This is a genomic window from Bifidobacterium sp. UTCIF-38 (genome assembly GCF_006454495.1).
Classification (GTDB): domain Bacteria; phylum Actinomycetota; class Actinomycetes; order Actinomycetales; family Bifidobacteriaceae; genus Bifidobacterium; species Bifidobacterium callitrichos.
The window spans coordinates 57,044-114,714 of the sequence record NZ_JFAL01000001.1 but is presented as its reverse complement, the minus strand read 5'-3'; the positions used below and the strand labels follow the sequence as shown (position 1 = coordinate 114,714).

The following is a 57,671-nucleotide window of genomic DNA, read 5'->3' as shown; positions in this document are numbered from 1 at the left end:
GTCATGCGCCTGCCGCGGCAGGTGGAGGTGGATGTATTCGAGGATGATCAGCGCGACGTCCACCACGATCACCATCGCCAGCCAGGCCACGAGGAATCCGATGCTCGGTCCGACGATCATCATGGCGATGAGGAACACGACGGGGATGATCCAGATGAGGTGGAATCCGATGCGCACCAGATGCGGGTACAGGCGCTCGAACTTCTCCGCCCTGCGCCTTATGCCTGCGCCCCATGTCGGGTCGGCGAGCATCTTGCGCACGGTAATCATGGCGTTGCGTTCGGATACGACGATCTCCATGCGCTGCGCATTGACCAGATCGGTCTGCTCCAGTTCCCTGTTGAACAGGTCGTTGAGGTTGGCGAGCGCCGGGCGGCACAGCATCGCCACGAGCAGGAACATCACGGCGAACGTGGAGGTCTGCCAGATGCGTGTCCAGAAGTCCGTGCCGTAGAAGCCGCCGATCGTCTCACGGAGCGCCTCGACGCCGTAGGTGAACGGCAGTATCGGGTACAGCAGTCGGTAGAAGTGGGGCATCATCTCGATCGGGTACATGCCGCCTGCGCCCGGTACCTGCAGTATCAGGAAGATCACGCTCAATGCCATGCCGATGTGCCGGAACATCATGACCAAGCTGTAGGCGATCGATACGTAGGTCATCGAGCATACGATGGTGCCCAGATAGTACGCCCATGGCACGTTGCACTGGATGCCGATGACGAGGTTGCCCGATGCGATGACGATGCCCTGCATCACCGCCACGACCATGAGCAGCAGCCATCGTCCAAGGAACGCCTGCTTGGGCGTGAGCGCGTCGACGCCTTCCGAATCGGCGTCATTACGTATGAGGGTAAGCGCCACAAACGCGCCCGCCCAGCATGCGAGGTTCGTGAAGAACGGGGCGATGGCGGTGCCGTAGTTCCTCATCGGATAGTACTCGCGGGTCTCCAGACCGACCGGGGAGGCAAGGAACGAGGACACCTGATCGGCATCCACGTGCGCGAGGCCCTTGACACCGGCCCACGCGTCGCTCGCACGGAGGACGGCGAAATCGGCCTGCGTGCGTTTCACCGACTCGTCCACGCGGTCGAGTGCCGTGCCTGTCTGTCCCATCACCTCGGATGCCGATTCGAGGGTCGTGTCGAGCTGGGCGAGATCGGCGTCGATGCGGTCGATCGATTCGGCCGTTCCGCCCACGGTGCCGGACAGGCCGACGAGCTGGGTGGAGACGCCGGTGAGGGCGGAGTCGATCTTGGCCGAGGCACCGGAGGAGAGGGCGGACAGGCCGTCAGCCTTACCGTTCAGATTGTCCAGCGCGTTGGAGAGTCGTGCGTCGGCGGTCTGCATCGCGGAGGGGATGCCGTCGTTCAACCGACTTATGGCGTCGATCTGCGCGGCGAGGTCGCGCTGATGCCGTTTCGCCTGTGCGAGGATGTCTGAGCCTGCAAGCTGCGGATCGGATTCCATCGCCGCGATCGCATCCCCCAGGGAGTCGTTCGCGGATTCGAGCGTGGACAGTGAGGCGTCGACGCGGCCGGAGACGTCCGCCGCATTGCCGTTGATGGTGTCCTTGACGCCGTCGATGTGTCCGGCAAGGGCGCCGGAACCGGACTGCACCTGTCTGATGGTCGAGTTCATGGAGTGCTGGAACGCCGACAAACCGGTGCGCGCGGAGTCGACGGAGGATGCCGTGTCGTTGACGCTCGCGGAAAGCGCGTCGGCGCGACCGGCGATGCCCGTCATGTTGTGGCGGGCCTTCGCGATCGTCGCCCGCGCATCGGTGATGGAGGATTGCGCGTCGTCGACTTTTCCGCGGGCCGCGGTGATGCTGGATCGGGCTTCGTCCAACTTGCCGTCCAACTGGTTCGCCGTCCCGTCGAGCTGGCCGTTCATCCGTCCGGCTTCCTTGGCGAGTGTCTTCGTGACGGTCCTGCTCACGGTGGAGACGAACGACGCGTTGATCTGCTGTTCGAGGGCGGAGGCGCCGGACTGTGTCACCCGCGGCGCGAGCGTATTGACCTTCTCGTTGACGTAGAAGGACAGTTCGGGGCGTGTGAAATCGCCCTGCAGCACGCTGGTCAGATCCTTGCTGAAGTCCTTGGGGATCACGATGGCCGCGTAGTATTCGCCGGATCTCACGCCGTTGACGGCGGCCGACTCATCCACGAACCGCCATCCCAGATCGTGGTTGTCCTTCAGGGCGTCCATGGTCTGATCGCCCACATTCATTTCGGAGCCGTTCACCATGGTTCCCGCATCGTTGTTGACCACCGCGATCGGCACGTCGCCGGTGTTCGCGTACGGGTCCAGATTCGCCGCGACGTTGAGCCATGAATACAGTCCCGGCACGAAGCATGACGCCAGAACGATGAACACGGCGAAGGGCACCGCGCAGATCCGCTTCACATCGCGGATGAAGACGCGAAGGATGTTGTGCATGATGTTGTCCGCTCCTCTCCGGGGTCCGTTCCGGTCGTCACCGTCGGGCCGGCCCGGCCGGCACGTCACGCGTCGCGGCCTCGATGTTGCCGGCGAGCGTGGCCAGTCCGATGGCATGCGTGTTGCTGGCCGCGATTCCGACCGCGAGATCGATGGGCTCCCTGCGTCCGCGTCGGTACCATTCCTTGAGCGCGCCCGTGATCCCGGCCGCCAGATAGACGAAGTGATAGTCCCTTACGGTTTCGGCGATCGGGATCCGGCCGTCATCGGGCGCCAGGCTTGTGTGGGACGCGGGAATCGGATCGATGAGCTTGTTGCAGTACTCGCCCATCGCGTCGATGAGATCGCCTGAGAGCGCATCCCCGGACTTGCCGGCCACCAGCAGGGATGTGGATTCGTCGGCCGCGGCGAACTCGAAGATCTCACGGATGAGGGGTTCGTAGTCGTCCTGAAGGATCTCCCCGCGATGGCGGGTGATGATGGTCTTGTACGAGTCGATGAGCTCGCGTTTGAGCTGGTCGAACAGGGCGTAGATGTCCGTGTAGTGCACGTAGAACGTCGCCCGGTTGACGTCCGCGAGACGGGTGAGCTCCATCACCGAGATCTTGTTGAGAGGCTTGACCTCCAGCAGTTTGACCAACGCGCTCTGCAGCATCGCCCGGGTGCGGCGCGTGCGTCTGTCCACGGGCCTGCCGGGCTGCCCTTCGGGGGATTCGCCGGCGCTCGTCCGAGTGTTTGCGTCTGCCATTCAGTGCCTCCAATGCCTTTGGTCCGCCACGTCACGCCGGCCGGAGGTGCCGGGGGCTTCGGTTTTCGGTCGCGGTCCGTTGTCTCGGCGACATCATAGCAAACACTCTTCGACAACTGTCGATAAACCATGCAGTTGTTGAAAATTGAAGCGATTTCGAGTCGGGTGACGCAAAACAATTGGGCGATGCCCCGTGTGTGGAGCACCGCCCAATTGTTTTGCGGACCGTATGCGCGATCGCGTGTTTCAGACGCGATCGGCGCGGAACGTGACGCGCGTCGTGTAGTCGTCGCCGGGTTCGAGGACGACCAGATCCTTGCCGGTGCGGAAGGCGTCGGCGTAGGCGGTCATCGGCTCGACGGCGACGCCGGGCTGGCGGACCTTGGCGCCGATCTCGTTGCCGGTGCACACCTGCCACGAGTTGATGGTCTTGTCGCCGGTGAGCGTGACCCTGATGCCGTCGGGGCGGGTGAACACCGCGGACGTGCCGCCGTCGGCGTCGCGGTCCACGATGTCGGTCCACGCGTCGTCGAATCCGCGGCCCTCGAGCGTCGGGTTGTCGCGCAGATCGTAGATGCCGGCGACCGGCTCCTCGCCGGTGGGCAGCAGATGCTCGTCGACGGTGACGTGCGTGTCGCACGGGATCGTCAGGCGGCACGGCTCGTTGTCCGGGGTGATGTCGGCGCCGACGGAGCGCTTGCCGTTCGCCAGCCACGGGTGGATGCCGAACGCCCACGGCGCCCTGACGGAGTCGTTGTTGTGCACGGTGAACGTCTCGTTGAGGCCGTCCTCCTCGAGCGCGTAGGTGGCGGTGACGGTGATGTCGAACGGGTAGCCGGCCAGATCGGGGGAGCGCCAGGAGAGCGTGACATGCGACTCGCCCAGATCCTCGAGCTGCCACATGTAGCGGTAGGCGTAGCCGTGCAGCGAGGCGGAGCGGTCGAACTCGTCGATCGGCATCTGGTAGTCCTCGCCGTCGAACGTGTACTGGCCGTCGGTCACGCGGTTCGGATAGGGGGCGAGCACCCATCCGTTGCAGCAGGGGATGACCTTGTTCGGGTCGAACGGGACGATGATGTCCTCGCCCTGCCACTTGAGCTCGCGCAGGCTGGCGCCGAGCTCGGTGACGACGGCGCTCCACTCGCCCCTGCGAATCGAATACTGGTTGCCGGTACGCGGCTTGAGAACCATGGTCTTGACACTCCTTCGTGGATGATGAGACGATATTGTTATCGCTCACAATGATACCTCACCTCAGTGTGAGGACTGCCGCACCCCTGGCCCCCTCTGATGAGGAGGCCGTCAGCGGAGCTGACCGGGGGGCGAGGCAAGCCGAGGGGCAAGCCGTCGGCGTGCGGTACGCACTCCGTTCAGGCGCGGCTCACCTCGTAGCGCACCACGGTGGTGACGGTCTCGCCCGGCTCGATCGTCACCAGATGCTCGCCGGAGCGGAACGCGTTGGCCGGGGCGGTCATCGGCTCGACGGCCACGCCGTACGGGTGCTCGACGAACGGCGCGCCGGTGGCGGTGTAGCACTGCCATGCGTTGATGGTCTCGTCGCCGATGAGCTTCACCTCGATGCCGTCGGGGCGGGTGAACACGGTGGTCGTGGTGCCGTCGGCGGCGCGGTTGACGTCGAGCCATGCATCGTCGAAGGAACGGCCCTCCAGCGTCGGACCCTCGCGCAGATCGGTGACGCCCTCGACCGGCTCGACGCCCGTCGGGATCAGCCCGTCGTCGACGACCACATGCTGGTTGGCGTCGATCTTGAGACGGCATGCGGCGGAATCGGCGTCACGCTCCTCGCTGGTTGCACCCTGCTTGCCGTTCGCCAGCCACGGGTGCAGGCCCAGGGCCCACGGGGCCGGCTCGTCGCCGCCGTTGAACGCGGAGACGGTCACGGTCATGCCGTGCTCGCCGAGTTCGTAGGTGGCCGTGACGGTCACGTCGAACGGGTAGCCGTCGAGGTTCGGGAAGCGCAGCGACTGGGTGACGGCGTTGTCGGTGAGCGATTCGAGCTTCCACATGTAGTGGTAGGCGTAGCCGTGGTTCGCGTTGTGGCGCGGCGCGGGGTGGCACTCGTTGACCGGCGCGCAGTAGTGCCTGCCGTTGAAGTCGTATTCGCCGTCCTTGATGCGGTTCGGCCACGGCGCGAGGATGTAGCCGTTGCAGGTGGGGGTCAGATCGTCCGGGCCGAACGGGCAGAAGATCTCCTCGCCCTGCCAGTCGAAGCGGCGCAGCTTCGAGCCGAGCTCGCAGATCACGGCGGAGTAGTCGCCGTAGTGGATGGAATACTGGTTGCCGGTGCGCGGTGTCTTGCTCATGGTTCACTCCATAGTGAGAGAGGTATGTTACCGTTACCATCCTAATGCGTGCCGTGCTGTTCGGATGGGTGGCAGGCCGCGTTGCCGCGGTCTCCGATATGGGTGATCGGCAAGTCGGCGAATCAGCGAATCGGTGGCGTAGGCGGCGGAGATGTTTCTCACACGGTTTCGCCACGCGTTTCGGACCGGGGCCCTTCCGACGGTTGCTAGGCTTGTCAGCGGATGATCAGCGGACGTGATCAGCTTGACGACATGAGGAGGACTTCGATTATGGGCAAACGCATCGTACTGGCCGATCCGAGGGGATTCTGCGCTGGCGTGGACCGTGCGATCCTCACCGTGCGCACGATCCTCAAGGGCTCCGGCGGGGGTGTCGACGCCGGAGCGACCGCCGGTTCGGGCGCGGGACTGCCGCCGGTGTATGTGCGCCGGCAGATCGTGCACAACAAGCATGTGGTCGAGGACCTGTCCGCACAGGGCGCGGTGTTCGTCGAGGAGCTCGGAGAGATCCCCGACGAGGCCGCCACCGCCGGTGTGCCGGTGGTCTTCTCCGCGCACGGCGTGTCCCCCGAGGTCAAAGCGGAGGCCAAGGCGCGCGGGCTCAACGTCGTGGACGCCACCTGCCCGCTGGTCGGCAAGGTCCATCGCGAGGTGACGCGGTTCGCCCGCGGCGGCTACGAGATCGTCTACATCGGGCACAAGGGCCACGATGAGGCGGTAGGCGTGGTGGGGGAGAGCCCCGAGCACGTGCATCTGATCGAGCATGTGGGCGACGTCGCCTCGCTCGATTTTGCGCCGGACACGAAACTCGTGCTGCTCACGCAGACCACGCTGAGCGTCGACGAGACCGCCGACACGATCGCGGCGCTCAAGGCACGCTTCCCGTGGATCGAGATGCCGCCCAGCTCGGACATCTGCTATGCGACCTCCAACCGTCAGGCGGCCGTCAAGGTCGTCGCCGAGCAGTCCGACTGCGTGGTGATCGTCGGATCGGCGAACTCCTCGAACTCGGTGCGTCTCGTCGAGGTCGCGCAGGAGGGGCTCGGACAGCGGGGCCGCGCGCATCGCGTCGACGATGCCGGAGACCTCGACGACGCATGGTTCGACGGGGTCGAGGCGGTCGGCATCTCCTCGGGCGCATCGGTGCCGGAGGAGTACGTCGCCGGGGTCATCGCGGCGCTCAAGGCGAAGGGCTACACCGAGACGACCTCGGTGGAGACCACGCGCGAGGACATGCACTTCGTACTGCCCGCCGAGCTTCGCCGGTCCCCGCGGCGGTAGATCACCAGGTGCCGATGGGGGCGGCCACGGCGTCGAGGACCTTGATGAGATCGTTCGGGTTGACGCCGACGGAGAATCCGCGCTTGCCTCCGGAGACGAGGATCACGTCGTACTTGAGCGCGCTTTCGTCAAGCACGGTTTTGTGGCGCGTCTTCTGCCCGAGCGGGGAGATGCCGCCGACCACATAGCCGGATTCGCGCATCGCGACCTTCGGGTCGGCCATCGCGGCCTTCTTCGCGCCGACCGCCGCGGCCAACGCCTTCAGATCCATGTGCCCGGACACTGGTACGACGCCGACCACGCGCTCATTCCCGGTGTCCGCCATCAGGGTCTTGAACACCTGGTGCTCGTCGAACCCGAGTTTCGTGGCGGCCTCCACGCCGTAGCCGTCGTCCATGTGGTCGTTGGAATGCTCGTATTCGTACGGGGTGAACTCCACGCCCGCGCGTTCCAGTTCGACGGTCGCGGGAGTGGATCCGGCGCCCTTCTCATGCTTCTTTTTCTTGGTCATGACCTCAAGTAATACCCTTCGCAAATGACAGACGTCGCCCGGATCGCCCGGTTCGTCCGTATGGCCCGGTAGTTCGATAAACTCGGTCCGCATACGAGAAAACCCCCGCACAGGGCGGGGGTTTCGACCGATCAATCGATCACGTCATGGCAGCGTATGCTGCGACGACTCACTCGGAGATCTCGGCGAAGTACAGCAGGGTACGGATCATGTTGGAGGTGAAGCCGTACTCGTTGTCGTAGAAGGAGACCGTGCGGGCGAGGGTCAGGCCGTCGATGTTGTTCACGTCGGTCTGGGTCGGATCGAAGACGCCACCGTGGGTGTCGCCCAGGATGTCGGAGGACACGATGCCCTCGTCGTTGTAGCCGTAGAACTCGCAGTTCTCGAAGGCTTCCTTGAACGCGGCGTTGATCTCGTCGGCGGTGGTCTCCTTGTTGAGGACCGTGGTCAGCTCGGTGACGGAGCCGTCCGGGACCTGGACGCGCTGGGCGTGGCCCTGCAGCTTGCCGTTGACGGACGGAACGACCTTGCCGATGGCCTTGGCGGCACCGGTGGAGTGGGCGATCGTGTTGATGCCCGCGGCGCGCAGGTTGCGGCCGGACTTGGTGCCACGCGGGCCGTCCAGCAGCATCTGGGTGCCGGTGTAGGCGTGGATGGTGGTCATGAAGCCGGCGCGGATGCCGAACTTCTCGTCCAGCAGCTTGACCATGGCGGCCATGGAGTTGGTGGTGCAGGAGCCGGCGGACACGATGTTGTCGGAGGCCTTGAGGATGTCGTGGTTCACGCCGAACACGACGGTCGGGGTGACGTCGTCCTTGGCCGGGGCGGAGATCAGGACCTTCTTGGCGCCGGCGTTCAGGTGGGCCTGGGACTTCTCGGCGGAGGTGTAGAAGCCGGTGCACTCGAGCACGAACTCGACACCGTCGTTCTTGACCCACGGAATGTTGTTGGCGTCCTTCTCGGCGTAGACCTTGTACTCCTTGCCGTCCACGACGATGGAGTCCTCGGTGGACTTGACGTCGACCGGGGTGCCGTCGTCATGACGGAAGGTGCCATGGGTGGAATCGTACTTCAGCAGGTAGGCCAGAGTGGCCGGGGTGGTCAGATCGTTGATGGCGGCAACTTCGATGTCACCAGCCTGGCCGCCGCGAGCCTGAAGCTCGAAGATGCGACGGAAGGCGAGACGACCAATGCGACCGAAGCCGTTGATACCAATCTTAACTGTCATGTAATTCTCCCTTGGGGAAGGCCCCGGGCACGTGGACGCACACGGAACCATTGTTTACCAACGATTCCTTACTGTAATGCCTCACCTGTACTTCGGGCAACGTTTCGCCGGGTGTTTCCAGCGAAAACACAGGTTTTTTTGTGAGCGTTCACATTCCGGACGTCACGGGACCATGTCCGTCCGCATTCCGCCATGCGGAACCCTAGCCCGCCAGCAGGGAGGAGACCGAGGTGTCCAATGCGCCCAGATCGCCCGAGGGCGCATGGCGCAGCGTCACCTTCGGACCGGGCGCCTCGGCCGGGTAGGTGACGATCAGCGTGCCCTCGCGCACCGAGACCGCGGCCGGCGTCAAGGGCAGGAACTCATTGCTCAGTCCCAGCACCGAATCCGCATCGAGCACGCCGTCCATCAGCCGGTACTTCAGGCCCGGCTCGTCCACGCCGCGCGAGACGTCCGTGTGCGAGAACACCGACACCATGCGTCCCGGCGTCGCGTCGAACGCCGGCCAGTCGAGGCGCCCGTCGCGGATCGCCGTGACGATCGTCCCGTCGCCGTGCAGGAAGGCGATGCCGCCGTGGCGCGCGACAAGCGCCGTCAGCCTGATCGCCGACAGCGTATGGTCGATGCGCCCGCCCAGCGCGCCGTAGATATGGAACGTACGGCATCCATGCGCCCAGCCGATCTTCAGGGCGCTGAGCAGATCCGGGTCGTCCTTCTGCGGCGGCAGCGCGATCGTGTGCTCGCCGCAGGCCGGCCGATCGCCTTGAAGCGAATCGAAATCGCCCACCACCACATCCGGCGCGACACCGAGCGCGCGGGCGTGGTCCAGTCCGCCGTCCGCCGCGACGACGAACGCGCCATCCGGCACCTCGACCGCATTCGCGCGATTGGCGTCGACCGCATAGTATTCGCCGGCGGCGAACACCACGCACGGGGGAAGCGACTCCATATGCGTGGTGTCTGTGTCGGCCGCGTCGGCCGCGTCGTCCAAGGTCGTGTCATCCATGAGCGACAAGTCTACGCCGTGCGCCAACCGGACGTGTACCAGCACTGTAATACCGTTGACTGCCATGGCAGTGAAAACAGCGGCGAGCGACCGGCCGATCCTCAAGTCCAAGACCTTCCTGTACGTCACCGAGTTCTTCTCCGGCATGGCGGTGATGGCCGCCGAGCTCGGCGCCTCCAGACTCCTGGCCCCCTACTTCTCCAGTTCGCAGATCGTATGGACCATCATCATCGGCACGATCATGATCGCCCTCGCCCTGGGCGCCGTGTTCGGCGGCAGATGGGCCGACCGCGACCCCGACCCGGACAAGCTCTACCTGAGGATCATGGCGGCCGCCGTATGGATCTCGCTGATCCCGCTCGTCGGCAAGTTCGTGATCCTCCTGATCTCCGGCCTGCTCATCGTCACCGTCTCGACGAACTTCCTCGTCATCGCCGCGTTCGTCTCCTGCATGATCGTCTTCGTGCCGCCGCTCTTCCTGCTCGGCACCGTCACCGCCGGCCTCAACAAGTTCGCCACCGACTCGCTCGACGACAACGCCTCCGTCGTCGGACGCCTGTCCGCATGCAACACGATCGGCTCGATCCTCGGCACGTTCCTGCCCACGTTCGTCACGATCCCCGCGGCCGGCACGTTCGTCACGTTCCTGCTCTTCTCCGGCGCGCTGCTGGCGATCCCGCTCATCTACTTCATCTCGATGAAGGCGAAGGTCGTCGCCTGCGCCGTCTCGGCCGTGGTCTTCGCCATCAGCTCCGTGCTCTCTCCGCTGACCGGATTCGCCTTCTGGGAGAACCACGCCACCCTCGCCTACGAGGGCGAGTCCATCTACAACTACCTGCAGGTCAAGAACCTCTCCGACCGTACGATCCTGTCGACCAACGTGCTCTTCGGCGTCCAGTCCGTCACGATGAAGGACCAGGGACTGACCGGCATGTACTATGACACCGCGCTCGCGGCCCCCGCGCTCGCCGATCATGCGGGGAGCGCCCTGATCCTCGGCATGGGCACCGGCACCTACGCGAGGCAGCTCAAGCGATACTACCCGAAGATGAGCGTCACCGGCGTCGAGATCGACCAGAAGATCACCGATCTGGCGGTGAGGTACTTCGACGAGCCGGACGACGTGCCGGTCTCCACCTACGACGGACGCGCATGGCTGGCCGCATCCCACGACACCTACGACGTGATCATGGTCGACGCGTATCAGGACATCACCATCCCGTTCCAGATGAGCTCCGACGAGTTCTTCTCGATGGTGCGCCGGCACCTGAATCCCGGGGGAGTCATGGTCGTCAACATGAACATGATCTCCGACGGCGAAGGATCCATCAACGAGGCGCTGCAGACCACCATCGCCAACGTGTTCAACGGGGCGTGCCGCATCGGCACCACATACACCGCCGACGTGCCCGGCACCACCAACCGCGAGCTGTTCGCCAAGGCACCCACCGCCGACGAGACGTCCCGCTACGACGGATGCGACGACGCGTGGCGCGCCACCGGTCGCATCGCCACCGTCTCCGAACCGTTCACCTCCACCATGAGTCGCGACACGACGGCCGATTCGCTGCGCGCCGTCACCCGGGAGCGGACCGGCGACGGCGAGCTCGCCGCATACATGGACGAGGTGGGCGGCAGGATGACCCCTGTCAGGGATCCGCGGATCGGCACGGACGACGAATCGCTGATACTCACCGACGACCATGCGCCGGTCGAGCTGCTCGGCATGCGCGCCATCGACCAGCTCATCGCCGAACAGGCCGGTCCATACCGCGAGATCCTCGAGAAGGAGGGGATCGGGGGGCTGCTGCGCGCGGTGCAGTGATCCGCAGTGATCCGCGCACAGCGGAGCGTCGCCGTGCACGAGACGTGACGACACGCCCTAGTCGATGGGTGTGGTATAGTAACCATTCGGCTTGAGAAATCAAGAAAGCGGGGCAACCCCACCTGGAAGCCTTTCACGGTTTCGGGTTCAAGGCAATGGCCTTCCTTCCAACGGCAGTGATATGCCCATGCATGCTCGCATGCGGGAGGATATACCACAGCGCGTACGCGCGGAAGTTGCAACACAGCGCCACAAGGCGCACATCGGCCTGCCATGAAACCGAAGCGATGAACGACGTCCAAGTGAGTCCCGGTCCCGTAGAGGAAATTTGAGGATTGGAGTCATCATCAGCGACGAACCACGCATTAACGACGAGATTCGCGTCTCGCAGGTGCGCCTGATCGGCCCGAACGGCGAACAGGTGGGAGTCATCGCGACCTCGGTCGCCCTCAACCTGGCGAAGGAAGCGAACCTCGATCTCGTCGAGGTGGCGCCCAACGCGAAGCCTCCGGTCGCCAAGCTCATCGATTACGGCAAGTTCAAGTACAACGAGAAGATCAAGGCTCGTGAGGCTCGCCGCAACCAGAACACGGCCGAGATCAAGGAGATTCGTTTCCGCCTCAAGATCGACGACCATGACTTCGAAGTGAAGAAGGGGCATGTGGTCCGCTTCCTCAACGGCGGAGACAAGGTCAAGGTCACCATCATGCTGCGTGGCCGTGAACAGTCCCGTCCGATCGGTGGCGTCGAGCTGCTGCAGCGACTCGCCGCCGACGTGGAGGAATACGGCACCATCGAGTCCAAGCCGAAGCAGGAGGGCCGCAACATCATCATGACGCTTGCGCCCAAGGGCAAGAAGGTGCACACGCAGTCCGAGCAGCGTCGTCGCGGTGCGGAATCCCGCGCCGAGCGTCAGGCCCGTCAGGCCGCACGTCTGGCCGCCAAGCAGGACGCGCAGGCTCAGGCCGTCGCCGAGGCGAAGACCGCGTTTTCCCCCTCGACCTCCAACCAGAAGCACATCAACAAGGAGGGCAGCAATGCCGAAGATGAAAACTAACTCCGCCGCTTCCAAGCGCGTCCGTCGTACCGGTTCGGGCAAGCTGATGCAGGTCGGTTCCGCCATGCGCCACAACCTTGAGCACAAGTCCGCCCGCAAGCGTCGCCAGCTGAAGGCCGACGCCGTCATCCCGACCGCGCAGGCCAAGAAGCTCAACCGCATGCTCGCCAAGTGAGCGACGTTTCGAGACAAGACATTTAGAAAGCTGAGGAAATAGATTATGGCACGTGTCAAGCGCGCAGTGAACGCCCACAAGAAGCGTCGCGTCGTTCTCGAGAGGGCCTCCGGCTACCGCGGCCAGCGCTCCCGTCTGTACCGCAAGGCCAAGGAGCAGCTGCTCCACTCCTTCAACTACAACTTCCGCGACCGCAAGGCTCGCAAGGGCGACTTCCGCAAGCTGTGGATCCAGCGCATCAACGCCGCCGTCCGCGCTGAGGGCATCACCTACAACCGCTTCATCCAGGGCCTGCGTCTCGCCGGCATCGAGCTGGATCGTCGCGCTCTGGCCGAGCTGGCCGTCTCCGACGCCGACGCCTTCAAGGCGATCGTCGAGGCCGCCAAGGCCGCTCTGCCGGAGGACATCAACGCTCCGGTCGAGGCCTGATTCGAGTCGAGACCTGATTCGATAGGTTCGAATAGGACTGAGACGGCTTTCGGGTCGCAAGCCCGAGAGCCTGTTATAGCCTGATACTGCATGATCCCCGTTCTCCATTCGGAAAGACGGGGATCATGCAGTATCAGGCTGTTTTCGTTGTCGTTCGCCTGTCAGATCTCGCTCTTGCCGGCACGCCAGTAGCCCATGAACGCGGCGCGGCGGCGATCGAGACCATGATCGCGCAGCAGCACCCGTCGCACGTCCCTGACCACCGCGGCCTCGCCGGCGACCCACGCGTAGAAGCCGTCCGAACCGGTCGCCAGTCGCGAGGTGCTGCCGATGCTCGGCAGTCCGTCCCCGGTCGTCTCCCACAGCAGTTCGCGATCGACGTCGGTCTCCGTGTATGCGGGGGCGGGGGAGTCGCCGGTTCTACGCCATCGGGTCACGAACGAGCGGGGATGCTCGTCGGCGTACGCCTCGACCGCGCGGACGAGACGTGTGCCGCGTGCCGATCCGTTTCGGGGCAGCCATTTGATGTCGAGCCGCTCGCATTCGGGCGCGGCGATGACGTCGCCGCTTTCGGGTACCTCCAGCAGCGCGGTGATCGAGCCGTCCCACGGCGTTCCGGCCAGCGAGCCGATGATGCCGAGGATGGCGAGCGTAGCCGTCTCGTCGCCCACCAGCAGCACGTTGCCCGCCACGCCGGGGTGGAAGTCGATGCCGCCGCCGTATGTCTCGGCGCGATCATCGGGCGCGACCAGCACCACGGTGTCGCCGGGGCGCGCCGTCATGGCGAAGGTGCCTGCGGGGCCGGCCCCCTCATGGGTGACGAATTCGATGCACACCCGGTCGTCGTCCGGCGTCGTGCGCAGCGTGTAGGTGCGGATCACGTTGCGTCGATCGGCGGGCAGCGCCCGCCAGACGTCCCACCAGGCGCCGCGTTCGACGCAGTCGGCGGCGAGCAGCGGCGAACGCTCCCAGAGGGGATCGTCCGCCAATGGCAGTACGAGCTTGATGCGCTGATCGTATCCGGTGCGTCGCACATGCTCAAGATCGGGGCCCTCGAAGGTGATCCGGGTGAAATGCGCCGACAACGGCGTGATGTCGGCCACATGGGCGAGGAACGGGCGGAACGGCGGGTATGCCGTGTGCTTGGCGCTTGTGGTGGTCATATCGTCTCCTTGAGCAGGTTGTCGTTGTGGTTCGTTGTCGTCCGTGCCTGTTCCCCGTGCGAGTCGCCGCGCAGACGGGCCAGGCTGTGCCTCGTGCCGGGCAGCATGAGCGGCAGTCCGGTGTCGGGGTCGGCGATGATGCGCGCGTCGGTGTCGAACACCTCGGCCACCATGCGTTCGCTGATCACCTCGTCCGGCGTGCCGAAGTACGCCTGACGTCCGTCCTTGACGGCCAGGATCCAATCCGTGTAGCGCGCCGCCTGATTGAGATCGTGCAGCACCATCACGATGGTGGTGTGCTCGGTGGCGTTGAGCTCGCTCAGCAGATCCAGCACCTCGAGCTGGTAGGCGATGTCGAGATAGGTGGTCGGCTCGTCCAGCAGCAGGATGTCCGTCTGCTGCGCCAGCGCCAGCGCTATCCACGCGCGCTGGCGCTGTCCTCCGGACACCTCGTCCACCGGTCGGTCGGCGAGATCCGCCAGACCGGTCACCTCCAGCGCATGAGCCACGGCCCCGTCGTCCTCGTCGGACCATGAACCGAGCATCCCCTGATACGGGTGGCGTCCACGGGAGACCAGATCGGCGATGGTGATGCCTTCCGGCGCCATGGGGGATTGGGGCAGAAGCCCCACGATGGTGGCCACCTTGCGGGTGGGCAGCGTGTTGATGGCCTTGCCGTCGAGCGTCACCGCGCCGGTGGTGGGCGTGAGCAGGCGGGCGAGCGCCTTGAGCAGCGTGGACTTGCCGCAGCCGTTGGCGCCGATGATCGCTCCGACGGTCCCCGGCGTGATGTCCAGATCCAGATCGTGCACGATCTCGCGCCGCTCGTAGGCGAGCGTCACGTGATGGGCGGCCAGCGTGTGGGAGGTCGGATTTTGGGGGGAGTGTCCCGTCATGCGAGCACCTGCTTTCTGGACAGTCTGATGATGAGAAGGATGAGGATCGGGCCTGCGATGATGCTGGTGACCACGCCCACCGGCAGTTGCGTCGGCGGGATGTGCTGGGCCACGATATCGGCGGCGAGCACGATGCATGATCCGACCAGTCCGGACTGCATGATCGCGGGCCTGTGAGGGCCGTTCAGCCACATGGCGAGCGGTCCGGAGAGGAACGAGACGAACGAGATCGGGCCGCTCGAGGCGGTGGCCGTGGACAGCAGCAGCACCGACAGCACGATGACCGTCATCTGCACGGATTCCACGCGCACGCCGAGGCCTCGGGCCATCGGATCGCCGAACCGCATCACGTCCACCTGACGTGCCAATGCGATCAACGGCACCGCGGCGAGAACCGTCACGGCGGCCAGTGCGGGGACGTCGGACCAGTCGGACGACGCCAGGGAGCCGGTCAGCCAGCGGGACGCCTGCTGGATGTTCCACTGGTCGCCGCGCACCAGAATCCACGAGGTCGCGGCGTTGAGCGCCGCGGCGACGCCGATGCCCATGAGGATCAGCCGTCCGGTGGAGAAGGTGCCCCTCCATGCCAGGCGCACCGTCAGCAGCGCCGTCAGAATGCCCCCGACGACCGCCGCCGCGGACAGCGAGGGGCCGGACCAGCCGAGCACGATGATGGCGAACACCGCCGTCAGATTCGCTCCCGCGGTGATGCCGATGATGTCGGGGCTGGCCATCGTGTTGCGCAGCATCTGTTGGAAGCTCACGCCGGCGACGCCGAACGCGAACCCGGCCAGCATGCCGACGACCACTCTGGGCAGTCGGAGCTCGCCGATGGTGAAGCTCAAGCCCGGCACGAACTCGCCGCCGAGCACCTTCAGAATGTCGCCGATGGGATATATCTCGTGACCGAACGCCAGATCGGCCACGAACAGCGTCGCGGCGAGTATGCCGAGCGTAAGGGTGACGAGCAGGGAACGCATCCGCTGACGGCGGCGCAGGTCCCTGAGACGTGCGGTGACCGATGGCGCGGTGCCGTTTGCGGTGCCGTTTGATGATCGGGCGTCGTTCATGTCACACCTCCCTGACCTTGCTGCCGCGCACCAGCATGACGAACACGGGCGCGCCGATCAGCGCGGTGACGATGCCCACCTCCACGTCGTCCGGTCTGGTGACCACACGGCCGATGACATCGGCGGCGACCATGAGCAACGGTCCCATCAGCATGCTTGCGGTGATGATGCGGCGGTAGTCCGGACCCACAACAAGCCTTGCGGCGTGGGGAACCACCAGTCCCACGAAGCCGATCGGACCGGCGAGCGCGGTCGACGAGGCGCTCAGCAGCACGGCCGCGGCCCATGCCAGCACGCGCACGCGCGTCATGCTCACGCCCAGTCCGGCGGCCAGCTGATCGCCCAACGCGAGCGCGTTGAGATGCCGTGCGCTCCAGAGAGCGAGGATGAATCCGATCGCGAACAGCGGCAGAATCGGCGCCATGAGTTCGAAACGGCCTCCGGACAGGCCGCCCACCTGCCAGAAGCGGTAGGTGCTGATCACGTCGACGCGCGGCAGCAGGATGGCCGAGGTGAGCGAGGCCAGGGCGGAGCTGATGACGGCTCCCGCCAGAGTCAGCTTCAAAGGGGTCGGTCCGGAACGCCCCACCGAGCCGACCAGCCAGACCAGCACCGCGGTGAGGGAGGCGCCCAACAGGGCCACCCAGATGTACTGGCGGGGCGTGGACAGCCCGGCGAAGGCGATCGAGCAGACGATCGCGAACGCGGCGCCGGAGTTGAGTCCGAGGATGGAGGGATCGGCGAGCGGATTGCGCATCACGCCCTGCATGAGCGCGCCGGCCACGCCCAGAGCGGCACCGACCAGCAGTCCCAGAACGGTACGAGGCACACGCAGCTGGATCGCCTCGGCGGCGATGTCGTCCGCGCTTGCGTCGGAGAATGCGCGGATCACGTCGTCGAGTCCCACGGGGCGGGCGCCGAACATCACGGAGAGCGCGCATGCGGCGATGATGGCGACGATCAGCAGGACATGGAACGCCGCACGGCGATATGCATGTTCCCCGGCCGAGGGCGTATGACCCTTCGACCGGGGAACATCACGGGAATCGTTGAACGACCGCATCGGTGCGTCGATTCCTTTCGGATCAGCCGTTGACCTTGGAGGCGGCCTCGCCGAGCAGCTTGGCGTAGTCGCCGGTGGTGGCCTCGATGGACAGCGGCATCGCGTCGAGCGCGTTGGCCAGCTCGGTCGTGGTGTCGATCACCACCACGGAGCCGCGCTTGACCGCGGGGATCTTGGACAGCAGCGGATCCTTCTGCATGGCGGCCAGAAGGTCGGGGGTGCCGTAGGTGACGATCACGTCGATGTCGGCGAACTGGTCGGCCTGTTCGGAGGAGATGTCCTTGTAGAAGCTGTCCGTGGTTTCGGAGATCTGCTTGATGGATTCGGGGGTCTCGAAGCCGAGGTCGTTCAGGAACTGGGGGCGCACGTCATGCGTGGTGTACACGCTGAAGCTCGAGAGCTTGGAGGAATCGAAGTACATGACGGAGGCGCTCTTGCCCTTGATCTGCGGGTACTTGGCGGCCGTCTCGGAGATGGTGTCCTCCAGCTTGGCGATGAGCTTCTCGCCCTCCTGCTGCTTGCCGAGCACCTTGGCGGTGGTCTCGACCAGACTGCGCCACGGGTCGCCCCAGGAGGCCTGCTGCCAGGGGATGGTCGGCGCGATCTTGCTGAGCGTCTTGTACTGCTCCTCGGTGATGCCGGACTGCATGCCCAGAATCACATCCGGCCGGGCCGCGGCGATGGCCTCCATGTCGATCGAATCGGATTCGTCATGTTGTTCGGGCAGGTCCGCCTTGGCGACGTTCATGTCGTCGAGCTTGGCCTTGACCCACGGCAGATAGCCGTCCTCGGTCTTGCCGAAGGTCTGCTTGGGAACGGTCACCGGAACGACGCCGAGAGCGAGGGTGACGTCGTCGGATCCCCAGCCGACGGTGGCCACGCGCTCGGGCGCCTGCTTGATCTCGGTGGTGCCGTACGCGTGCTTGATGGTCACGGGGAATCCGGAGGTCGATGCGGAGTCGCTGCCGGTCTTCGCCGTGCTCGTATCGGCCGAGGTCGATCCGCAGGCGGTCAGCGAGAGCACCGCGACGATGGCCGTCGCCGCCGCGACGATCCTGCGGGACAGGCCGTTGGGCCTTGCGATGGTGTGCCTTGCGATGGGCATGGTTGCTCCTTGAGTGGTGTATGGCGTGGATGCTTGGGACGTGCTTCCCACTGGCTGTGCGTCGAACGCGCGATGGACGTGTGACCGACGCCGCGACAAAGCCCATACGCTAATGAAATGTGAACGATCACTACAGTCTTGTTTTTTCGGTCTTGATGTGATATGGAAGGACGGGATCGGGGTGTATATGTGATATGAATCACAGTTTCCGCATGCCATACCATGGAACGCATGGTCAATGGATTCCCTGCACTCATCGAACGGTTTCTCGCGCATGTCGGCGTCGAGCGCGGACTCGCCGACGCCACGGTGACGGCGTACGAGTCCGACCTGAGGAAATACGCGGGCTGGCTGGAAAGCCGGGGCGTCGACGACATCGCGCACGTCACGCGTCACGACGTGGAGGACTACGTCGCCTTCCTCGACGACCTGGGCGAATCGGCCCGATCCAAGGCCAGACGACTCGCCGCGGTCCACGAACTCCACCGATTCGCGCTCGCGGGAAATCTGATCGCCGACGACGTGGCCGCTCCGGTCAAGGCCCCCAAGGGGGCGAGCACGCTGCCGGACGTGCTCTCCGTCGACGAGGTGGCGCGCCTGCTCGACGCGGTCCCGGTCGAGGGTGACGACCCGGTGATGCTGCGCGACAGAGCGCTGCTCGAGTTCATGTACGCCACCGGAGCCCGCGTCTCCGAGGCCGTGGGGGTGAACTTCGACGACCTCGACCTGCAGGACGCGCATATCGTGCGGCTCACCGGCAAGGGTTCCAAACAGCGGATCGTGCCGGTCGGCACCTACGCGTGCGCGGCGATGGAGCGGTATCTTTCCAAGGGACGGCCCGCGCTCGAGGCGCGCATCAGGAACACGCCGGCGCCGGAGCGCCGGGCGGTCTTCCTCAACAAACGGGGTCGCCGGCTGTCGCGACAATCGGTATGGGAGATCGTCCGCAACGCGGGGGAGCGCGCCCGCATCGACAAGCCGCTGCATCCGCACACGCTGCGCCACTCGTTCGCCACGCACCTGATCCAGGGCGGCGCGGACGTGCGCACCGTGCAGGAGCTGCTCGGCCACGCCTCGGTGACGACCACTCAGATCTATACGCATGTCAGCCCGGAGAACCTCATCGAGGCGTACCTGACGGCCCATCCACGTGCGCAGTGACGGAAATGATAAGGTGAACAGTATGCCTACGGATATGCTTGGACGTGAATATGAGACTTTCCCCGTCCCCTCCCCGCTGCAGCAGCACGGGCCGGCGAGGGTCATCGCCATGTGCAACCAGAAGGGCGGCGTCGGCAAGACCACCAGTTCCATCAACATCGCCGGCGCGTTGAGTCAGTACGGCCGCCGCTGCCTGATCGTCGACTTCGATCCGCAGGGCGCCGCCACCGTCGGTCTCGGCATCAACGCCAACACCGTCGACAACACCATCTACACCGCGCTGTTCGACATGCGCGTCGACGTGCATGACGTCGTGCGCCGCACCGCGTTCGAGAACCTCGACATCATCCCGGCGAACATCGACCTGTCCGCCGCCGAGGTGCAGCTGGTCACCGAAGTGGGCCGCGAGCAGATCCTCAACAGCGTGCTGCGCCCCTTGAGGGACGAATACGACGTCATCATCATCGACTGCCAGCCCTCGCTCGGCCTGCTGACCGTGAACGCGCTGACCGCGGCCGACGGCGTCATCATCCCCGTGGCCGCCGAGTTCTTCGCACTGCGCGGCGTGGCCCTGCTCATGCAGTCCATCCAGAAGGTGCAGAGCCGCATCAACCCGAACCTCAAGGTGTACGGCGTGCTGGTGACGATGTTCACGCGCACCCTGCACTGCGAGGAGGTCATGCAGCGCATCTACGAGGCTTTCCAGGACAAGGTGTTCCACACCGTCATCTCCCGTTCGATCAAACTGCCCGACTCCACCGTGGCCGCCGCGCCGATCACCATGTACGCGCCGAACCACAAGACCAGTCAGGAGTACCGCGAGGTGGCCCGCGAGCTCGTCGCCAACGGGGTGATCGCCTGAGCGCGGACGAGGCCGGCTTCCGCGTCGATCTCGACGTGTACTCCGGCCCGTTCGACGTCCTGCTCGGCATGATCGCGAACCGGCGCCTCGAACTGACCGAGGTGTCGCTGTCGGCGATCACCGGGGAGTTCATCAGCTACGTGCGCGGCCTCGACTTCGGTGGCTCGGATGGTGGCTCGGACGGCATGGACGAGGCCAGCGCGTTCATCGACGTGGCCTCGGTGCTCATCGAGGCCAAAAGCGCCTCGCTGCTGCCCGCGGACGTGTCGGGCGAGCATGACGAATCCAGCATGGAGGCGCTGCGCGAACGCGATCTGCTGTTCGCCCGGCTGCTGCAGTACCGCGCCTACAAGGAGGCGTCGCACGCGTTGCGCGAGCGGATGGCCCATGCCTCGGGCCGCTATCCGCATCCGGGCGTCGTCGACGATCGCATCCGGGGCATGCTGCCCGAACTCGACTGGAACGTCGGACCGGACGAGCTGGCGAGGATAGCCGCGCGGGCCATCGCCGCCGCCCCGACCGATCGGGTGAGCGTCCACCAGCTGCACGTGCCGCTGGTCGACCTGCGCGAACAGTCGCGGCTCGTCATGACGCGGCTGGTGGCGTTGGGGGAGGGCGGATCCTCCACCTTCGACGAACTGACGGCGGACGCCTCGGGCCGTATCGAGACGGTGGCGCGCTTCCTCGCGCTGCTGGCGTTCTTCAAGCAGGGGGCGATCCAGTTTCGGCAGGATGGGCCTTATTCGCCGCTGCACGTGCGATGGGTGTGGGTTGATGGAACTGCGGTGAAAGCCGTATTGGTTACGGATGGGATGATCGAGGAAGGAGAGGGCGCCTGATGGGCGTGACGGAAGCGATGGACAGGCAGGATGCGGATGCGGACGTGGAGGAGAGAAGCTCCTCCGGCTCCGCAGGCCCGGCGTCGGCGGCGCGCGGGGGATTGTGCGTGGAGCGGTTCCCCGGCGGCCTCAAGGCATGTCTCGAGGCGATCCTCATGACCGCCGGCGAGCCGCAGCACTCCGCCGATCTGGCGGGTGTGCTCGGCGTCGAGTCGCGACTCGTGGCCGAGGCGCTGGAGCGGCTGCAATCCTCCTATGCAATGTCTGAACGGGGGTTCGAACTGCGTCACACCGCGCGTGGATGGCGGTTCGCCAGCCGCGCCGAGTTCGAGCCCGTGGTCGCCGCATTCGTCACCGACGGCCAGTCCGCGCGACTGAGTCAGGCGGCGATGGAGACGCTGGCCGTCATCGCATACCGTCAGCCCGTCACTCGGGCGCGCGTCTCGTCGATCCGAGGCGTCAACTGCGACGGCGTGGTCCGCTCCCTGCTCGTACGCGGCCTGATATGCGAACGCGGCATCGACGAGGAGTCGCGAGCCTCGCTGCTGGCCACCACCGACCTGTTCCTGGAGAAGATGGGCCTGTCGTCCCTCGACGACCTGCCATCCCTCGCGCCGTTCCTGCCCGACGCCGGCGAGGTGATCGAGGAGGGCGTCGAAACGGCGCTGTAGATCTCTCGGAATCGGAAAAAGGGGAATCGGCCGCAAGCCGATTCCCCTTTTTCCTTGGAATTCCGGGCGTTTCCATTTATGGTCATAATGACCATAAATGGTGTTATGCTTCATACCCGTCCAATGGATCGGAAACGACGGCATCCATGTCGGGAAAAGAGGGCGAATGGGCATCGGCAACGTTTCGGAGCGGCGTCTCGCCCCACCGCAGGTGGGCGTCTCCGTCGTCATCCTCGCGCTCGCGCCCGATGGCGGCGAGACCGGCCGCGGGCGTCTGTGGCTTCCGCTGGTCAGACGCGTGCGCCAGCCCTATCTGGGCTGCTGGGCGCTGCCCGGCGGCGGCCTCTTCGCCGACCGTTCGCTCGAGGACTGCGCGTACGCGGCGCTCGAATCGACCACCTCGATGCATCCGCGCTATCTCGAGCAGCTGTACACGTTCGGCGGCCCCGACCGCTCGCGCGGAGGACTGCCGATGGTGTCCGTCGTCTACTGGGCGCTCGTCGGACAGGCCGAGACGCGTGACCTCGTCGAGGGGGACAACGTCGCATGGTTCCCCGAGGACGAGCTGCCCGAACTCGCCTTCGACCACCGTCGCATCATCGACTACGCGCTGTGGCGTCTTCGCAACAAGATCGAATACCCCGACGTGGCCGTGCGACTGGTCGGCGAGACCTTCACGCTCGGCCAGCTGCACGACGTGTACGAGGCCATCACCGGCGAGTCCATCGATCTGGCGAACTTCAGACGCCGGGTCCTCGCCTCCGGTCAGCTCGAGGACACCGGCGCCAAGCAGCGTGTCGGCCGACACCGTCCGGCCGCCGTCTACCGGTACGTCTCAGGGGCGGCGAACGGCACCGAGGACCCGGACGGCGAGCGACGCGACCTGTGGAATCCCGCCCAGTGGAGCATCGGTCCACAAGGTCCACGCGAGCCGCACGGTCCGCACGAATCGACATCTCGGATCGGCTCGGCCGACGCGCTGTCGGCACTGGCCCGCTGAAGGGCTCCGGCGATCCCGATATCCACAGACTTCACAAGACGTAACCAGAAAGGAACAACCATGACCGCAACATTCACCGCGCCGTCCGTCGACGAGATCATCGCCCGACTCGGCGCACAGAGCACCTGCGACGCGGGCCTCACCCTCGACCCGTGGCACTTCGACACCACCAGGCCCAGCTACGGGCCCGGCGCCTCGATGCTCGACCGCCTGCCCGCGAACGCACCCCGCCAGCAGGTGCTGCCCGACGAATACCGCAACGCCTCCGAGGACGAGCTCCAGCAGCGCATCGTCGACGCCAAGAGGCGCCTTGGATCCAAGCTGCTCATCCTCGGCCACTTCTACCAGCGCGACGAGATCATCAGGCACGCCGACTTCGTGGGCGACTCCTTCCAGCTCGCCAAGAACGCGACCGAACGCCCCGACGCCGACCACATCGTCTTCTGCGGCGTCCACTTCATGGCCGAAACCGCCGACATCCTCTCCACGCCCGAACAGAGCGTGACCCTGCCGAACCTGTCCGCCGGCTGCTCGATGGCCGACATGGCCAACATCGATCAGGTCGAGGAGGCGTGGGACCAGCTCGGCGAGATCTGCGGACGCGACAAGGACGCCGACGGCATGCAGCCGATCATCCCCGTCACCTACATGAACTCCTCCGCAGCCCTGAAGGCGTTCTGCGGGCGCCACGGCGGCATCGTGTGCACGTCGTCCAACGCGCACGCCGTGCTCGAATGGGCGTTCGCCCGCGGCCGGCGCGTCCTGTTCTTCCCCGACCAGCATCTGGGACGCAACACCGCGCGCGCGATGGGCATCCCGCTGAGCCAGATGCCGCTGTGGGACCCGTTCAAGGCGATGGGCGGCGCCGCCGACCCGTCCGACTACGCGAACGCGCGGATGATCCTGTGGAAGGGCTTCTGCTCCGTGCACCAGCGCTTCACCGTCGACCAGATCGAACGCGCCCGCAGGGCCTACCCGGGCGTCAAGGTCATCGTGCACCCCGAATGCTCGATGCAGGTCGTCGACGCCGTCGACGGCGTCGGCTCCACCGCGTACATCGTCAAGGAGATCGCCAACGCGCCCGCCGGCTCCGCCGTGGCCGTGGGCACCGAGATCAACCTCGTCAACCGTCTCGCCGCCCAGTACCCGGACAAGACCGTGTTCTGCCTCGACCCGGTCGTCTGCCCGTGTTCGACGATGTACCGCATCCACCCCGCCTACCTCGCGTGGGCGCTGGAGAACCTCGAGGCCGGCAACGTCGTCAACCGCATCACCGTCGACGAGGACACCGCCCGCGAGGCCAAGGTCGCTCTGGAACGCATGCTGCGCGTCCACTGAGAGGCAGACAGACAATGAGTGAAGGCACGAACATCATCGTCATCGGAGCCGGCGTGGCCGGCCTGTCCGCGGCACTGGCCGTGGCGCGCGCCGGACACGACGTGACGCTGGTCGCCAAGGACGAACTGGTCGAATCGAACACCTACCACGCGCAGGGAGGCATCGCCGCGGCCATCTTCGCCGACGACGACCCGAAACTGCACGCCGCCGACACCATCGCCGCCGGACATGGCCTGTGCGATCCGAAGGCCGTCGACATCCTCACGCGCGAGGGCGCCGACCGCGTGCGCGAATTCGCGGCCGCCGGCGTCCACTTCGACCGCGACGCCGAGGGGCACATGCTGCGAGGCCTCGAGGCGGCCCACTCCAGGGCGCGCGTCGTCCACGCCGGGGGAGACGCCACCGGCAGGGTGCTCGAACTCGACGTATCCGCCATGGTGCGCGCCAACCCGCTCATCCACATCATCGAACACGCCTTCCTGACCGACCTCGTCGTGAAGGACGGACGCATCGCCGGCGTCGACCTGCTCGTCGGAGGCGAAGCGAATGACAGAGCCGCGAATGGCGTGGAACGCCGGTTCGTCAAGGCCTCCCGCGTCATCCTCGCCACCGGAGGCGCCGGACGCATGTACCCGTACACCACCAACCCGGCCGTCGCCACCGCCGACGGACTCGCCGCCGCATGGCGCGCCGGAGCGCAGGTCGCCGACCTCGAGTTCTACCAGTTCCACCCCACCGCCATGGCCGTCGGCGAGCACTTCCTCGTCTCCGAGGCCGTACGCGGCGAAGGCGCGATCCTGCTCGACGAACACGGCCACCGGTACATGCAGGACGTCGACCCGCGCGCCGAACTCGCGCCGCGCGACGTCGTCGCCCGCGAGAACTTCCGCGTCATGCAGCGCCAGCACGGACGTCCGGTCATGCTCGACGTCTCGCCGATGCGCGCCGAACACCCCGACCTTGCCGCGTTCCTCGCGCACCGATTCCCGACCATCGACGCCTACACGCGCTCCCTCGGCTTCGACTGGAGCCGCGAGCCGATCCCCATCGCCCCCGCGGCCCACTACTACATGGGCGGCGTACGCACGGACCTCGACGGCCGCGCGTCCATCCCCGGCCTGTACGCGGCCGGCGAATGCGCACGCACCGGCGTCATGGGCTCCAACCGACTTGCCTCCAACTCGCTGCTCGAAGGACTCGTCTACGGACGCCGCGCCGGCCTCGCCGCGCTCGCCGACACCGACGACACGGTATGGTCGCCAGAACCATTGCTCAACTCCGCGACCGGCGAGGCGTACGCCGCCGAACCCGTCCGCCTCGCCGACCCGGAGACGGACGGCGCAGGCGGTGCGGACGGCGACGCAGACCTATGGGACCGCACCCGCATCCAGAACACCATGTGGCACGGCGTCGGTGTCCTGCGCGACGCCGAAGGACTCGCCCATGCGATCGACGACCTCGGTCGTGGTCTCGCCGCCGCGAACGCGCATGCCGCCCAGGCCGCCGCGTCCGGCGACATCGCCGCGCTCGAGAACCGCGACATGCTCACCGTCGGACGCGTGGGCGCCACGGCGGCGCTCGCCCGGACCGAATCGCGCGGTGCGCACGCGCGCACCGACTTCCCCGAACCGCACGACGAGTGGGCCCACTCCGTCGCCTACGTCAAGGAGTGACATGCTCACCCAGCACATCATCCGCACCGCCGTCGAGGCGGCGCTCGCCGAGGACGCACCCTACGGCGACGTGACCTGCGAAACCACCATCCCCGCCGACGAAACCGGTTCGGCGTCCCTCATCGCCCGCGAGGACGGCGTGATGAGCGGCATCGACGTGTTCGCCGCGGCCTTCCGCGCGCAGAACCCCGCGATCGAGGTCACGGCGTCCATCGCGGACGGCGACCCCTTCCACGCCGGGCAGACGCTCGCCGCGGTCTCCGGTCCGGTCAGGGACCTGCTGACCGCGGAACGCGTCGCGCTGAACTTCACCCAGCGCATGAGCGGCATCGCCACGATGACCGCCGCGTTCGTCGCACGGGTCGACGCGATCTACGCCGACGGGTTCCGGGCGGCGAACGGACCGGTCGTACGACCCCGTCGCTACGAGCGCACGCGTATCGTCGACACGCGCAAGACCACGCCCGGCCTGCGCCCGTTCGAGAAATACGCGGTTCGGTGCGGCGGCGGACACAACCACCGCTACGGTCTGTCCGACGCCGTCATGATGAAGGACAACCATCTGGCCGCCCTCGCCGCGCGCGGCATCGACCTGACCGGCGCGATCCGCCACGTCAGGCAGCAGATCGGACACACCACGCACATCGAGGTCGAAGTCGACCGGCTCGACCAGATCCCCGCCGTCATCGCGGGAGGCGCCGACACCATCATGCTCGACAACTTCACGCTCGACGACACCCGCCGCGGCGTCGAACTGATCGACGGACGCGCCATCGTCGAAGCCAGCGGCAACATGAGCCTCGAGCGGGTCGCCGACGTGGCGGCCACCGGCGTCGACGTCATCTCCGTGGGCGCCCTCACCCACTCCGTGCGATCCATCGATCTGGGACTCGACTGGCTGGACTAGGACCATCATGACCGACTCCGAAGCGCTCTACCTCGACGCGGCCGCCACCGAACCGGTCAGCCGCGACGTCATCGACGCGATGACCCCGTTCCTGACCGACGCCTACGCGAACCCGGCCAGCGTCCACCAGCCCGGGCGAACCGCGGCGCGCGCACTCGACGCGGCCCGCGCCTCCTTCGCCGCGGATCTCGGCGCCAAGCCGGACGACGTGATCTTCACCTCCGGCGGCACCGAATCCGACAACCTCGCCGTCAAGGGCATCGCCATGGCGAGAATGCGCCAACTTGGTCTCGGCAACGTCGGTGGCAATGACTTCGGCGACGCTCCCGACGCCACCACTCAGGCTGACTTCCGCCGCCCGCGCATCGTCATCTCGTCGATCGAACACCCGGCCGTCTCCGGATCCGCCGACTGGCTTGCACGCTGGTTCGGCTTCGACGTCGTGCGCATCCCCGTCGACGACGAGGCCCACATCGACCTCGACGCCCTCGAGCAGGCGCTCGACGGCGAGGCGGGGGAGCGGACCACGCTCGTCGCGATGATGCTCGCCAACAACGAGGTCGGCTCCGTCGAACCGATCGAACGCATCGTCTCGATAGCCCACGCACACCACGTGCCCGTCCACGTCGACGCCGTGCAGGCCGCCGGACTCATCCCCATCCGCATGCGCGACTGGGACGTCGACTCGCTCGCCGTCTCCGGCCACAAATTCGGCGCGCCCAAGGGACTCGGGGCGCTCCTCGTACGCGGACGCACGCCCATCGAGCCGATCATCTCCGGCGGCGGGCAGGAACGCGGCCTGCGCTCCGGCACGCAGAACGTGGCCGGGGCCGTCGCGCTCGCCATCGCCCTGCGCCGGTCCAACACGCGCATGGCCTCGCACTACCGAGAACTCGTCGCATCCCGTGACATGCTCATCGACGCGGTACGCAGGGTCGTGCCCCGCGCCGAGCTGACCGGCGACCCCGAACGCCGACTGCCCGGCCACGTCTCCTTCGTCTTTCCCGGCGTCACCGGCGAGGCGCTGCTCGTCGACCTCGACGCGCGCGGCATCGCCTGCTCGTCCGGTTCGGCATGCGCGATCGGACGCCACGAGATCCCTCCGACGCTGCTGGCGATGGGCATCGAACCGCAGATCGCCAAATCCGCCCTGCGCATGACCTTCCGCGAGCCGCTGACGCGCGTCGACATCGAACGCATCAGCCTCGCCATCGAGGAGTCCTACACCGCCCTGACCAAGCGGTGAAGGCGACGGTCGAACGGGTTGGTTATCATCATGTCGGTTTGTGTGTAATTGGCAGGTGAAATACCGGAACAATACCAAGCAAGCGACCCGACGCCGCACGGCGTCGGCAGGTTACGCGACGAATCAACAAACAGTACTAAGAGAGGTTTCGATGGCGGTTCGCGGTGATATCCGTAATGTGGCGATTGTGGCTCACGTCGACCACGGCAAGACCACGCTGGTGAACGCGATGCTTCAGCAGTCCCACGTCTTTTCCGAGCGTGAGGAAGTGCCGGACCGAGTGATGGACTCCAACGATCTCGAGCGCGAGAAGGGCATCACCATCCTCGCCAAGAACACGGCCGTTGAGTACACCGGTCCGCTGGCCGCCAAGTACGGCCACCCGGAGGGCATCACCCTCAACATCATCGACACCCCCGGCCACGCCGACTTCGGCGGCGAGGTCGAGCGCGGCATCTCGATGGTTGACGGCGTCGTGCTGCTCGTCGACGCCTCCGAGGGCCCGCTGCCGCAGACCCGCTTCGTGCTGCGCAAGGCCCTCGAGGCCAAGCTGCCGGTCATCCTGTGCGTCAACAAGGTCGACCGTCCGGACGCCCGCATCTCCGAGGTCGTCTCCGAGTCCACCGACCTGCTGCTGGGTCTCGCCCAGGACGTCGTCGAGGAGGGCATCGACCTCGACCTCGACCACCTGCTCGAGCTGCCGGTCGTCTACTGCGCCGCCAAGGCCGGTTACGCGTCCATCAACCAGCCGGCCGACGGCGCCCTGCCGGACAACGACAACCTCGAGCCGCTGTTCGAGGACATCATCAAGTACATCCCCGCCCCGGAGTACGAGGAGGGCGCCCCGCTGCAGGCGCACGTCGCCAACATCGATTCCTCCGACTTCCTTGGCCGACTCGGCCTCGTCCGCATCTACAACGGCACGCTCGAGAAGGGCAAGAACTACGGTCTGAGCCGTGTCAACGGCACCATCGAGAACTTCCGCGTCACCGAGCTGCTGCGCACGCAGGGCCTCGAGCGCATCTCCGTCGAATCCGCGGGCCCGGGCGACATCGTCGCCGTCGCCGGCGTCAACGACATCATGATCGGCGAGACCATCGTCGACCCGGACAACCCGAAGCCGCTGCCGCTCATCCACGTCGACGATCCGGCCATCTCCATGACCTTCGGCGTCAACGACTCCCCGCTGGCCGGCACCGAGGGCAAGGACCACAAGCTCACCGCCCGCATGATCAAGGACCGTCTCGACCGCGAGCTCATCGGCAACGTGTCCATCAAGGTGCTGCCCACCGACCGTCCGGACGCCTGGGAGGTGCAGGGCCGCGGCGAGCTGGCGCTGGCCGTCCTCGCCGAGGAGATGCGCCGCGAAGGCTACGAGCTGACCGTCGGCCGTCCGCAGGTCGTCACCAAGAAGATCGACGGCGTGGTCAACGAGCCGATGGAGAACACCACCATCGACGTGCCCGAGGAGTACATGGGCACCGTCACGCAGCTCATGGCCGACCGCAAGGGCCGCATGGACTCCATGTCCAACCACGGCTCCGGCTGGGTGCGCCTGCAGTTCACCGTGCCGTCGCGTGGTCTGATCGGCTTCCGCACCGCGCTGCTGTCCGCTACGCGCGGCACCGGCATCGCCGCCTCCATCTCCGCCGGCTACGCGCCGTGGGCCGGTCAGATCGTGACCCGCCAGAACGGCTCCATGGTCTCCGACCGCAAGGGTGTCGCCACCCCGTACGCCATGCAGCGTCTGCAGGCCCGCGGCAACTTCTTCGTCGAGCCGCAGTCCCCGGTCTACGAGGGCCAGGTCGTCGGCGTCAACAACAAGCCCGATGAGCTGGATGTCAACATCACGCTGGCCAAGCACATGACCAACATGCGCTCCTCCACCGCCGATGTGCTCGAGACCCTCACCCCGCCGATCAAGATGAGCCTCGAGGAGTCCCTCGACTTCGCGAACGAGGACGAGTGCGTCGAGGTCACCCCGGAGTCCGTCCGCGTGCGCAAGATCATCCTCGGTCGTGAGGACTGGTACAAGTGGCGCGCCAAGCAGCGCCGCCAGAACGCCGCCCAGGAGGCCGCCGCGCAGGCCAAGTGACCGTCAATCAAGCGGAGCTATCAAAAAGGCTTTCCAATGATCCATTGCGGATCCTTGGAAAGCCTTTTCGTGTTTCTGGTGGCAGCCTGTCAGAAGTCCCAGTCCTCGTCGTCAGTCTCCTCGGCCTTGCCCATCACGTAGGAGGAGCCGGAGCCGGAGAAGAAGTCGTGGTTCTCGTCGGCGTTGGGGGAGAGGGACGCGATGATCGCCGGATTCACATCGCAGATCTCAGCCGGGAACAGCGCCGGGTAGCCGAGGTTCATCAGCGCCTTGTTGCCGTTGTAGCGCAGGAACTTCTCCACGTCCTCGACCAGGCCCACGCCCGCATACAGCGACTCGGTGTACTCCACCTCGTTGTCGTACAGCTCGTTGAGCAGCTCGTATGTGTACTCGCGCATCTCCTCGCGCTTCGCCTCGTTCACGCGCTCGAGACCACGCTGGTACTTGTAGCCGATGTAGTAGCCGTGCACGGCCTCGTCGCGGATGATGAGTCGGATCACGTCGGCCGTGTTCGTCAGCTTCGCGTGGCTAGAGAAGTACATCGGCAGGTAGAAGCCCGAATAGAACAGGAACGACTCCAGCAGCGTGGAGGCGACCTTGCGCTTCAGGGGGCTGTCGCCCTCGTAGTAGTCGAGGACGATCTGCGCCTTCTTCTGCAGGTACTCGTTCTCCTCGCTCCACGAGAACGCGGCGTCGATCTGCTCGGTGGAGCACAGCGTAGAGAAGATCGACGAATAGCTCTTCGCATGCACGGACTCCATGAACGCGATGTTCGTGTACACGGCCTCCTCGTGCGGGGTGAGGGCGTCGGGGATCAGGGAGACCGCACCGACGGTGCCCTGGATCGTGTCGAGCAGCGTGAGGCCGGTGAACACGCGCATCGTGAGCGTGTGCTCCTCCTCGCTCATCGACTGCCAGCTGGGGATGTCGTTCGAGACCGGAACCTTTTCCGGCAGCCAGAAGTTGCCGGTCAGACGGTCCCACACCTCGAGGTCCTTGTCGTCCTCGAGACGGTTCCAGTTGATCGCGCTGACGCGGTCGATGAGCTTGAGCGGCTTGCGCGGTACGGAGATCGGTGCCATATTCGTTCCTCGTTTCCTGTATTTACTCGTTTGCGTTGTCGTCGTGTTCGCCGTATTTGTCCGCGTACTCCTCCGGCGCCGTCAGACGCAGGATCATGCGGTAGATCATCGGTGACATGTTTCGCTTTCCCTTCTACGTTTCGTGCGTGGTGAGACCAACGGAGTGGATGGTGGGGTGTGCGATGCACGACCGTAGGCTTGGCCGAACGGCCTTGAGTGTGTCGGGTATCGCACACCCCACCATCCACGGCTAACGGTCAAGCACTCACAGCATGCACGACACGCAGCCGGCCACTTCGGTGCCTTCGAGGGCCTGCTGGCGGATGCGGATGTAGTAGAGGGTCTTGATGCCCTTGCGCCAGGCGTAGATCTGCGCCTTGTTCACGTCGCGAGTGGTGGCCGTGTCGGGGAAGAACAGCGTCAGGGACAGGCCCTGGTCGACGTGCTGCGTGGCCTCGGCGTACGTGTCGACGATCGCCTGCCATCCGATCTCATAGGCGTCCTTGAAGTACTCGAGGTTGTCGTTCGTCATGTACGGCGCGGGGTAGTACATGCGGCCGATCTTGCCTTCCTTGCGGATCTCGATCTTCGAGGCGATCGGGTGGATCGACGACGTGGAGTGATTGATGTACGAGATCGATCCGGTCGGCGGCACGGCCTGCAGGTTCTGGTTGTAGATGCCGTCGGCGAGGATCTCGTCGCGCAGCGCCTGCCAGTCGGCGACGGTCGGGATCGCGACGCCGAAACGTGCGAACAGCTCGCGCACGCGTTCGGTTCGCGGTTCGATCGAACGGCGGCCGTCAGTGTACTTGTCGAAGTAGTTGCCCGCTCCGGCAGGCTTGGCGTAGTCGGAGCGTTCGAAGCCGACGAACGCCTTGCCGTGGCGGACGGCCAGCTCGTGCGAGGCCTTGTAGGCGTGGTAGGCGACGGTCATGAAGTACATGTCGGTGAAGTCGAGCGCCTCATCGGAGCCGTACATGATGCCCTCGCGCGCGAGGAAGCCGTGCAGGTTCATCTGGCCGAGGCCGATCGCGTGACCCTCCTCGTTGGCGCGGCGGATCGAGGGTACCGCGTCGATGCTCGTGTGCTCGGCCACGGCGGTCAGCGCATGGATCGCCGTCTCGACCGTGTCGGCGAGGCCGCCGTCCATCGCCTTGGCGATGTTGAGCGAGCCGAGGTTGCAGGATACGTCGCGGCCCACATGCGTGTAGGACAGGTCCTCCGCGTAGGAGCTCGGCTCCTGCACCTGCAGGATCTCCGAGCACAGGTTCGACATGGTCACGCGGCCGTCGATCGGGTTGGCGCGGTTGACGGTGTCCTCGAACACGATGTACGGGTATCCGGATTCGAACTGGAGCTCGGCGAGCGTCGTGAAGAACTTGCGCGCGTCGATGTACGTCTTGCTGATGCGGTCGTCGGCGAGCATCTCGTCATAGCGCTCGCTCACCGAGATGTCGGCGAACGGCTTGCCGTAGACGCGTTCGACGTCGTACGGGCTGAACAGCGCCATCTGCTCCTTGCGCTTGGCCAGTTCGAACGTGATGTCCGGCACGACGACGCCTAGGGCGAGCGACTTGATGCGGATCTTCTCGTCCGCGTTCTCGCGCTTGGTGTCGAGGAAGCGCATGATGTCGGGGTGATGGGCGTTCAGGTACACGGCGCCGGCGCCCTGGCGCGCGCCCAGCTGGTTCGCGTAGGAGAACGAGTCCTCCAGAAGCTTCATGACCGGCACGACGCCGCTGGACTGGTTCTCGATGTGCTTGATCGGCGCGCCGAGCTCCCTGAGGTTCGACAGCAGCAGGGCCACGCCGCCGCCGCGCTTGGACAGCTGCAGGGCCGCGTTGATGCCGCGCGAGATCGACTCCATGTTGTCCTCGATGCGCACGAGGAAGCAGCTGACAGGCTCGCCGCGCTGCGCCTTGCCGAGGTTGAGGAACGTCGGCGTGGCCGGCTGGAAGCGGCCGGCGAGCATCTCGTCGAGGTAGCGTTCGGCCGCATGCTCGTCGCCGGCGGCGAGATCGAGCGCCACGGCAGCGCAGCGCTGCGGGAAGTCCTCGAGGTACGTCTTGCCGTCGAATGACTTCAACGCGTAGGAGCGGAAGAACTTGAACGCGCCGAGGAACGTCTCGAACTCGAATCCGCTCGATTGGGCGCGCTGATAGAACGCGTCGAGGAATTCGGGGGAGTAGCGGGCGAACACGTCGCCGTCGTAGTACTGATGTCCGATGAGATAGTCGAGACGCTCGGCGGTGGAGTCGAACCTCATCGTGTTCGGTTCGATCTCGGAGGTGACGTAGGCGCGCTCCGCCTCCTTGTCCTTGCCGAACTGGATGAGGCCGTGCTCGTCGTAGAGGTTGAGCATCGCGTTGAGCGCATGGTAATCGGTGGAGGGATCGTAGGTGGTCATGTAAATGGCTTGTCCTGTGGTCGGTGGTCGATTTGTCGAGTGGGTTAGTGAAGGCGCGCGGAGATCAGCGCGCCGTGGCGTTCCGTTCACGGAAGAAGCGGGCGATGCCCTCGCGCACCTTGCGCGTGTCCTCGCGGGTGCCCATCAGTTCGAAGCGGTACAGGTAGGGCACGCGGCATTTCGCGGCGATGATGTCGCCGGCGGCGGCGTACGCGGAGCCGAAGTTCGTGTTGCCCGAGGCGATGACGCCGCGGATCCACGCGCGGTTCGCCGCGTTGTTGAGGAACTTCTTGACCTGCACCGGCACGGCCTTGCGAGCGTCTCCGCCGCCGTAGGTGGGCACCATGAGCAGATACGGTTCGCGTACCTGCAGTGCGGGCTGACCGGGCTTGAGCGGAATGCGGTAGACGTTGACGCCCAGTTCGGACAGTTTCAGTCCGGCGACGAATCGGGATGTGTTCTCCGATGCGGAGGAGAAGTACACCAATGCTCCGATGGACTTGCCGGCGCCGCCCGTCGCGGCGGTCTCCGGGGTACTGGGGGTGGTGTCGTCGCTTGCGGGCGTCGGGTCGGCGTGCATGGCGATCGGCGCGCTCTTCGGCGCACGAGCCAAGGTGGGCTGTCCGCCGACGCCGTATGCGTCGGCCTCGCCGCGCGTGCCGGCCGGGCTGGTGCTGATCTTCGGTGTGAAGGACATCGAACGGTCGGTCCTCACGCTCACGCGGCGACGGTGGCCTGCGACTTGGCGAGCTCCTTGATCAGATCGGGACGGTAGCCTGTCCACGAGTTGTCGGGGGTGATGACGACCGGGGCCTGACGGAATCCGGCGGCCTGCAGCTGCTCCAGGGTGGACGGGTTCTCGGACAGGTCAACGGTGTCGAAGGGCACGCCGAGCTTGGTGAGCTGACGCTTGGTGGCGTCGCACTGCGGGCAGCGGGGCTTGGTGAACACGGTGACGGTCATGGCAGTTCCTTGTCTGATGCTCGTTGGATGCGGGTCCGATGGAATCCCGTAGCTGGGGTGGTTGTGGCTTGGCGCTATTCGCGTGAAAGCGTCGTGCGCGCTTGCTGGGGATATAGATTACATCCATGTCATTTGATTGAAAACGCTATCGGTTGTGGCATGTCGAGCGTGTCGCCACTAGATGTAGTGTTTGCGGGCTTGGCAAGAGCCTAGCAATCAGTAGGTGCGTCGCAGGTTGCGTACGGGTGGACGACAGCCGGAAAACGAAAAATGTCGTCTTCGTCACATTCGTCGTGAGCGGCCGGCTCCTTATGACGAGTGGGCTGTCGACAAGGGGACTCCAGTTCGGCGGGGCGGCGGGTACAGTGATCCGGTATGAAGCAGCAACCGCAACGCCATAATGACCCATCCCTGATGCCGTGGTCGCACCGGTTCGGCCCTCTCGGCCGATCGCTGGTCACGGTGGCCGCCGGCGCCGGTTCGGCGTTCGTCGGCACGTTCGCGCACCGCATGGGCGCGTCGATGAACATCCCCTACGGTCTCGTGCTCGCGCTCCTCATCGTCGGCCTGTCGACCTACGCCGCACGCGCGCGTCAGGGGGCTGTTGGCATCGGTCTGCACCTGACCGTCTCGTCGATCGTGGCGTGGGGGCTCGCCATCGCGGGCGGCCCCGGCGGCGATGTGCTCACCGTCGCCGGCTTCGGCGCCGAAGTGCCGTTCATGAGCCAGCACGTAGGCTACATCTGGCTCTACGGCGTGATCGCGCTGCAGGTGCTCCTGCTCGTCCTTCCCGCCCGCTGGTTCGCGATCCCGCCGAGAAAGGTTTCCTGAACGGTCCCGGTCGTCCGCCCGGCAGTCAGCGACGGGCCGGTGCCGCGGTGGTCGCCCGTACCACGAGCCGTACGGGGAAGATCTCGTATGGCTCGGCCGGTGTCCGGTCTTCGATGAGATCGAGTGTCTTGTGCGCGGCGGCCACGGCCATGGCGTATGGGTCCTGCCTTACGGTGGTCAGGCCGGCCACGGCCGAGAAGGTGCTGTCGTCGAATCCCGTGATCGACAGATCGTCGGGCACGCTCAACCCGTATCGGCGCAGGTTGAGCAGCAGTGGTATCGCCATCGAGTCCTGATGGAAGCACACCGCGGTGGGCGGGTCGTCGTATGCGTGCAGCTCGGAGGCCATGGCGTCGAGCATGTCGTCTCCCGGCCGGGTGGAGACGATGTGTCCGGTGACGCCGGGGAGATGCTCGCAGGCCTCGCGGAATCCGCTGATGCGGTTGAGCGAGCTGAATCCGAGGGTGTTGTGGAAGTCCTCGTACATGTACAGCAGATTGCGGTGCCCGAGTTGCGCCAGATGCCGTACGATGAGGCGGATGCCGAGACGGTCGTCGATGCTGGTGGAGGCGTCGAACCCCTCGCCGGTGATATTGATGCCGATCAGCGGGATGCGCATGGCGCTGCGCAGTCGTCCGATCTCCTCAGGGCTGGCGGCGAAGGACGATATGACGACCGCGTCCGCGTTGCCGGAGACGGGGAGGTCCTCGAAGAACGTGTGCCTCGCCTGGCCCGAGCCGATGGGATAGATGACCAGATCGTAGCCGGCGTCGCGGAATACCGCGTTGAGCCCTTCGATTAGTCCGGCGGTGAACCATTCGATCCTCGGGCCTCCGACGAGCAGCGCGATGCGGTGGGATCTGCCTGAGCGCAGCACGCCGGCCGTGCGCGAGACGGAGAATCCGAGTTCGTCGGCCACCTTCATGACCTTGGCGCGGGTTTTCTCCGAGACGAGATCCGGCTTGGAGAACGCCCTCGACACCGTCGCGGTCGATACCCCTGCCCTTTCGGCAACGTCCTCGATGTTGGGTCTCATGGCGATCTCCTTGGCGTATGCGATGGTGCAGTCGGTTGCGGGTGTGGGGTATGGGGCGGACGCCGTGTCCGTCCCGCCGTTGCCTGACATTGTATGTCAATATCGCATGGGACTCACCTGAATGTAAATGATTGCATGTACGACACGCCGGTGTAAAATGGCTTGTTAGCGTGCACATAGATGATTTTGCAACGGTTTACAAATGTAACGGTTTACATCTTGTTACAATGCAGTTGCCGAACCGGTTTGATCCCGCTATCGTAAAGCCATGCCCACCGCAGCTTACGAGGAGGTAAGGGAGTAATGAACGTCAGAAAACCACTGACTGCACTGGCTGCACTGACTGCCACTGTTGCCCTGTTGGCTGGTGTAACCGGTTGCAGTGCGAACAGTACGTCGGGCGTGATCGACACCAAGGCCGACAAGGGGCTTGAGGTGCTCGGACAGCACCTGACCTATGACCCCAACCATCTGGTCAACGACGGCCAGCCCATCGAACTCGGATACTGGACCTGGGGAGACGGCAGCACCGATCCGGTCGTCACCATGCTTCATGAATACGAGAAGATCCACCCCAACGTCACGTTCAAGATCTCGCAGGTCGCATGGAGCGACTACTGGGTCAAGACGCCGCTTTCCCTCAAGGGCAACAGGAACGCACCGGTCCTGTTCAACGTGCACAACTCGCAGGATGCGCTGCTCCGCCCGCATATGGAGGCCTACGACATCGACCTCGACGACCTCGAGGCCGACTACACGAACGTCGAGACCCACGTGGTCGACGGTAAGGTCGACTACATCGACTCCGTGATCAACACCGGCAACATCTACTACAACAAGACCCTGTGGAAGGAGGCCGGACTGACCGACGCCGACATCCCCACCACATGGGACGAGTTCGCCGAAGTCGCCAGGAAGCTCACGAAATTCGACGGCGGCAAGATGGTGCAGGCCGGATTCAACATGAACGGCGACGGCCGCTACGACGGCCTGTGGCAGGGACTCAACTACCAGCGCGGCACGCTCATGTTCGACAAGTCCGGCACGAAGGCCAACTACGACAGTAAGGCCACGCGCGAGAACCTCCAGTTCCTCCTCGATCTCTACGAGAAGGACAAGGTCGGCTCCGTCAAGTTCGGAGACAACTCCGAACAGAGCTTCGGCAACGGCCAGACCGCGATGATCTACGCGTGGGGCGCGCTGCAGGGCACGCTCGACACCAAGTACCCGGACATCGACTACGGCGTCTTCCCGACGCCGACCTTCACCAAAGACGTGCCGTTCGCCTACGACAGGTACAACGGCGAATCCACGCCCGGCATCAACAAGCACCAGAGCGCCGAGCAGCGCGCGGTCGCCCAGGACGTGATCCGCTTCATGCTCGCCGGTGACGACTACGTGCGCACTGCGGTCAAACTGCAGAACTCCTTCCCCGGCAAGAAGTCGCTGCAGGATGATCCCGAGATCCTCTCCAATCCGGTCATGGCGGCGATCAAACCCCGACTCGACCGTCTGATCTGGCCCGGCCCGACGCCCTCCACGCTGGAAAGCAGCCCCAAGATCGCCTTCCAGAACGTCTTCCAGAACCATCAGCCGATCGCCAAGGCGGTAGCCGCCGCACAGGCCCAGATCGAAACCGACATGAAGAACAGCGACTTCGTCTCGCTGGAGCGCATGTACCAGCACTACGACGAAGCCAAGCAGGACTGAAAGGAGACATGGCAATGTCAACGTCAACATCCAAGTCACGACACACGACCTCGACGCCGGCACGCAGGCACCTTGCGCTTGGCGACATCCTGTCCATGCGCAACGTGTCGGTGGTGCTCCTCATCGCGTACTTCGCGGTGTTCATGGCCTACCCGATCTTCAAGGCGTTCGCCGGCAGCCTGCATGAATGGAATCCGCTGACCGACACCTACAACTGGGTCGGTCTGGACAACTTCACCCAGGTCCTCACCGATTCCCTGTTCTGGAAGTCGATCTGGAACACCGCCGTGTTCTCCTTCTTCTCGATCCTGTTCCGCGTGGTCATCGGCCTGGCGCTCGCCATGCTCCTGACCTCCAAACTCGTCAAGGCGAAGGACTCGCTGCGCGGCCTGTTCTACATGCCCACCATCACGCCGCTCGTGGCCGTCTCGTTCGTCTGGATGTGGATGTTCGACCCGCAGTTCGGCATGATCGACAAGATCACCGGCCTCGACATCAGCTGGCTCAACGACTCCAAGTGGGCCATGCCGGCGATCATCATCATGACCATCTGGAAGGACTTCGGCTACGCCACCGTCCTGTACATGGGCGGCATCATGTCCCTGCCGAAGGACGTCTACGAGGCCGTCTCCCTCGACGGCGCCAACAAATGGCAGACGTTCCGCTCGATCACCCTGCCGCTGCTGCGCCCGACCACACTGCTCATCGTCATCACCTCGCTCATCAGCTACCTGCAGGCCTACGTGCAGATCCTCGTGATGACCGGCGGCGGACCGGGCACCGACACCTACACCATCAGCTACCTCATCTACGACCAGGCGTTCCAGAAGTACAACTTCGGCGTCGCCTCCGCGATGAGCGTCATCCTGTTCGCACTGACCGGCGTGCTCACCCTGCTCATGTTCAAGGCGTCCGGCGACAATCTGGAGGAAACACGATGAAGAGGAACACCATCGCATCGGTCATCGTCACCGCACTGCTGTTCGTGCTTGCGGCCGTCACCATCATCCCGTTCATCTGGATGCTGGTCTCCTCGTTCGCACCCAACAGCGAGATCGTCAAGCTCACCGGCGGCGTGTTCCCCACGCCCAGCACGATCGACAACTACATCAACATCCAGGACAAGTTCAACTTCCTGCGCCTGTTCGCGAACTCCCTGTTCGTGGCCAGTCTCAAGACCCTGCTCATCATCTACATCAGCGCCGTGCTCGGCTACGTGTTCTCCAAACTGCACTTCCGCGGACGCAACCTGCTGTTCGGCATGGTGCTCGCCACCATGATGCTGCCGTGGGCCGTTACCATCATCCCGCAGTACGACATGATGGTCCAGTTCGGCTGGCTCGACACCTACCGTGCGCTCATCATCCCCGGTCTGGTCTCCGGATTCGGCGTGTTCCTGTTCCGCCAGTCCATCGGCGGCATCTCCGACGAGATCATCGAGGCGGCGCGTCTCGACGGCGCCAGCGACTGGCGCATCTTCCATCAGGTCGTGCTGCCGATGAGCCGCAACTCCATCGCCGCGCTCGCGATCTTCACGTTCCTGTGGAACTGGGAGGACTACCTGTGGCCGTTCCTCATGATCACCGACGACGACAAGCAGCTGCTGTCGGTCGGCCTCAAGATGTTCTCCGGCCAGTACGGCACCGACTACGGCGGACTGTTCGCCGCCACGTCGGTGGCGATCATCCCGGTGGTTATCGTGTACATGTGCTTCCAGAAGCAGTTCATCGCCGGCATCGCCACCGGTTCCGGCAAGTGAAAGGACAACAACGACCATGACCGCATCGCATATCGCACCGCAAACCGGGTTGGACACGCAGTCTCCCGATCCGAAGGACTTCAAGGTCGATGCGAAGCCGCTCGCGCGCACCGACTCCGTCATCCGCGCCGACCGCTGGCGCATCACGATGATCACCCCATCGCTCGTCCGCTTCGAATGGTCGGATGACGGTGTGTTCGAGGACCGGCCGACCCAGACCGTGCTCAACCGCGATCTCGGCGAGGACGTGCGCTTCTCGCTCGTCGAACGCGACGGCCGGGTGATCATCGACACCGATTCGCTGTACATCACCTACGACGGAAGGCCTTTCAGCAAGGAGGGACTGAGCGTCGTGGTCAAGGGCGTGTCCGACACCCAGTTCAACACCTGGCACTACGGCGACGCGCAGCGTGGCAACCTCAAGGGCACCGCCCGTACGCTCGACGAGGCCGACGGCGAGATCCCGCTCGGCGACGGCGTCATCTCCCGCGACGGCTGGGCCGTGATCGACGACTCCGCGTCCAACATCATCGTCGAGGCGAACGAGGTCGACGGCAAACGCAATCCGTTCGGCAGCTGGGTCGAGCCTCGCACAAACGGGGAGACGGACCTGTACTTCTTCGGCTACGGCCACCGCTACATCGAGGCCGTACGCGACTTCTACCGGCTTACGGGCCCCACGCCGCTGCTGCCGCGATGGGCGCTCGGCAACTGGTGGAGCCGCTACTACCGGTACACGCAGGAGAGCTACCTGAACCTCATGGACCGGTTCAAGCGTGAGGGCATCCCGTTCACCACGTCCGTGATCGACATGGACTGGCATCTGGTCGACGATGTCGACCCGAAATACGGTTCCGGATGGACCGGCTACACATGGAACCGCAACCTGTTCCCCGATCCGCCGGCGTTCCTCGAATCCCTGCACGAGCGCGGACTCAAGACCACGCTCAACGTGCACCCGCGCGACGGCGTGCGCGCGTACGAGGACGCCTATCCGGCCGTCGCCAAGCGCGTCGGCATCGATCCGGCCAGCGGCGAGAGCGTCGAATGCGATCTGACCAGCCCGGATTACATGGACGCGTACTTCGCCATGCATCACGCGCTGGAGGACGAGGGCGTCGATTTCTGGTGGCTCGACTGGCAGCAGGGCGGCGTCACCCGCCAGAAGGGCCTCGACCCGCTGTGGATGCTCAACCACATGCACTATCTCGACTCCGGCCGAGGCGGCCGCTGGCCGATCACCTTCTCCCGATACGCGGGCCCCGGATCGCACCGGTACCCGGTCGGCTTCTCCGGGGACACGATCGTGACCTGGGAATCGCTCAGGTTCCAGCCGTACTTCACCGCCACCGCCTCGAACATCGGCTACGGGTGGTGGAGTCATGACATCGGCGGACACATGTTCGGCTACCGCGACGAGGAGCTCGAGGCCCGCTGGTATCAGCTCGGCACATTCAGCCCGATCAACCGTCTGCACTCCTCCAACTCGCCGTTCGCCGGCAAGGAGCCGTGGAACTTCGAGCCCGCCGTGCGCGAATCGATGACCGGCATGCTGCGGCTGCGACATGCGATGCTGCCCTATCTGTACACGATGGACTGGCGTGCGGCGCTTGACGGCAGGCCGCTGGTGGAACCGATGTACTGGCAGTCGCCCGACACCGCCAACGCATACGAGGTGCCGAACGAGTTCCGATTCGGCACCGAGCTGATCGTCGCCCCGATCGTCGAGGCGAACGACCACGCGGCGCAACGCGGCCGCGCCGAGGTGTGGCTGCCCGACGGCGAATGGTTCGACTTCTTCGACGGACGCCGATATGCCTCGCATACGGTCTCGGGCGTCGGACGACGGCTCGAGGCGTGGCGCGGCATCGACCGGATCCCCGTGTTCGCCAAGGCCGGCGGCATCGTGCCGTTGCAGAGGGTGGCGGACGCCGGCGATCCCGCGGTGAACTCGGTCGATAATCCGAACGCCCTGGAGGTGATCGTCTTCCCCGGAGCCGACGGTGCGTTCACGCTGCGTGAGGACGACGGCACGCGAGGTTCCGCCGCCGCCAGGACTGCGATCTCGTTCACATGGCGTGACGCCGACGACTGCGAGGAAGCGCCCGGGAACGGCCCTCGCATGTCGAGCAGCCTGTCCATCGCGCCGGTGTCGGGTGATGCGGATGCCGTTCCGGACAGGCGCGAGTGGACCATCGTGTTCCGCGGCGTCGCGCCGGTGTCGGCCGCCGACGTGCAGGTGCGCTGCGGCGGACAGCCATGCGACGGCACGCCGGACGTGACGTACGACGAGGCGACGATGAGCCTGTCGGTGCATGTGTCCGACGTCTCCTCGCAGGCGGGTCTGCGCATCACGGTCCCCGGCGGCCTCGCCATCGCCGACAACCCGATCGAATCGGACGTCATGGACCTGCTTCTGCACGCCCAGATGCGCTACCGCACCAAGGAGCTCGCGCTGAACGCGGTCAGGGAGCTCGGCGTGCACGCGCTCGACGCGATCCGCACGCTGGACCGAGGCCCCCGCTACGACAACGACTTCTGGGTCAGTGACATGCCCGAAGCGGTGTCCGGAGCGCTCGCGGAGATCCTGCTGCGCTCCTGAGCGTACAACCGTACATTCGCCAATCGGTTCCACGATGTGCGCGTGGGGTCGGCCTGTCCGACCCCACGGCCGCTACAGTAGGAGCCTATGGCATGTAAGGAACTGTTCTACCTGGGGCCGGAAGGCACCTTCACCCATCAGGCGGCGATGGAGGCCGCCGACCAGCTGCGACCGTACGTCGGCGGCGACGAAGACGATGACGGCGAGATCACGCTGACCGCCCTGTCCGACGTCCCCGCCATCATCGACGCCGTCCAGCAGGGGCGCGGCTGGGGCGTCATCGCATGGGAGAACAACGTCGAGGGGTACGTGGTGCCGAACCTCGACGCCCTGATCGACTCGACCGATCTCGCCGGATTCGCGCGCGTGGGCGTCGACGTCGCCTTCGACGCGTTCGCCGTGGCGGGCGACGATCCGCTGAACGGACATGGGGGAGGCGAACCCGTCATCGTCTCCGCACACTCACACGGACTCGCGCAGTGCAAGCGCTTCATCGCCGAACATCATCTCAGGGCGGTCCCCGCATCCTCCAACGCCGCTGCATGCCGCGACCTGAAGCCGGGACGCATCGCGTTCGGCCCGCGCATCTGCGGCGACCTGTACGGTCTTGACACGCTCGCCGAACGCGTGCAGGACTTCGAGGGCGCCCGCACCGAATTCCTCGTCCTCGCCCGACGCGACGACGTACGCGACCTGTCCTCGAGGTTCCGCAAGCACGGCACCGGGGAGTTCGAGACCATCATCACGTTCATTCCGCTCGTCACCGGTCCGGGCGTCGTCGCCAACGTACTCGACATCCTGCGCGACGCGGGCCTCAACATGACCAGCTTCATGTCCCGGCCCATCAAGGGCCACGACGGCACCTACAGCTTCATCGACACGCTCGACGCCGCCCCATGGGAGCCGCGCTTCCGCGAGGTGCTCGAAACGCTCGCCACGCACGGCATCTGGCTCAAGACCCTCGCCGTGTATCCGAGACGCGAGAGGCCCAACCCGCCGGTCGACGCGTGGATGCTGCCCCAGGGCGGCGTGCATCTCGACGCGATGCGCATCGAACGCGACTGGCAGACGGCCGCCACCGTGGAAAGGGAACTGCTGTGGTAGAGAAGAACGAAGCAGGCACGAGCAATCGTGCGGATGTTCGGCCCCCTCTGACGAGGGGGCTGTCAGCGAAGCTGACTGGGGGAGAGACCTCGATGACTATCGGCATCGTCGGCATGGGGCTGATCGGCGGCTCCCTCGCACGCAGGCTCGTCGATCGCGGCGTGAAGGTCATCGCATGGAACCATCGTCCGCACCCGTACGCCGAGGCCGAACGGGCCGGCATCCGGTGCGTGCCGACGCTCGCCGCGCTCGTCGAAGCCGGTCCGGACGTCATCGTCCTGTGCAACCCGCTCAAGGCCATGCCCGCGATCCTCGCCGAATTGAAGCCCCTGCTCGACGCCGCGCCGGACATCACCCTCACCGACGTGGGCAGCGTCAAGGGCATGGTGCGCGATCAGGTCGAGGCCGCCGGACTGGGGGAGCGCTACGTCGGCGCGCACCCGATGGCCGGCAACGAACTGTCCGGCTGGACGGCCGCCGACCCGGCCCTCTACGACGACGCCCTATGGGCGATCACCGTGACGCCCGACACCGATTTCAACCGGTTCCTCGCCGTCGCACGACTCATCGTCGACGGCGTCGGCAACCGTGTGATCGTCCTCGACGACGACACGCACGACAAGGCTGCCGCGATGATCAGCCACATGCCGCACGTCGTCGCCACGGCCCTCATCAACGAGCTCACCGCCGACCCGAACCGCAACATCGCCGCCGCGCTCGCCGCCGGCAGCTGGCGCGACATGACCCGCGTCGCCCTGACCGACCCCGACCGCACACGCGCGATGGTCGAGGAGGACGCGGCCAACGTCGAGGGACTGCTGCGCGACATGGCCGCACGCCTGAACGCCGTCGCCGACCTGCTGCACGTCGAACGGACCGCCGCCGTGCCGTCGGGGGCGGCCGATCCGCATGTGGCCGCGATGAAGGCGTTCTTCGCCGAAGGCCAGCCGTTCCGTGACTACAAGGCGCGACAGCGCGCCATCGCGGCGCGAGGGGAGGGCACGGAGGACGCCTCCGGCGAGCTCGCCTACGAGGAGCGGCTCGTCGACTTCGCCCCGGAACACTGGCAGGAGGACCTGCTGGATTCGGCCCGCCGCGGCGAGCACATCATCGCGCTCGTGGGCTCGCACACGGTTCGCGTCCAGCTGCGTTCCGCGCTGTGATACCGGTTGTTCCTGTATTCCGCACCGGACCACCCCTCAGTCCCGCTTTGCGGTCCAGCTCCCCTGACAAGGGAAGCCGAAACGAGGTGGCCGTTACGGCCGCGGCTTGGGGCGCTCCGGCACCGGCTTGAGCGTGGCGATGGTGTCGGCCTCGATCATCACATGCTGTTTCGGACGCGAGCCGTTCGCGGCCGCGTCCCGCGACAGTTCGAGCGTGCGCCCGTCCCACGAGAGCACATGCCCCACGTAGTCGCGGAACTTCGTGCGTCCGTCGGCCGGATCCACGCCCTCGATGACGCGCACGACGATGCGTGCGCCGTTCGGAATCGACTGCGGCAATGCCATATTTCCTCCCCACGTAAGACAGACCCATAACCCATACGGGCCGACGGACGAACCGACGGCGGACCACCGCGTCCACCCATCGTCACGTACCTAGTAGTACCTAGCACTACCAACTGTACCTCGTCGCCGTCGGTTTCCCGGGAGGAACCGGCTCCCCGAGAGAACCCGTCGCTGAGAACGGCCCAGCGTCAGGTTCTCTCGAAAACACCCCATATCCCGAGAAGAACCGTCGCTGGCTGATTCCCAGCGTCAGGTTCTCTCGAGGACGTCATTACTACAGGCAGCGAAACCGGCCAATCAAATCGCCGTCGTCCGCCTCAGCTGGTGAGGCCTTGTGCCGGTTGGATGCGGGTGGCGTTGCGTGCGGGGATGATCGAGGCAAGCAGCCCCGCGGCGAGGATGACGGGGATGAGCACGCCGATCTGCGTCCAGGGCATCGCGACGGTGAACTGGCCGGTCATGCCGCCGATCTGGGCCTTCACGCCGGCGATGCCGAGCGGCAGGCCGACGAGCAGTCCGATGACGGTGCCGATGACGGTCAGGGTCAACGCTTCGATGGCGATCTCCGCGCGGACGGTTCCGCGTCTGACGCCGAGGGCGCGCAGCATGCTGATCTCGCTGGTCCGTTCGATGACCGCAAGCGCGAGCTGGTTGGCGAGTCCGGTCAGGCTGATGATCACGGTGATGGCGAGCATCGCGTAGGAGAGCATGACCAGCATGTTCAATACGTTGAGGATGTCGTTGCTTTCCGCGATGCCGCCGCCGACGGTGGCATTCGGGTCAGCCGCGGCCAGATGGTCGACCTGTTTGGCGAGACTGGCACGGTTGACGCCTGGCCCGGCCTTGAACCAGATCATGCTGGTCTTCAACGCGGATCGGATCGTGGCCGCGTTCGGCAGCATGGCGAGCTGGCTGTCGGTGATGATGACCGCGAGTTCCGGTGATTCGGTGAGCTGTGAGGCCTGCGCCCTGACCGTGACGGTCGTGCCGGCGACGGTGATGGCAAGCGTGTCGCCTTCCATGATGCCGATGGCGCTCATGTATCGCGGGTGGACGAGCGCCACCGGCATGCCATCGCTCATGCCGGCATGCCACGGGCTGTCGGCGGTGAAGACGGCGGCGGCCTTGTCGGGGATCACGTCGAGTACCTTGGGTGTGGTCCTCCGCCCGTCCGGTGACTGGCCGATGGCGGTGGTGCGTACCGGGTATGCGGCCTGCGCGTCGGTGATCTCACTTGCGCGTTGCAGGACTTTGTCGGAGAGGCTGCTGTTGTCCGGCGTGTAGAGGGCGGCGCTTACCGGGTAGCGGTAGTCGAGGTCGGCGTTGATGGTGCCGGTGCCGGTGGACGCGGCCGAGGAGAGCGCGGCGATCAGGCTGATGCCGAACACGACCGCGGTGACGGTGCCGCCGGCGCGCCTCGCGTTCGCCGTCAGGCTCGAAGCGGCCAGTTTGCCAGCCAGCCCGCACGCGGCCGACAGCATGCCGATGGCGGGCATGAGCATCGCGACCAGTCCGGGCAGGGCAAGCACGAGACCGAGCGCCAGGGCAAGGCCGCCGACCAGCGCGATGGGCATGTGGAAGCCGGCCGCACCGACCCACAGCAGCGCGACGCCGGCGATCGCGCACAACACGCCGAACACGATGCGCGAGGCTTGGATATCAAGCATCCTGCCGCCTGTCCCCACGCCGGCCACGCCGTCGGTTTGAGTGGTTCCATCCAACGCCTGGATCGGCGGGATGCGCGTGGCGCGGCGGACGGTCGTCCACGCGGCCAGCACCGTGGCCGCGACGGTCAGCAGCAGCGCACCCGCCAATAGGAGAGGGTTGGCGGCGAATCCGCCGAACGCCTGTCCCATCGCGGTCATGGCCGCGTAGCCGCCGCCCACGCCGACCAGTCCACCGATCAGCGTGCCGGCCACGGCGGTGATCAGCGCCTCGGACAGAACCATCGAACGGATGTTCGCGCGTCGCGCCCCGATCAGGCGCAGCATGGCGATGTCACGTGTGCGCTGTGCGGTCAATGTCCGGTAGGTGCTGGAGATCACCATCATCGCGGCGCACAGGGCGATGGCGGCGAACACCGCCATGATCGCGGTCAGCTGATCGCTGCCGCCGGCCATCATCGCCGATGCCTGACGGATCATCTCCGCGCCGGTGACCGCCGTGACGCCATCCGCCGCGGCCGCCCGCGCAAGCCGCTGCACGGCCGCGGCGGCATCGGGGGAATCGTCGAGTTTGACGAACAGTTCGCCCGGCGTCGCATCCCCGAAGTACGACGGGTCGGCGTAGACCGCGTAATCGGTGCCGGTCATCGGCTTGAACCGCACGTCGTTGATGCCGCTGACCGTCACCACGCGTTTCGTCCCGTCGGACGATTTCAACGTGACCCTGCCACCGACCCGCACGCCGAGACCATCGGCCGTGTCACGGGAGACGACGATCTGACCGGCGTTGTCCGGCCAATCGCCTGACTCCAGACCGAACCAGCGCAGGGACGGATCACGGGACACGGAATACACGTTCGCCGTGCCGCGCGCGCCGGCACCGTACATGGTGACCGTGGCCGCGTAATACGGTGCCGTCGCCCTCACCATGCCGCCCATGTCCGCCTTGGCGAGCACGTCCTCGGCCCACGAGGGCTTCAACGATCCCGCATCGGCGTCGCCGGGATCGATGACGACATCCACGGGCTTCAACGGCGCGGCCGTGACGGTGGCCATGCTCGCGGTGGACGTGCCCTGGAACACGACCGTGCCCGCCAGCATCGCCGCCGACAGAACCACCGCCAACAGGACGGCGAGCAGACGGGACGGGGAATGCCTGATCTGCGCCCACGCCACCCGGATCATCGCGCACCCGCTTCCGCCGGATCGGACGGTTCCCCGGCCGCACCCGCCGCGAGCCCGGCGCCCTGCTCGAGCACGCGCACCACGTCCGTCGCGGACGGATGCGCGATATCCGCGGCGATCAGTCCGTCACGCACCACAAACGCCCTATCCGCATACGCGGCCGCATTCGGATCATGCGTGACCATCACGATCGTCTGCCCGCGCCGAGACGCCATATCCCGCAATATCGCCAGCAGCTGACGCGACGACCTCACATCCAACGCGCCAGTCGGCTCGTCCGCGAACACCACCGCGGGATCCCCGGCCAGCGCGCGGGCCACCGCCACACGCTGCCGCTGACCGCCGCTCATCTCCTGCGGCTTGTGATCGAGACGGTTTTCGATGCCCAACTCACGCGCGATCCCGCGTACCTTGTTTCGGTCGGGCCGCTTGCCGCGCAACGTGAACGGAAGCTCGATGTTCTGTTCCGCCGTCAGGTACGGCAGCAGATTGAAATCCTGGAAAATGAACCCGATCCGGTCACGACGCAGATCGGACAACGCATCATCCGACAAAGCGGAGATATCCGTGCCATCGATCACCACCCGCCCCGAAGTCGGCGTATCCAACCCCGCAAGCAGATGCAACAGCGTGGTCTTGCCCGAACCGGACGGGCCCACGATCGCCGTGAACCGCCCCTTCTCGAACCGCGCCGTGATGCCGGCAACCGCAACCGTCTCCGACGCACCCGAACCATACGTCTTGTGCACATCAAGCGCCTCAACCGCAACGGAGATATGGGAATGATATTCAGCAATATTCATGATCGCCCTCTCATACGCCGGGTTCGCTGCCCGGCGATTCCATATTTAGGAAAAGGACGGCGCCCCGTCCATCGTCCGTAGGGCTGAATCCTGTCTCGTCGTCGAGACGGCTTTCGTTCCCATGGATGATGGTCGCAGATCCTCATCGGTGACACAATCCCGTACCGTGAACAAATCCGGTTCACGTCAAGCCAGAGTTGTGTGGAAGGTGGACCATGCCAACGATATCGACGACCAATCTCTCGATCGGGTATAAGGGTTCCCTGATCGTCAGCGACATCAACCTGCAGTTAAGAACAGGCAGGATCATCTGTCTGCTTGGAGCGAACGGCGCGGGCAAGACCACGTTGATGAAGACACTGCTCGGACGGATCAGGCACGTGGGCGAGGATTGCCGCGCTTCCCGTAGATAGGTTTGTTGATTTTTCAGCAAACACGGGCACATGTCCCATTCAAGAAGGTGATGTCTGATGCATGGGTGGTTACGTTGGTCGTCGTGTCTGGTGATTGTCGTGATGGCGGTGTTGTCAGGCATATTATCGTTGTTCGCGTTGGGCGACGGGTATACGGCGGCGATGCGCGCGTACCCGAGTCAAGGCCGGGCGCTGTCGCTGTCCGATGTGCTGCAGGAGCGTTCCTCCCGGACGTTGAATGCGTTGATGAGCGGCGTGGAAGAGGCTCATGCGGTCGTGGTGCGTTCGGATGTGCTGGTCTCGCCCGTGGACGGATCCGTGGAGGGGTATCGTTTGGGCGTGTACGGCGACGTGGGTGCGCATTCCGATGAGGCGGCGTTCCGCTATCAGGGTGCTGACGTGCTTGATTCGGACTTGTTGTCGCGTCTGCTTCGGTCGGATGCCGATGCGACCTTGGGATTGGATCGGGTGAGCGCCGACATGATTGCCTCTTTGCCGGCCGCGAGATTCGGCGGACGGCTGGTCGTGGTCCGGTTGGACACGTTGGAACGCCTCTCCGGCACCGTCAACGGCGACTGCCGGATCATCAGCCTTGACGATATGGGGTTCCGGGCGTTGGTGCAGCGGGTGAGCGAGGCGAGCGGCATCGATGCGCAGCGGTTGACGTCCCCGTTGCATGGCTCCAGCACAGGGGACAGTTTTATGCGGCTGATCGCGTTGGTGCTGCTGGCCGTGGCGTCTGTGGCGTTGGTGCTGTTGTCGGTGCGTCCGGTCGCGGCGATACACAACCGGGTGTCGAAGAAGGCGTTGCTGGTGGTGATCGCCGTGGTGTACGTGTTGGCCTCCGCCGGTCTGGTCGCGGGCGCGCATGCGCTGGACGCGCCGATGAACGAGGTTTCCAGTCTCGGACAGGTCAACGCCCGGTGGAGCCAATACGATTCGCTGCGACTCCTGTACAAGGATTCGCGCGGCACGAACCACACCGAATCGTCGGGCACGTCCGGTGACCACATGCGCGAGGTGTACGACTGGTACACGTCCATCGAGGGCAGGGACGGCGTGTATGTCGCCAACACCCGCCACTTCGATGCCGGTCTGCTCGCACAATGGAAGGGACTGTACAAGCAGGTGCCCGAGCAGGCGTTCTGGTATTTCATCGCCTCCCCGAACTATCTGAAGGACCAGGGATTCGACCTGGACCCGGACACGGTCGCGCGCGCCGAGACCGGCGAACGGATGTTCCTGATCCCCGACACCATGGACGCGGCGGAACAGGAGCGCATGAGGGGATATCTGACCGAGACCAGCATGAAGTACAAGGACTGGGCCAGCAGCATCCACACCACGTTCATGGACGCCGGCCGGATGGGGTTCATCACCTATCATCCGTCCACGCCACTGTTCACATGGAGCGATGACCTGAGCCTGCCCTCCGAGACCCGTACCCCCGTGATCCTCGTGGCGACCGGCGCGGACATGACGCCGTTCGAGGCGGAAAGCCTCGGTGCGACCGGCCTGACGAACAGCTACATCAAGCTGGGCGAAACCGCCGCACGGCAATACACGACGACCGAATACCTGGCCGAATACCGTCTGGAGGACAACAACCCGGTCTACCGGCCCGACAGCGACTTCATCGCCGGACTGCGCAAAAGCCTGACCGAGTTCATCCAGCTGTTCGGCGGCATCGCCCTGCTCGCGGCCCTGTTCCAGCTGATCGGCATGGCCACCCTGTGCCGCGTCTACGCGGTGACCTACCGGGAGACCATCGCCGTCAAACGCCTCCTCGGCTATTCGCTCACGGGCATCTTCGCGCCCGCGTTCATCATGGTCGCCGTGGTGTCCGCCATATCGATCCTGGCCACCGTACTGCTCGGATCGACGGCAGGCATCATCGCCGCCGCCGTGACGTTCGTCTTCCAGCTGATCCTGCTGGCCGTCCAGTCCCGCGCCCTGTCTTCCAGGCAGGTGCAAGTCATGATCAAATCCGAATAACATCCATCGCACGCATTACGCAGCATATTCCCGGTCTTTCGTCCAAGGAGCATCATCATGAACACGAAACTCGCCGCCGACCACCTCTGCACGACCTACGGCAGCCGCACCATTCTGCACGACCTGTCCTTCAGCGTGGAGGAAGGCACCAGCATGGCCATCACCGGGCCGTCCGGCTCAGGCAAATCCACGTTGCTGAACATCATCGGCCTGCTGGATACGCCAACCGGAGGTGCGATCACGCTCGACGGGCAGCCCCTGCCGGGCATCGACGGGCGCAGGGCGACCATGCTGCGCCGCGGCAAGATCAACTACCTGTTCCAGTCATACGCGCTCATCAACGACATGAGCGCCCTTGACAACGTCGCGCTCGGCATGCGCTTCATCCGCGACAGCAAACAGGTCAGACAGCGCAAGGCCAAGGCCATGCTCTCCCGGCTCGGCCTCGGACACGTCGTGGGCGACAAGGTCATGACCCTCTCCGGCGGCGAACAGCAGCGCGTCGCCCTCGCACGATGCATATTGAAGCCCGGGGATTTGATCCTCGCCGACGAGCCCACCGGCGCGCTCGACCGCGATCTCGCCCAACATGTTTTCCACGAAATGCTCCGCCTCCAACACGAATACGGCAAGACCCTCATCATCGTCACCCACGACCCCGGCATCGCCACACAATGCGACAACACCATCGATCTGCAGGCGGTTTGATGATTTGATGATGGGACGCGCCAGGGCGAAGCGCTGCTGTTCGCTGCCGTAGAGCTGAAAGACGGGATCGTGCTCACATCCCCGGATGTGACTGCTGATCCGCCACCCGTACCCGTCGGGCTCTCGGCGGAGGAAAGCTGCTCCAGTGTGTCCTCCTGTGCGAGGATCGTCCCGCCCTGTCGCTCCTGCGAGACCAGCCACTGGCCCGTCATGGTCGAATACCGGTCCTGCTCATCCGGGGAAAGTCGGGGGTTGATCCTGATGGCGCTGGTCCGGCCGGATCCCTGACATTGAATGCTCCAATACAAGCGAAACACCCAGTAAGGAACCCCACAATGCAAGGCATTGGAACTGTCATCTGAAGATGACAAACGGGAATCACGCTACGGACATGTGACGCTCGAAGTGGTGATAATGGAAGCAGCTGTGTTCTCGGACGACGAAGAAGGCGAAAGGTGCAGGATGCAAGGAACCGCCTCATCATGAGCCCTCCATGGAAGCAATCATCATCCGATAGAAGGCAGACGTTATCCGCCACCATGCAGGACCGTTTGGTCTTATGGCTTCGCCAGCTCAGGGGAGAGCGGCTGCTTCGCTTCATGACGACTCTGCTGTGCACGGCCGGCACGCTGGGCGTTCTCATCCGCGATTATGCGAACGAGCGAATGGCGATCGGGGAGGAGTACTCGTTGGTCCGATTTCTCAATGAGGGAGCGGGAATTTGGTACTTCCTTGTACTGCTGGTCATGGGGATCATGAACGTAGTGCTGAGATCCAGAAATCCCATCGCACTGCTGGCGCTGGAATTCATCGAGCTTTCCATGGGTGTCCTGTTCGGCGTCGGTCTGCACTCCTATACGCAGGTCGTGCTCATTCTGGTGCTCTACCTGTGCATTCGGCTTCCCCTGTACGCTCAGGCCATGTGCGATCTGGCCATGATCTGCATGATCACGATGCAGTACATCTATCCCCACTATCTGCAGCCTTGGTATTTGGCGTTGCTGTATATCGTCGCGTTGGCCGGCATCGCGTCCTCATTGCTGTCCATAGTGCGGGACCGGCGGACGGCGGACAGACTGCTGTCCGAGGCGCGGCGGAAGACCGCGGTGCTGGCGGAGGAGAGGAATCGCGCGGAACGGCGTCTTCGTGTGACCAATGAGCTGCATGACAGCGTCGGCCACGGCCTGACCTCGATCATCGCGTTGTCGCAAGGCGGGGAGGACTGCATGAGAAACGGCGGCTATTCCGATGCGCAGCTGGCCGATGTGTTCGCGGAGATCACAACGATAGCGAGGGACAGTCTGGGGAACACGCGCCGCATCCTGAAGGTCTTCAACGAGGAGGAATCGCGGCCGTCCGAGGAGCAGATCGGCCCCGAACCGGTGAATCAGGACGACGTGCTGCGTCTGCGGGACTGGGACGATATCCGGCCCGTGCTGGAGCACATTCGCTCGACCGGGATCACCGTCGTGTTCACCGAAACGGGACGACGCGTCGAGGACCCTCGGCGTTCGGATCTGTGCTTCGCCGTCACCCGCGAAGCGCTGACCAATGCCCTTCGGCATGGTACGGGTCTCACCCGCATCGCCGTCGCCTGGGACCATGACGGTAACGGCGGAACGGCGATCACGGTCCGCAACGATGGTCATGTCACCGGGAATGACTCCTACCGTGTGGATTCCGCCCGGAGCGGTGGACAGGCCGGCGGGACCGGGCTGCAGCGTCTTTCCCAACGCGTTGCGAAAGCGGGCGGCACCCTGTCCTACGGGCCGTACGGTGATGGCTGGGTGGTCAGGGCGATGATCCCCTGAAAGGAGTGATGGAATCATGAAGGATGCAAGGGATGACGTCATCAGGGTCATGCTGGTCGATGACATGCGAGGGGCGCGGATTGGCTTCATGATGATGCTGAACAACGATCCGAACATCATTGTCAGCTCGCAGGCCGCGGACGGCGAACAGGCCATCGAATTCCTGCGGCGATCGCCGCAGCAGCTGCCTGACGTGATTCTCATGGACGTGCGCATGCCCGTCATGGACGGCATAGAGGCGACGGGCATCATCAAGGAGCAGTTCCCCCAAATCCGGATACTGATCCTGACCACGTACGATGAGGATGACTACGCCTTCGACGGATTGGCGCGAGGCGCATCCGGGTTCCTGCTCAAGGATGCGACGCCCAAACAGCTTCGGGATGCCGTGCACGCCGTATATAACGGGGACGCCGTATTGACCCCGCGCATCACCGGCGAGGTGCTCAACCGCGGAGTCCGCACGGTATCGGACAACACCCGCATCACGCTATTGCGTGGTTTGTTCGATGGTCTTTCCAAGCGTGAACGCGAGATCGCGGAACTCGTGGCCGCGGGGCTGTCCAATCAGGAGATCGCCGAGCGTCTGTTCATCGAAACGGCGTCGGTGCGGCGCACGGTAAGCCGCATTCTGGTCAAGATGCATATGCGGGACCGGGTCCAGATCGTCATCGCCTGGTACCAGTCGGGGCTGGATCAGATCACGAATGGCGGGTCATCATAGCTCAATCGAATTGCGGCGTTCGCTTCGATGATTGCCGCTTGCATGAATCCAGGAGGGGAAAACGTTGAATCAACTGCCCGATTCGGCTTCGCCCATCATCGCGTTTGAGAACGTTTCCTTCAACCATGCCGAGCGTGCATTGCATGGGATCTCGTTTTCCGTCTATGCCGGTCGGGTCACCGTGCTGATCGGACCACGACATTCCGGCAAAACGACGGTTCTCCGGATGCTGCTGGGGCTGGACATCCCGGATGGCGGGCGCATATCCGTCTGCGGCAGACCCATCGACGCATCCACCGCATCAACGACGGCCGTAAGCGTCATTCCCGAAACCGTTCCGCATCCGTCGTATTGTTCAGCGGGAACCTATCTGCGCTGGAAGGCGCTCTGGGCCGGGACCTCGAACGTTCTCTTGGACGATATCGTTCGCATGACCGGATTGAGGGATCTTCTCCCCGTCAAACTCCGCGATCTCGATATGACCGGCATCGTCAAAATGCGGTTTGCCATCGCCCTGCTGACCGACCCGAAGGCCCTGATCGTAGATGAGCCGTTGCGGGCACTCGACAAGGCGGGCGTGCAATGGGTCTGCGGACAGATGCGGAGGCAGGCGGATCGTGGTGTCGCCATGCTCGTCGCATCCGAGCCGGACTACAGGTTGAAGCCGATCACCGATGATGTCGTGATGCTGGATAGAGGGACCGTCGAGAAGGAAGGCTCCCTCAGCCAACTGCAGAGCGAAACCGCCAAACTGTCTCCGGATGGTGTCTCTTCGCTGTGATTTACACGTGTGATGTGTGGTGTTTGTCATCTGGAGATGACAAACACCACACATGTCCTTGGATGTGCCGCTCGTTTCATATTAACTGGAAGTGCATGTTATACACGTGCACTTCCAATACATGTTCAGCGCATAAGGAGAGCATCAATGAAGAATTACGTACCTCCCTCTGTCGAGGTTATCGCATCATTCAAGCAAGCGACCAATGGCGTATGGTTCGGTAACTATGTCGACGTCGGCGGAGCCAAGGCTCCGTTCCCTTGGGGATCAAACTGACCGTTTGTTCCTGCATGCAAGTGCCATGCAGGAACAACGGGGCATGAAAGGATGATTCCGTCTATGCATGCGCATCCAATTCATACCGTGATTGTCCGAGGTGGGAAGCCGACAAATTATTCGAAGCTTCCTGCCTTTATCAGCGTCAATGACGAAGGAACATACGTCCGGGTTCCTCTGTTGAGTGGAAGTCGCATGTTCTGGACCGAGGCCGAGGATGAGATGCTTCTGTCAGACAGCGCCTCCCGACTTGCAAACATCACAAAAGCCGGAGTCGACTGGGAACGCATTGTCATGGACCTGCTGCCATCTCTTCCCGATGGCCTTCTCGGAGACAGATCCCCATGGGAGGACATACGTTCCATACCTGTCGCAACCATGCTGTATCTCGATAAGTCCAATCGGCCACGCTATACGAAAGCGGTGTCTTCCCTGGCAAAACATGTCTCGAGTGAGGGAATATCGGCATCGCTAAGAAGCCGCTTCCTGGCGATTGCAGATGATTGGCGTAATGAAGCGTCACTATCCGCCGATTTGTCCGGAGGTGTGGATTCCGCCGCCATCGCATATATCTTGGCCAGTAAAGGGGCCTGCATACCCCTGTATCATGAAACGCCCGACGATCCGATGAATCGGGATTCCCAATGGGCTGAACGGATCTCCATGGACGTCCGGATGCCGCTCACCCGAATCGGCCAAGTCATGGATGGGAATAGATCTTTCGAAGCCACTGCCGAGTATCCCAACGGCAAGCTACCTGAAGAACCAATCTACTGGAGCGATATCGAAGGCTATCTTGGCCGAATCTCCGAAATGGGAACAGGTGCAAGACATATCCATGTCATGGGTTTCGGAGGAGACGAGCTGTTCGCCTCCCTACCATCCTCTTCATGGAGCTGTCTACGGGAACAACCGCTGCGACTGCGGAACATCAGAAGACAATATAGTGCTGATTACCGGGTCTCCCCATATCAGGCAATTCGTGATCTGACCGACAACACCGATCTACATGCGGAATTACGGTCATCGTTCCTAGATGCGGAACAAGGTCATAGCCATCGCTCCTCGCCTTGCGGATGGCACGACGCCATACGTATTCCTGAGTTCCTGACTACGGAAGCCCGAGACATCCTATGCAGCGCCGTTGGGTCGCAATTGAAGAAGGCGGACATCCAGCCGCTAGACTCTGACCGAAGTCGTCATCAGGCACTTTACTCTCTGGCAATACAGGCGCGAATACTCAATCAGGCTAACCGGATGTTCGCACCTAACAATATAACGTTCTGCTCCCCTTATCTCGATAGCGGAATCGTGAACTCTGCGTTGAGTGCCCCGGTCAGTGCGCGCACTCAGGGAGGATTGCACAAAGCCGTGCTGTATCGGGCTCTTAAGGGCATAGTTCCCGAGACGATATTCCGGCGTACGGTCAAAGGCGATCACTCATATTCGCTGTATACGGCTTGGCAACGTTCGAAAGACATGTTGCTCGACTCGATTGCCGGTGGAGTGCTGGACGAAGCGGGGTTGATTAACGTGCCCATCATACAGCGTCGGGCTTCTATGCCAATGCCTGACATCACTTTTCTGTTTGAAATGCAACGAGTAGCGGCAGTGGAAAGGTGGCTAAGACATGCAATTTGATAATGCAAAGACAAGCAGTATCCTGAAGAGACAGATCTCTCTACACCCCAAAGAGGGCGGGGGTATTGTATTCGTCAATGAGACCGGCGAATATCTACAAGTCAATGAAATCGGCCAACTCATACTCGACGGCCTTATGCACGGAAAAACCGTCGTGGATTGCGCGAACGCAATCGCCGAAGAATATCAGGTCGATAAACAGGTCATCATTCAGGATGTGGAACGATTTCTCATTGATATGGGAAAGCATGTGCGTTTATGAGTATTCCGCTACAGCCCGAAGCAGTCACGCATGTCAGTCTTCATGACCGTCTGGTGGCACTGATTGCCGTCGCCGTCGGAAGATGTATGGAAAGGCAACGGATTGGAGATTTCTGTCGCCTGCTTGAAAAATGGTCTGAACGGTATTCTCCAGCCGACGCAGACATGGCAGAACGATACCGCAATGCCGTATGCGCGGTAAGCCGCAGATGCCGAAGCCAGCAGGGTTGTCTGCTCCGATCGCTCTCCACCGCTGCGGCATGCCGTATCGTTTGTCGATCCGTCACATGGTGCA

52 protein-coding genes (2 of these 52 running past the window's edge) are annotated in these 57,671 nt (G+C 64.5%); 32 read left to right on the top strand and 20 right to left on the bottom strand.

Going from position 1 to position 57,671, the window contains the following annotated elements:
* From BW11_RS00535 to BW11_RS00520, 4 genes are all read right to left on the bottom strand, one after another.
* Positions 1 to 2,439, bottom strand: the 5' portion of a protein-coding gene (locus BW11_RS00535; RefSeq protein WP_181162430.1) for a YhgE/Pip domain-containing protein. The gene continues 81 nt to the left of window position 1, outside the view; the window shows 2,439 of its 2,520 coding nt (coding positions 1-2,439); its start codon is at positions 2,437 to 2,439; its stop codon lies beyond the left edge, outside the window.
* Positions 2,440 to 2,476: 37 nt separating this feature from the next.
* Positions 2,477 to 3,187, bottom strand: a complete 711-nt coding sequence (locus BW11_RS00530; RefSeq protein ID WP_140444280.1) for a TetR/AcrR family transcriptional regulator — start codon at positions 3,185 to 3,187, stop codon at positions 2,477 to 2,479.
* A 246-nt stretch (positions 3,188 to 3,433) separates the two neighbouring features.
* Entirely contained in the window at positions 3,434 to 4,378 is a 945-nt protein-coding gene (locus tag BW11_RS00525; RefSeq protein ID WP_140444279.1) for an aldose 1-epimerase family protein, read from the bottom strand.
* Positions 4,379 to 4,557: 179 nt separating this feature from the next.
* A complete protein-coding gene (locus tag BW11_RS00520; RefSeq protein WP_140444278.1) occupies positions 4,558 to 5,511 on the bottom strand; it encodes an aldose 1-epimerase family protein in 954 nt (317 codons plus the stop codon).
* 252 nt (positions 5,512 to 5,763) lie between these two features.
* Between BW11_RS00520 and BW11_RS00515 the strand changes: the two genes are divergently transcribed.
* Positions 5,764 to 6,792 carry a 4-hydroxy-3-methylbut-2-enyl diphosphate reductase gene (locus BW11_RS00515; RefSeq protein ID WP_258184409.1) on the top strand — a complete coding sequence of 343 codons (1,029 nt, stop codon included), beginning with the start codon at positions 5,764 to 5,766 and terminating at the stop codon, positions 6,790 to 6,792.
* A gap of 1 nt (position 6,793) precedes the next feature.
* Here the strand turns inward: BW11_RS00515 and ybaK are convergent, their stop codons facing one another.
* From ybaK to BW11_RS00500, 3 genes are all read right to left on the bottom strand, one after another.
* Positions 6,794 to 7,303, bottom strand: coding sequence for a Cys-tRNA(Pro) deacylase (gene ybaK / locus BW11_RS00510; protein ID WP_107043241.1), 510 nt, complete (start codon positions 7,301 to 7,303; stop codon positions 6,794 to 6,796).
* A gap of 169 nt (positions 7,304 to 7,472) precedes the next feature.
* Positions 7,473 to 8,531, bottom strand: coding sequence for a type I glyceraldehyde-3-phosphate dehydrogenase (gap, locus tag BW11_RS00505; RefSeq protein WP_140444276.1), 1,059 nt, complete (start codon positions 8,529 to 8,531; stop codon positions 7,473 to 7,475).
* 202 nt (positions 8,532 to 8,733) lie between these two features.
* The gene (locus BW11_RS00500; protein WP_140444365.1) at positions 8,734 to 9,480 is read right to left on the bottom strand and encodes a thiamine diphosphokinase; all 747 of its coding nucleotides are present in this window, start codon (positions 9,478 to 9,480) and stop codon (positions 8,734 to 8,736) included.
* A gap of 121 nt (positions 9,481 to 9,601) precedes the next feature.
* Here BW11_RS00500 and BW11_RS00495 point away from each other — a divergent pair, with 121 nt between their 5' ends.
* From BW11_RS00495 to rplT, 4 genes are all read left to right on the top strand, one after another.
* Positions 9,602 to 11,362, top strand: a complete 1,761-nt coding sequence (locus tag BW11_RS00495) for a spermidine synthase (RefSeq protein WP_258184406.1) — start codon at positions 9,602 to 9,604, stop codon at positions 11,360 to 11,362.
* 328 nt (positions 11,363 to 11,690) lie between these two features.
* Entirely contained in the window at positions 11,691 to 12,419 is a 729-nt protein-coding gene (infC, locus tag BW11_RS00490) for a translation initiation factor IF-3 (protein ID WP_052118992.1), read from the top strand.
* Positions 12,400 to 12,594, top strand: a complete 195-nt coding sequence (gene rpmI / locus BW11_RS00485; RefSeq protein WP_043164320.1) for a 50S ribosomal protein L35 — start codon at positions 12,400 to 12,402, stop codon at positions 12,592 to 12,594. The genes infC and rpmI overlap by 20 nt, the downstream gene beginning before the upstream one ends.
* Positions 12,595 to 12,639: 45 nt before the next feature.
* Complete coding sequence (rplT, locus tag BW11_RS00480) at positions 12,640 to 13,023, top strand: 50S ribosomal protein L20 (RefSeq protein ID WP_043164318.1); 384 nt, start codon at positions 12,640 to 12,642, stop codon at positions 13,021 to 13,023.
* Between the two features lie 161 nt (positions 13,024 to 13,184).
* Here the strand turns inward: rplT and BW11_RS00475 are convergent, their stop codons facing one another.
* Genes BW11_RS00475 through BW11_RS00455 form a run of 5 tightly spaced genes read right to left on the bottom strand, consistent with a single transcriptional unit; the run spans position 13,185 to position 18,320 of the window.
* Complete coding sequence (locus tag BW11_RS00475) at positions 13,185 to 14,186, bottom strand: siderophore-interacting protein (protein ID WP_140444275.1); 1,002 nt, start codon at positions 14,184 to 14,186, stop codon at positions 13,185 to 13,187.
* The gene (locus BW11_RS00470) at positions 14,183 to 15,082 is read right to left on the bottom strand and encodes an ABC transporter ATP-binding protein (protein WP_140444274.1); all 900 of its coding nucleotides are present in this window, start codon (positions 15,080 to 15,082) and stop codon (positions 14,183 to 14,185) included. Before BW11_RS00470 ends, BW11_RS00475 begins: the two co-directional genes overlap by 4 nt.
* Positions 15,079 to 16,152 carry an iron chelate uptake ABC transporter family permease subunit gene (locus BW11_RS00465; protein WP_140444273.1) on the bottom strand — a complete coding sequence of 358 codons (1,074 nt, stop codon included), beginning with the start codon at positions 16,150 to 16,152 and terminating at the stop codon, positions 15,079 to 15,081. The genes BW11_RS00470 and BW11_RS00465 overlap by 4 nt, the downstream gene beginning before the upstream one ends.
* A 1-nt stretch (position 16,153) precedes the next feature.
* The gene (locus BW11_RS00460; protein ID WP_140444272.1) at positions 16,154 to 17,215 is read right to left on the bottom strand and encodes an iron ABC transporter permease; all 1,062 of its coding nucleotides are present in this window, start codon (positions 17,213 to 17,215) and stop codon (positions 16,154 to 16,156) included.
* A 22-nt stretch (positions 17,216 to 17,237) separates the two neighbouring features.
* Positions 17,238 to 18,320, bottom strand: coding sequence for an iron-siderophore ABC transporter substrate-binding protein (locus BW11_RS00455; RefSeq protein WP_140444271.1), 1,083 nt, complete (start codon positions 18,318 to 18,320; stop codon positions 17,238 to 17,240).
* Positions 18,321 to 18,551: 231 nt separating this feature from the next.
* On the opposite strand from BW11_RS00455, the gene xerD reads away from it, so the two are divergent.
* From xerD to typA, 10 genes are all read left to right on the top strand, one after another.
* Entirely contained in the window at positions 18,552 to 19,481 is a 930-nt protein-coding gene (gene xerD, locus BW11_RS00450) for a site-specific tyrosine recombinase XerD (RefSeq protein WP_140444270.1), read from the top strand.
* 22 nt (positions 19,482 to 19,503) lie between these two features.
* A complete protein-coding gene (locus tag BW11_RS00445; RefSeq protein ID WP_043164308.1) occupies positions 19,504 to 20,343 on the top strand; it encodes a ParA family protein in 840 nt (279 codons plus the stop codon).
* Complete coding sequence (locus BW11_RS00440) at positions 20,340 to 21,182, top strand: ScpA family protein (RefSeq protein WP_308810029.1); 843 nt, start codon at positions 20,340 to 20,342, stop codon at positions 21,180 to 21,182. Before BW11_RS00445 ends, BW11_RS00440 begins: the two co-directional genes overlap by 4 nt.
* Before the next feature lie 5 nt (positions 21,183 to 21,187).
* Positions 21,188 to 21,853, top strand: coding sequence for an SMC-Scp complex subunit ScpB (gene scpB, locus BW11_RS00435; protein ID WP_375137611.1), 666 nt, complete (start codon positions 21,188 to 21,190; stop codon positions 21,851 to 21,853).
* 166 nt (positions 21,854 to 22,019) lie between these two features.
* The gene (locus BW11_RS00430) at positions 22,020 to 22,853 is read left to right on the top strand and encodes an NUDIX domain-containing protein (protein WP_181162429.1); all 834 of its coding nucleotides are present in this window, start codon (positions 22,020 to 22,022) and stop codon (positions 22,851 to 22,853) included.
* A gap of 60 nt (positions 22,854 to 22,913) precedes the next feature.
* A complete protein-coding gene (gene nadA / locus BW11_RS00425) occupies positions 22,914 to 24,191 on the top strand; it encodes a quinolinate synthase NadA (protein ID WP_140444269.1) in 1,278 nt (425 codons plus the stop codon).
* 14 nt (positions 24,192 to 24,205) lie between these two features.
* Positions 24,206 to 25,864, top strand: a complete 1,659-nt coding sequence (gene nadB, locus BW11_RS00420; protein ID WP_140444268.1) for an L-aspartate oxidase — start codon at positions 24,206 to 24,208, stop codon at positions 25,862 to 25,864.
* Between the two features lies 1 nt (position 25,865).
* Positions 25,866 to 26,771 carry a carboxylating nicotinate-nucleotide diphosphorylase gene (gene nadC, locus BW11_RS00415; protein WP_140444267.1) on the top strand — a complete coding sequence of 302 codons (906 nt, stop codon included), beginning with the start codon at positions 25,866 to 25,868 and terminating at the stop codon, positions 26,769 to 26,771.
* Positions 26,772 to 26,778: 7 nt separating this feature from the next.
* Positions 26,779 to 28,017, top strand: coding sequence for a cysteine desulfurase family protein (locus BW11_RS00410; protein WP_140444266.1), 1,239 nt, complete (start codon positions 26,779 to 26,781; stop codon positions 28,015 to 28,017).
* A 151-nt stretch (positions 28,018 to 28,168) separates the two neighbouring features.
* Positions 28,169 to 30,112, top strand: a complete 1,944-nt coding sequence (gene typA, locus BW11_RS00405) for a translational GTPase TypA (protein WP_107043229.1) — start codon at positions 28,169 to 28,171, stop codon at positions 30,110 to 30,112.
* A gap of 89 nt (positions 30,113 to 30,201) precedes the next feature.
* On the opposite strand, the gene nrdF is transcribed toward typA, so the two are convergent.
* From nrdF to BW11_RS00385, 4 genes are all read right to left on the bottom strand, one after another.
* On the bottom strand, positions 30,202 to 31,194 hold the full coding sequence (gene nrdF / locus BW11_RS00400; RefSeq protein WP_043164295.1) for a class 1b ribonucleoside-diphosphate reductase subunit beta: 993 nt from the start codon (positions 31,192 to 31,194) through the stop codon (positions 30,202 to 30,204).
* Positions 31,195 to 31,459: 265 nt separating this feature from the next.
* Entirely contained in the window at positions 31,460 to 33,601 is a 2,142-nt protein-coding gene (gene nrdE / locus BW11_RS00395; RefSeq protein ID WP_140444265.1) for a class 1b ribonucleoside-diphosphate reductase subunit alpha, read from the bottom strand.
* 64 nt (positions 33,602 to 33,665) lie between these two features.
* Entirely contained in the window at positions 33,666 to 34,181 is a 516-nt protein-coding gene (nrdI, locus tag BW11_RS00390) for a class Ib ribonucleoside-diphosphate reductase assembly flavoprotein NrdI (RefSeq protein WP_258184422.1), read from the bottom strand.
* A 137-nt stretch (positions 34,182 to 34,318) separates the two neighbouring features.
* Positions 34,319 to 34,564, bottom strand: a complete 246-nt coding sequence (locus tag BW11_RS00385; protein WP_043164293.1) for a glutaredoxin family protein — start codon at positions 34,562 to 34,564, stop codon at positions 34,319 to 34,321.
* A 375-nt stretch (positions 34,565 to 34,939) separates the two neighbouring features.
* Here BW11_RS00385 and BW11_RS00380 point away from each other — a divergent pair, with 375 nt between their 5' ends.
* Entirely contained in the window at positions 34,940 to 35,395 is a 456-nt protein-coding gene (locus BW11_RS00380) for an alcohol dehydrogenase (RefSeq protein WP_140444264.1), read from the top strand.
* Positions 35,396 to 35,420: 25 nt separating this feature from the next.
* On the opposite strand, the gene BW11_RS00375 is transcribed toward BW11_RS00380, so the two are convergent.
* On the bottom strand, positions 35,421 to 36,431 hold the full coding sequence (locus BW11_RS00375; RefSeq protein ID WP_140444263.1) for a LacI family DNA-binding transcriptional regulator: 1,011 nt from the start codon (positions 36,429 to 36,431) through the stop codon (positions 35,421 to 35,423).
* A 303-nt stretch (positions 36,432 to 36,734) separates the two neighbouring features.
* Between BW11_RS00375 and BW11_RS00370 the strand changes: the two genes are divergently transcribed.
* From BW11_RS00370 to BW11_RS00345, 6 genes are all read left to right on the top strand, one after another.
* Positions 36,735 to 38,141: an extracellular solute-binding protein gene (locus BW11_RS00370; RefSeq protein ID WP_140444262.1), complete on the top strand. Its 1,407-nt coding sequence runs from the start codon at positions 36,735 to 36,737 to the stop codon at positions 38,139 to 38,141.
* Between the two features lie 95 nt (positions 38,142 to 38,236).
* Entirely contained in the window at positions 38,237 to 39,082 is an 846-nt protein-coding gene (locus BW11_RS00365; protein ID WP_258184421.1) for a carbohydrate ABC transporter permease, read from the top strand.
* Positions 39,079 to 39,900 carry a carbohydrate ABC transporter permease gene (locus BW11_RS00360; RefSeq protein WP_043164288.1) on the top strand — a complete coding sequence of 274 codons (822 nt, stop codon included), beginning with the start codon at positions 39,079 to 39,081 and terminating at the stop codon, positions 39,898 to 39,900. Before BW11_RS00365 ends, BW11_RS00360 begins: the two co-directional genes overlap by 4 nt.
* Positions 39,901 to 39,916: 16 nt before the next feature.
* A complete protein-coding gene (locus BW11_RS00355) occupies positions 39,917 to 42,502 on the top strand; it encodes a glycoside hydrolase family 31 protein (RefSeq protein WP_140444260.1) in 2,586 nt (861 codons plus the stop codon).
* Positions 42,503 to 42,589: 87 nt separating this feature from the next.
* Positions 42,590 to 43,606, top strand: coding sequence for a prephenate dehydratase domain-containing protein (locus BW11_RS00350; RefSeq protein WP_140444259.1), 1,017 nt, complete (start codon positions 42,590 to 42,592; stop codon positions 43,604 to 43,606).
* 92 nt (positions 43,607 to 43,698) lie between these two features.
* Positions 43,699 to 44,769, top strand: coding sequence for a prephenate dehydrogenase/arogenate dehydrogenase family protein (locus BW11_RS00345; RefSeq protein ID WP_140444258.1), 1,071 nt, complete (start codon positions 43,699 to 43,701; stop codon positions 44,767 to 44,769).
* A gap of 93 nt (positions 44,770 to 44,862) precedes the next feature.
* Here the strand turns inward: BW11_RS00345 and BW11_RS00340 are convergent, their stop codons facing one another.
* The 3 genes from BW11_RS00340 to BW11_RS00330 all read right to left on the bottom strand — a co-directional run bounded on the left by BW11_RS00340 (position 44,863) and on the right by BW11_RS00330 (position 48,766).
* Entirely contained in the window at positions 44,863 to 45,114 is a 252-nt protein-coding gene (locus BW11_RS00340) for a DUF6725 family protein (RefSeq protein WP_107040980.1), read from the bottom strand.
* A gap of 317 nt (positions 45,115 to 45,431) precedes the next feature.
* On the bottom strand, positions 45,432 to 47,963 hold the full coding sequence (locus BW11_RS00335) for an FtsX-like permease family protein (protein ID WP_140444257.1): 2,532 nt from the start codon (positions 47,961 to 47,963) through the stop codon (positions 45,432 to 45,434).
* A complete protein-coding gene (locus tag BW11_RS00330; protein WP_140444256.1) occupies positions 47,960 to 48,766 on the bottom strand; it encodes an ABC transporter ATP-binding protein in 807 nt (268 codons plus the stop codon). Before BW11_RS00330 ends, BW11_RS00335 begins: the two co-directional genes overlap by 4 nt.
* Positions 48,767 to 48,981: 215 nt before the next feature.
* On the opposite strand from BW11_RS00330, the gene BW11_RS00325 reads away from it, so the two are divergent.
* The 10 genes from BW11_RS00325 to BW11_RS11985 form a co-directional block, all read left to right on the top strand.
* Positions 48,982 to 49,179 carry an ABC transporter ATP-binding protein gene (locus BW11_RS00325; RefSeq protein WP_258184402.1) on the top strand — a complete coding sequence of 66 codons (198 nt, stop codon included), beginning with the start codon at positions 48,982 to 48,984 and terminating at the stop codon, positions 49,177 to 49,179.
* A gap of 102 nt (positions 49,180 to 49,281) precedes the next feature.
* Positions 49,282 to 51,174 carry a hypothetical protein gene (locus BW11_RS00320; protein ID WP_140444255.1) on the top strand — a complete coding sequence of 631 codons (1,893 nt, stop codon included), beginning with the start codon at positions 49,282 to 49,284 and terminating at the stop codon, positions 51,172 to 51,174.
* A 57-nt stretch (positions 51,175 to 51,231) separates the two neighbouring features.
* A complete protein-coding gene (locus BW11_RS00315) occupies positions 51,232 to 51,882 on the top strand; it encodes an ABC transporter ATP-binding protein (RefSeq protein WP_140444254.1) in 651 nt (216 codons plus the stop codon).
* Between the two features lie 599 nt (positions 51,883 to 52,481).
* Positions 52,482 to 53,693: a sensor histidine kinase gene (locus tag BW11_RS00310; protein ID WP_258184401.1), complete on the top strand. Its 1,212-nt coding sequence runs from the start codon at positions 52,482 to 52,484 to the stop codon at positions 53,691 to 53,693.
* Between the two features lie 16 nt (positions 53,694 to 53,709).
* Positions 53,710 to 54,417, top strand: a complete 708-nt coding sequence (locus BW11_RS00305) for a response regulator transcription factor (protein WP_140444252.1) — start codon at positions 53,710 to 53,712, stop codon at positions 54,415 to 54,417.
* A gap of 64 nt (positions 54,418 to 54,481) precedes the next feature.
* Positions 54,482 to 55,198, top strand: a complete 717-nt coding sequence (locus tag BW11_RS00300) for an ATP-binding cassette domain-containing protein (protein WP_140444251.1) — start codon at positions 54,482 to 54,484, stop codon at positions 55,196 to 55,198.
* Between the two features lie 147 nt (positions 55,199 to 55,345).
* The gene (locus BW11_RS00295; RefSeq protein ID WP_140444250.1) at positions 55,346 to 55,474 is read left to right on the top strand and encodes a putative RiPP precursor; all 129 of its coding nucleotides are present in this window, start codon (positions 55,346 to 55,348) and stop codon (positions 55,472 to 55,474) included.
* Positions 55,475 to 55,669: 195 nt separating this feature from the next.
* Positions 55,670 to 57,115: an asparagine synthase-related protein gene (locus tag BW11_RS00290; RefSeq protein ID WP_258184400.1), complete on the top strand. Its 1,446-nt coding sequence runs from the start codon at positions 55,670 to 55,672 to the stop codon at positions 57,113 to 57,115.
* Positions 57,105 to 57,377, top strand: a complete 273-nt coding sequence (locus BW11_RS00285) for a PqqD family protein (protein WP_140444249.1) — start codon at positions 57,105 to 57,107, stop codon at positions 57,375 to 57,377. Before BW11_RS00290 ends, BW11_RS00285 begins: the two co-directional genes overlap by 11 nt.
* Positions 57,374 to 57,671: the 5' portion of a lasso peptide biosynthesis B2 protein gene (locus BW11_RS11985; protein ID WP_140444248.1), read on the top strand. The gene runs 131 nt beyond the window's last position; only the first 298 of its 429 coding nucleotides appear in the window; its start codon is at positions 57,374 to 57,376; its stop codon lies off the right edge, out of view. Before BW11_RS00285 ends, BW11_RS11985 begins: the two co-directional genes overlap by 4 nt.

Coding starts and splice junctions, on each gene's coding strand:
- BW11_RS00360 (WP_043164288.1), top strand. CDS start 39,079: ATGAAGAGGAACACCATCGCATCGGTCATCGTCACCGCACTGCTGTTC.
- nadA (WP_140444269.1), top strand. CDS start 22,914: ATGACCGCAACATTCACCGCGCCGTCCGTCGACGAGATCATCGCCCGA.
- BW11_RS00325 (WP_258184402.1), top strand. CDS start 48,982: ATGCCAACGATATCGACGACCAATCTCTCGATCGGGTATAAGGGTTCC.
- rpmI (WP_043164320.1), top strand. CDS start 12,400: ATGCCGAAGATGAAAACTAACTCCGCCGCTTCCAAGCGCGTCCGTCGT.
- BW11_RS00345 (WP_140444258.1), top strand. CDS start 43,699: ATGACTATCGGCATCGTCGGCATGGGGCTGATCGGCGGCTCCCTCGCA.
- nrdE (WP_140444265.1), bottom strand. CDS start 33,601: ATGACCACCTACGATCCCTCCACCGATTACCATGCGCTCAACGCGATG.
- BW11_RS00410 (WP_140444266.1), top strand. CDS start 26,779: ATGACCGACTCCGAAGCGCTCTACCTCGACGCGGCCGCCACCGAACCG.
- nrdI (WP_258184422.1), bottom strand. CDS start 34,181: ATGCACGCCGACCCGACGCCCGCAAGCGACGACACCACCCCCAGTACC.
- BW11_RS00460 (WP_140444272.1), bottom strand. CDS start 17,215: ATGCGGTCGTTCAACGATTCCCGTGATGTTCCCCGGTCGAAGGGTCAT.
- xerD (WP_140444270.1), top strand. CDS start 18,552: ATGGTCAATGGATTCCCTGCACTCATCGAACGGTTTCTCGCGCATGTC.
- BW11_RS00520 (WP_140444278.1), bottom strand. CDS start 5,511: ATGAGCAAGACACCGCGCACCGGCAACCAGTATTCCATCCACTACGGC.
- BW11_RS00495 (WP_258184406.1), top strand. CDS start 9,602: ATGGCAGTGAAAACAGCGGCGAGCGACCGGCCGATCCTCAAGTCCAAG.
- BW11_RS00340 (WP_107040980.1), bottom strand. CDS start 45,114: ATGGCATTGCCGCAGTCGATTCCGAACGGCGCACGCATCGTCGTGCGC.
- BW11_RS00430 (WP_181162429.1), top strand. CDS start 22,020: ATGGGCATCGGCAACGTTTCGGAGCGGCGTCTCGCCCCACCGCAGGTG.
- BW11_RS00445 (WP_043164308.1), top strand. CDS start 19,504: ATGCCTACGGATATGCTTGGACGTGAATATGAGACTTTCCCCGTCCCC.
- ybaK (WP_107043241.1), bottom strand. CDS start 7,303: ATGACCAAGAAAAAGAAGCATGAGAAGGGCGCCGGATCCACTCCCGCG.
- BW11_RS00315 (WP_140444254.1), top strand. CDS start 51,232: ATGAACACGAAACTCGCCGCCGACCACCTCTGCACGACCTACGGCAGC.
- BW11_RS00335 (WP_140444257.1), bottom strand. CDS start 47,963: ATGATCCGGGTGGCGTGGGCGCAGATCAGGCATTCCCCGTCCCGTCTG.
- BW11_RS00305 (WP_140444252.1), top strand. CDS start 53,710: ATGAAGGATGCAAGGGATGACGTCATCAGGGTCATGCTGGTCGATGAC.
- BW11_RS00330 (WP_140444256.1), bottom strand. CDS start 48,766: ATGAATATTGCTGAATATCATTCCCATATCTCCGTTGCGGTTGAGGCG.
- BW11_RS00500 (WP_140444365.1), bottom strand. CDS start 9,480: ATGGAGTCGCTTCCCCCGTGCGTGGTGTTCGCCGCCGGCGAATACTAT.
- BW11_RS00310 (WP_258184401.1), top strand. CDS start 52,482: ATGACGACTCTGCTGTGCACGGCCGGCACGCTGGGCGTTCTCATCCGC.
- BW11_RS00465 (WP_140444273.1), bottom strand. CDS start 16,152: ATGAACGACGCCCGATCATCAAACGGCACCGCAAACGGCACCGCGCCA.
- gap (WP_140444276.1), bottom strand. CDS start 8,531: ATGACAGTTAAGATTGGTATCAACGGCTTCGGTCGCATTGGTCGTCTC.
- BW11_RS00380 (WP_140444264.1), top strand. CDS start 34,940: ATGAAGCAGCAACCGCAACGCCATAATGACCCATCCCTGATGCCGTGG.
- BW11_RS00285 (WP_140444249.1), top strand. CDS start 57,105: ATGCAATTTGATAATGCAAAGACAAGCAGTATCCTGAAGAGACAGATC.
- BW11_RS00290 (WP_258184400.1), top strand. CDS start 55,670: ATGTTCTGGACCGAGGCCGAGGATGAGATGCTTCTGTCAGACAGCGCC.
- BW11_RS00320 (WP_140444255.1), top strand. CDS start 49,282: ATGGCGGTGTTGTCAGGCATATTATCGTTGTTCGCGTTGGGCGACGGG.
- BW11_RS00370 (WP_140444262.1), top strand. CDS start 36,735: ATGAACGTCAGAAAACCACTGACTGCACTGGCTGCACTGACTGCCACT.
- BW11_RS00525 (WP_140444279.1), bottom strand. CDS start 4,378: ATGGTTCTCAAGCCGCGTACCGGCAACCAGTATTCGATTCGCAGGGGC.
- nadB (WP_140444268.1), top strand. CDS start 24,206: ATGAGTGAAGGCACGAACATCATCGTCATCGGAGCCGGCGTGGCCGGC.
- nadC (WP_140444267.1), top strand. CDS start 25,866: ATGCTCACCCAGCACATCATCCGCACCGCCGTCGAGGCGGCGCTCGCC.
- BW11_RS00515 (WP_258184409.1), top strand. CDS start 5,764: ATGAGGAGGACTTCGATTATGGGCAAACGCATCGTACTGGCCGATCCG.
- BW11_RS00355 (WP_140444260.1), top strand. CDS start 39,917: ATGACCGCATCGCATATCGCACCGCAAACCGGGTTGGACACGCAGTCT.
- BW11_RS00350 (WP_140444259.1), top strand. CDS start 42,590: ATGGCATGTAAGGAACTGTTCTACCTGGGGCCGGAAGGCACCTTCACC.
- nrdF (WP_043164295.1), bottom strand. CDS start 31,194: ATGGCACCGATCTCCGTACCGCGCAAGCCGCTCAAGCTCATCGACCGC.
- BW11_RS00295 (WP_140444250.1), top strand. CDS start 55,346: ATGAAGAATTACGTACCTCCCTCTGTCGAGGTTATCGCATCATTCAAG.
- BW11_RS00530 (WP_140444280.1), bottom strand. CDS start 3,187: ATGGCAGACGCAAACACTCGGACGAGCGCCGGCGAATCCCCCGAAGGG.
- BW11_RS00385 (WP_043164293.1), bottom strand. CDS start 34,564: ATGACCGTCACCGTGTTCACCAAGCCCCGCTGCCCGCAGTGCGACGCC.
- rplT (WP_043164318.1), top strand. CDS start 12,640: ATGGCACGTGTCAAGCGCGCAGTGAACGCCCACAAGAAGCGTCGCGTC.
- BW11_RS00365 (WP_258184421.1), top strand. CDS start 38,237: ATGCGCAACGTGTCGGTGGTGCTCCTCATCGCGTACTTCGCGGTGTTC.
- BW11_RS00475 (WP_140444275.1), bottom strand. CDS start 14,186: ATGACCACCACAAGCGCCAAGCACACGGCATACCCGCCGTTCCGCCCG.
- typA (WP_107043229.1), top strand. CDS start 28,169: ATGGCGGTTCGCGGTGATATCCGTAATGTGGCGATTGTGGCTCACGTC.
- BW11_RS00470 (WP_140444274.1), bottom strand. CDS start 15,082: ATGACGGGACACTCCCCCCAAAATCCGACCTCCCACACGCTGGCCGCC.
- BW11_RS00455 (WP_140444271.1), bottom strand. CDS start 18,320: ATGCCCATCGCAAGGCACACCATCGCAAGGCCCAACGGCCTGTCCCGC.
- BW11_RS00375 (WP_140444263.1), bottom strand. CDS start 36,431: ATGAGACCCAACATCGAGGACGTTGCCGAAAGGGCAGGGGTATCGACC.